Below are 42,650 nucleotides of genomic sequence, written 5' to 3' on the forward strand. Positions count from 1 at the left end.
GCTGTGGACGGTCTTGTGGATGGTGCCGCTCGCGGGCCTTGCAATCGGCGCGCTGAACGGCTGGATCATCACGCGTGGCAGGATGCAGCCGTTCATCGTGACGCTGGCCGCGATGGTCGGCGTGATGGGCGTGGCGCGTCTCGTGGCGGGGCAGGACACGGCCGTCTACTCGATCTACAGCGGCAGCAATGCGACCACGGACATTGAACTCCTGCGCGCGCTGCTGTTCGGCGTGGTGCCGGTGCCCACACTCTTTTTCGTCGTGATCGCGCTAATCGCGGATTTCGTGCTGAACCGGACCGTGTTCGGCAAGTACCTGTACGCGATCGGCGGCAACGAGAAATGCGCGCGCATTTCCGGCCTCAAGGTCGATCGCAACAAGATCGCCGCGTACGCGATCTCCGGGATGCTGTCGGCGCTCGTCGGCGTGCTGTACGCGGCGCAATACCGGCAGGGCAAGGCGGACGCGGGCGTCGGCTGGGAGCTCGACGCGATCGCCGCGGTGGTGATCGGCGGCACGAGCCTGATGGGCGGCGTGGGACGGATTGCGGGAACGGTAGCCGGCGTGCTGATCTTCGGCTTTCTCGGCAACATCCTGCTGCTCAACAACATCGACAGCAACACGCAGCTCGTGATGAAAGGGCTGATCATCGTGGTCGCCGTGTTCCTGCAGCAGACGCGCATGGATCCGCGGACGATGTTCGCGCGCCTCGGCGGTCGCAAGGGCGTGACGACGTCGCCGGCGCAGCGGCAGGCGTCGTCGTCAGGAAGCGCGGCGGAGAAGCGTTGAGGGGCGGCCTCGGGTGGGCGCGTGAGGTGAGGCGTGTGTACCTAACGCGTGAGCTCGACGATTCGCGTGCCGGCGAGCCGGTCGTGCAGGAACTGCCGGCTCGCGCCGAAACGACCGGTGGCGGCCCACAGCACGAACCAGATTGCCGCGACGATGAGCGTTTGTGGCACCGCGAGACCCAGCAGCGGGTGCAGCGCGAGCGGCGGCAGGAACCACAGCCACGCGAGCATGTAGCGCACGATCGCGCGCGGCGCCGACACGGGCGCACCGTCGGCGCCGACGAGGCGCAGGCGCCAGGTTTTCATCGGCAGCGTCTGGCCGCCATGCGTCCAGAACCAGACGAAATACGCACCGACCACGAAACCCACCCAGGCGGCCAGCAGGTTGTGATGCGTGAGGCCGTTGCGTTGCTGCGTCAGCGTGCTGAACAGATAGCCGGCGAGGAACACGATGCCGAACAGGATCACGCCTTCGTAGAGCATTGTCGCCAGGCGGCGGCGCACGGTCGGCGCGGGTGTCGGGCGATCAGGGGTCAGGTCGGCGGTAGTGGACGGGCTGGACACGGATCGTTGGACGTGGAGAAGGGGCTCAGGAGCCGTTGAAGATCGACGGCGCTTCGGCGGGCGAAACCGGTTGCGGCGTCGCGGGAACGAAGCTGCCGGCGGGTGTCGTGCCCGGCGGCAGGGCGACGGACGCGGGCAACGGCACGGCCGCAGCCGACGCCGGCGCGACGGCGCTCGCGCCACGCGCGTTCACCAGGCGGTCGATGTCCTTGACTTCGGATTTGCCGGTCGGCGGCGCGCTGACGACGGTCGGGCGGCGCTTGTGCTCGCTCGCGGCAAGCCGCTGCTTCTGTTCCTCCGGGAGTTGCTGGTAGGCCTTCCAGGCATTCCGGCGTGCCTCGCGTGGCAGTTCCTTCGACGCCTGATAGTTCTCCCGCGCGACACGCCGCTGCTCGGGCGTGATGCGGGTCCACTCGGTCATCTGCTCGTGGAGCCGCTTTTGCGCTTCAGGCGACATCTTTGCGTAACGTGACGCGATCTTGATCCATTTACGCTTGCGTGCATCGCTGAAGGTGTTCCACTGGCTGGCGAACGGCGCGAGCGCGACGCGCTCGGCTTCCGTGAGATGGGACCACGAAAGCGGGTTGTTGCTGGCGATTCCCTGCAGATCGACGCCCAGCGATGGCGCGGACGACGAGGCTGGCGCACCGGCGACGGGCGCCGAAGCGGAAACAGGCTTTGGATTGAAACGTGGCCAGGTTGCGGCGAACGACACCAGCGCCGCGATCACGCATCCGGAGACAATGGCGAGGCCGCGCTTGTAACTCACCCGAACGGCCCCCGATCAGCGCGCGCGCGACAGATACGCGTTGAACCCGTGATCCAGGTACGCGTTGAGCGGCAGATCGTCGCTCAGCATGGCGGCGTCGATATCGGCGAGTTCGGCGGTGCGCTGCAGGTCTTCCCAGTAGGCAATGCCCACGAGGCTCACGACCAGCGCGGCGAGCGGCCAGGCAAGCGCGAAACGGCGCAGCGGCGAGCGGCGCGGCTTGCCGGCAGTACCGGATTCCGGCGACGGCGCGTGAGCCGCCATGCCGGCGGCAGCGCCGGCGAACGCGGGCGCGAACACCGGCACCGTTGCCGGTTCGGGTTTCTTGCGGGCGAGCGCGGTCCGGCGCGCCGCGGCGAGCCGGTCGACGGTGGCGGACGGGAGAGCGGCAGTCGTTTCGTCGAGCGCACGACGCAGCTGCCGCGCAAACTCGAGTTCTTTTGTATCGGGAGCGGAGCTCATAGCGTGATTCCTTTGGCCCTGAGCGCTTGCGCCAGCGTGTGGGTGGCCCGCGAGCAGTGCGTTTTCACACTTCCTTCGGAGCAGCCCATGGCGGCGGCGGTCTCAGCGACATCCATATCTTCCCAGTAACGCATGAGAAACGCCTCCCGTTGACGTGCAGGTAATTTCTGGATTTCTTCGTCTATCAGCTGCAGGACCTGTTCGCGCGCGAGGCGCTGCTCACTGCTCTCCGCCGCGGCCGATCCTTCCTGGGCTTCGAACGTTTCCAGCAGATCGAAATCGTCGTCATCGGCGCCGCCGAGCGAGGAAAACAGGCTGACCCACGTATTGCGCACCTTCTGCCGGCGGAAGTGATCGTGCATCGTATTCTGGAGAATACGCTGAAACAAAAGGGGAAGTTCGGCTGGAGGACGGTCGCCGTATTTTTCGGCGAGCTTGATCATCGCGTCCTGCACGATGTCGAGCGCGGCGTCATCATCCCGCACGGCGTAGACCGTCTGCTTGAATGCGCGCCTCTCGACGCCCGCCAGAAAATCGGCGAGTTCCTTGTCTGATGCCATCCGTTTGGGGGTCGGCGCAGCGGGCGTGCGCGTAATAGATCGAAAAATGTCGTAAAACCCGCGGATGCTAACAAACTTTTGCCCGCACCAGGGAAAAGAGGGCCACCGCCGCTCACGACGGTAAAACGTGCCTGCCCGCTCCCCGGGGCATGCCGCGCCGCGGAAATATCTGCTTGACCAATATCGTGACAGCAGATATCGTCAGCGGTTCGCAACATAAGTGACTTGTCTCATTTGAGGTGTGGCCCAAGAAGCTCACCTGTCAAACTGGACGCGCCGCTTGAACCCGAGCCACAAGCCCGGCAGAGAGCACCCGATCAATTTTTTGCCGAAAATTCGAAAGGTGAACAATGAATATGCCCAGCGCGGAATTCTCCACGTCGGATACGACTCCCCATCACGAAACTGGCTCTATCGGCGCCACCGTGCTCATGAAGGCACTGGCCGACGAAGACGTCGAATTCATCTGGGGCTATCCCGGCGGCTCGGTACTCTACATTTACGACGAGCTGTACAAGCAGGACAAGTTCCAGCATATCCTCGTGCGTCACGAGCAGGCTGCGGTTCACGCCGCTGACGCCTACGCACGCTCGACCGGCAAGGTCGGCGTCTGCCTCGTGACCTCTGGCCCCGGCGTCACCAATGCGGTGACGGGCATCGCCACCGCCTATATGGATTCGATTCCGATGGTCGTGATCAGCGGGCAGGTTCCGACCGCCGCGATCGGCCAGGATGCGTTCCAGGAGTGCGATACGGTCGGCATCACGCGTCCGTGCGTAAAGCACAACTTCCTCGTGAAGGACGTGCGCGACCTCGCCGCCACCGTCAAGAAAGCGTTCTTTATCGCCCGTACCGGCCGGCCTGGTCCCGTGCTGATCGACATTCCGAAAGACGTGTCGAAGATGCCCTGCCAGTACGAGCCGCTCAAGTCGGTCGCGCTGCGCTCGTATAACCCGGTGACTAAAGGCCACTCCGGCCAGATCCGCAAGGCGGTTGCGCTGCTGCTGTCCGCGCAGCGCCCGTATATCTATACCGGCGGCGGCATCATTCTCGCGGATGCGTCGCGTGAGCTGAACCAGTTCGCCGATCTGCTCGGTTACCCGGTCACGAATACGCTGATGGGTCTGGGCGGCTATCGCGCGAGCGACAAGAAATTCCTCGGCATGCTCGGCATGCACGGCACGTACGAAGCCAACATGGCGATGCAGCACTGCGACGTGCTGATCGCGATCGGCGCGCGTTTCGACGACCGTGTGATCGGCGATCCGGCGCACTTCGCGTCGCGTCCGCGCAAGATCATCCATATCGACATCGATCCGTCTTCCATCTCCAAACGCGTCAAGGTCGACATTCCGATCGTCGGCGACGTGAAGGAAGTGCTGAAGGAACTGATCGAGCAGCTGCAGACGGCCGAGCATGGCCCCGACACCGCGGCGCTCGCCGACTGGTGGAAGGACATCGAAGCCTGGCGCTCGAAAGACTGCCTGAAGTTCGACCGCAAGAGCGACATCATCAAGCCGCAATACGTGGTGGAAAAGGCGTGGGAGTTGACCGACGGCAATGCCTTCGTGTGTTCCGACGTCGGCCAGCACCAGATGTGGGCGGCGCAGTTCTACCGCTTCAACAAGCCGCGTCGCTGGATCAATTCCGGCGGGCTCGGCACGATGGGCTTCGGCCTGCCGGCGGCGATGGGCGTGAAGATGGCGCACCCGGATGACGACGTGCTCTGTATCACGGGCGAAGGCTCGATCCAGATGTGCATCCAGGAACTGTCCACCTGCAAGCAGTACAACACGCCGGTGAAGATCATTTCGCTGAACAACCGCTATCTGGGCATGGTGCGCCAGTGGCAGCAGATCGAATACAGCAAGCGCTACTCGCATTCGTACATGGATGCGCTGCCCGACTTCGTGAAGCTCGCCGAAGCCTATGGCCACGTCGGCATGCGCATCGAGCGCACGGCGGATGTCGAACCGGCGCTGAAGGAAGCGCTGCGCCTGAAAGATCGCACGGTGTTTCTCGATTTCCAGACCGATCCGACCGAAAACGTCTGGCCGATGGTTCAGGCCGGCAAGGGCATCACGGAGATGCTCATGGGTTCGGAAGATCTATAACGACCGTTTCTGACGCTGGCTTCGTCGCGCGCGCCTTCACAAAGGGCGGCAGCGGACGAAGCGGCGCGAACCGGCCCGCATACATCGATACATCGACATCTGGAAGAAGCGAAACATGAGACACATTATTTCAGTCCTGCTGGAAAACGAACCGGGCGCGCTGTCACGCGTGGTGGGTCTTTTCTCGGCACGCGGCTACAACATTGAAACCTTGACGGTGGCTCCGACCGAAGACCATTCGCTGTCGCGCATGACCATCGTTTCCATTGGCTCGGACGACGTGATCGAACAGATCACGAAGCATCTAAACCGCCTGATCGAGGTGGTGAAAGTGGTCGACCTTACCGAGGGCGCCCATACCGAGCGAGAGCTGATGCTGATCAAGGTAAGGGCGGTCGGCAAGGAGCGTGAGGAGATGAAGCGGATGTCGGATATTTTCCGCGGCCGCATCATCGACGTCACCGAAAAGACCTACACGATCGAATTGACGGGCGCGAGCGACAAGCTCGATGCCTTCATCGAAGGGCTCGACGCTACCGCGATTCTCGAAACGGTCCGCACGGGCAGCTCGGGGATCGGACGCGGCGAACGCATTCTGAAGGTGTAACGCCGTTTGCATCGATCACGGCCGGATGAGCGCGCTGTCCATGACGCGAATCCGGCCAGCAGCACACAACACGCAGTACCTGAATCTCTCTGAATATCGCCAAGGAACGAACATGAAAGTTTTCTACGACAAGGACGCCGACCTCTCCCTCATCAAAGGCAAGCAGGTCACCATCATCGGTTACGGCTCGCAAGGCCATGCACACGCGCTGAACCTGAGCGAAAGCGGCGTGAACGTGACGGTGGGTCTGCGCAAGGGTGGCGCATCGTGGAGCAAGGCTGAGAACGCCGGCCTGAAGGTCAAGGAAGTGGCCGAAGCCGTGAAGGGCGCGGACGTCGTCATGATGCTGCTGCCGGACGAGCAGATCGCCGAAGTCTACGCAAAGGAAGTCCATGCGAACGCGAAGCAGGGTGCAGCCCTCGCATTCGCGCACGGCTTCAACGTGCATTACGGCCAGGTGATTCCGCGTGCGGATCTGGACGTCATCATGATCGCGCCGAAGGCACCGGGACACACGGTTCGCGGCACGTACTCGCAAGGCGGCGGCGTGCCGCACCTGATCGCGGTCGCGCAGGACAAGTCGGGCGCGGCCCGTGACATCGCGCTGTCGTACGCAGCGGCAAACGGCGGCGGCCGTGCCGGCATCATCGAAACGAACTTCCGCGAAGAAACGGAAACCGACCTGTTCGGCGAACAGGCCGTGCTGTGCGGCGGTACGGTCGACCTGATCAAGGCTGGCTTCGAAACGCTGGTGGAAGCGGGCTACGCGCCGGAAATGGCGTACTTCGAGTGCCTGCACGAACTGAAGCTGATCGTCGACCTGATCTACGAAGGCGGCATCGCGAACATGAACTACTCGATCTCGAACAACGCCGAATACGGCGAGTACGTGACGGGTCCGAAGATCGTGACGGCCGAAACGAAGAAGGCGATGAAGCAGGTTCTCACCGATATTCAAACGGGCGAGTACGCGAAGAGCTTCATCATCGAAAACCGCGCTGGCGCGCCGACGCTGCAATCGCGTCGCCGTCTGACGGCTGAGCACCAGATCGAAACGGTCGGTGCGAAGCTGCGCTCGATGATGCCGTGGATCGCTGCGAACAAGCTCGTCGACCAGTCGAAGAACTAGGCCAGCGTTGCATTCGTCCGGTTTGTGCGTCCGCAGCAATCGCGGGCGCATCGCCGGATGGTCCCAAAAGCCGTCCAGGTGTGATGAACCCTGGGCGGCTTTTGCTATCCTACGGTTTTACAAAAATACTGAAGCCACTCATGAATTACCCTCATCCGATCATCGCGCGCGAAGGCTGGCCGTTCATCGCCATCGCGGCCGTCGTTGCGTTGTTGATCCATGCCATCGCGGGGTTCGGCTTCGCATGGCCGTTCTGGCTGATCCTGATTTTCATCGTCCAGTTTTTCCGCGACCCGGCTCGCCCGATTCCCACGCAGGCCAATGCCGTGCTGTGTCCCGCCGACGGCCGCATCGTCACTGTCGAAACGGCGCACGACCCGTACGCCAACCGCGAAGCGCTGAAGATCAGCGTGTTCATGAATGTGTTCAACGTCCACTCGCAACGCTCGCCAGTGGATGGCGCGATCTCGAAGGTCGAATATTTTCCGGGTGCTTACCTGAACGCCGCAGTCGATAAAGCTTCGCTCGAGAACGAGCGCAATGCGCTGGTGATCGAAATGGCAAGCGGCCAGACGGTCACGTCGGTGCAGATCGCGGGTCTCATCGCACGCCGGATTCTTTGCTATGTGCGTGCGGGCGAACCGCTCACGCGCGGTCAGCGCTATGGCTTCATCCGTTTCGGTTCGCGTGTCGACGTGTATCTGCCGGTGGGCAGCCGTCCGCGCGTATCGATTGGCGAGAAGGTGTCTGCCTCGTCGACGATCCTCGCTGAACTATAACGCGGCACAAGGAGGTTTCGATGGCCGCATTCAAACCGCGTCGACCGCGCAGCGCCGGCCCGCAGCCCCGGCCTTTCCGCCGCAAGAAGCCGATGCCGGAACCGGGTGTCGTCGACAGCCGGCGTGCCGCGCGCCAGCAGTTCCTGCGCAAGCGCGGTATCTATCTGCTGCCGAACGCCTTCACGACCGCCGCGCTGTTCTGCGGCTTCTTCGCCGTCGTGCAGGCGATGAACGTGCGCTTCGAAGTCGCGGCGATCGCGATTTTCGTGGCGATGGTGCTCGACGGCATGGACGGCCGGGTTGCGCGCATGACGCATACGCAGAGTGCGTTCGGCGAGCAGTTCGACAGCCTCTCGGACATGGTGTCGTTCGGCGTCGCGCCGGCGCTCGTGATGTACGAATGGATACTGAAGGACCTCGGCCGGTGGGGCTGGCTTGCGGCATTCGTGTACTGCTCGGGTGCGGCGCTGCGGCTGGCGCGCTTCAACACGAACATCGGCGTGGTCGACAAGCGCTTCTTCCAGGGCATGCCGAGCCCGGCCGCCGCGGCGCTGATCGCGGGCTTCGTGTGGCTCGCCACCGATAACCGCGTGCCGCTGAAGCTCGTCTGGCTGCCGTGGGTCGCGTTCGTGCTGACGATCTATGCAGGCGTGACGATGGTGTCGAACGCGCCGTTCTACAGCGGCAAGGCGCTCGACGTGCGGCATCGCGTGCCGTTCGGCGTGATCCTGCTGGTCGTGATGGCGTTCGTGCTGGTGTCGTCCGATCCGCCGTTGATGCTGTTCGGCCTGTTCGTCCTGTACGGGCTGTCGGGCTACGTGTTCTGGGGCTATCAGGCGCTTCGGGGCCGGGCGAACCCGGCCCGTTCGTCACAGCGCGATCACTGAAACCGGCCTGGTCGGCAGGAAGGCAGGACAAAAGCGGCGGCTCGAGGGCTGCCGCTTTTCGTTTCGGGCGCCGGGTGCGGCGCTAATTGCGCGATTTCCGGATTGCCGCTATAGTCGCTGACATGGTTATTTTCACATTCCCCTTCCTGTCTCTTCAAGCCGGTGCGCCCCTATGCGCACTAGTGCTAGCGCGCCTGCCGCGCTGACCGTTTTCGCCCTCCGTCTGCCTCGTCTGTTGTTTAGCGTCGCCAGCGGTGGCGCAAACACCCGAATTCCGTATCTTCATTCCCACATTTGATTGAGTCCCGGAGACCCGACATGGCAGACAAGCTGATCATATTCGACACGACCTTGCGCGACGGCGAGCAGTCGCCCGGTGCGTCGATGACCAAGGAAGAAAAAATCCGTATCGCGAAGCAGCTCGAACGGATGAAAGTGGACGTCATCGAAGCCGGTTTCGCCGCCAGTTCGAACGGCGATTTCGATTCGATCCACACGATCGCGTCGATGATCAAGGACAGCACGATCTGCTCGCTCGCCCGCGCGAACGACAAGGACATCCAGCGTGCCGCCGATGCGCTGAAGCCCGCCAGCCACTTCCGCATTCACACGTTCATCGCGACGTCGGCGCTGCACATGGAAAAGAAGCTGCGCATGACGCCGGACCAGGTGTTCGAGCAGGCAAAACTCGCGGTGCGTTTCGCGCGCAAGTTCACGGACGACGTCGAGTTCTCGCCGGAAGACGGCAGCCGCACGGATATGGACTTCCTGTGCCGCGTGCTCGAAGCGGTGATCGCCGAAGGCGCGACCACGATCAATATCGCCGACACGGTTGGCTACGGCGTGCCGGAACTGTACGGCAAGCTCGTGAAGGATCTGCGCGAGCGCATCCCGAACTCGCACAAGGCGGTGTTCTCCGTGCACTGCCACAACGACCTCGGCATGGCCGTGGCGAACTCGCTGGCAGGCGTGCAGATCGGCGGCGCGCGTCAGGTCGAGTGCACGATCAACGGTCTCGGTGAGCGTGCGGGCAATACGTCGCTCGAAGAGATCGTGATGGCCGTGAAGACCCGCAAGGATTACTTCGGCCTCGATCTCGGCATCGATACGACGCAGATCGTGCCGGCGTCGAAGCTCGTGTCGCAGATCACCGGTTTTGTCGTGCAGCCGAACAAGGCGGTGGTGGGCGCGAACGCGTTTGCACACGCATCCGGCATTCACCAGGACGGTGTGCTGAAGGCGCGCGACACGTACGAAATCATGCGGGCCGAAGATGTGGGCTGGAGCGCGAACAAGATCGTGCTCGGCAAGCTCTCGGGCCGTAACGCATTCAAGCAGCGTCTGCAGGAACTCGGCATTTCGCTCGAAAGCGAAGGCGAACTGAACACGGCGTTCGCGCGCTTCAAGGAGCTGGCCGACCGCAAGTCGGAAATTTTCGACGAAGACATCATCTCGATCGTGACGGAAGAATCTGCCGAAGCTCACGAAAAGGAACATTACAGGTTCGTTTCGCTGTCGCAGCACTCGGAAACGGGCGAGCAGCCGCACGCGAAGATCGTGTTCTCGATGGAAGGCAAGGAAGTGACCGGCGAAGCGCGCGGCAACGGTCCGGTCGACGCCACGTTGAACGCGATCGAAACCGAAGTGGGGAGCGGCTCGGAACTGCTGCTTTACTCGGTGAACGCGATCACGACGGGCACCCAGGCGCAGGGCGAAGTGACGGTGCGTCTGTCGAAGAGCGGGCGCATCGTGAACGGCGTCGGCACCGATCCGGATATCGTCGCGGCTTCCGCGAAAGCGTATATCTCGGCGCTCAACAAGCTGTACTCGAACGTCGACAAGCTGAATCCGCAGCGTTCGTAACGTCATTGACCGCGGGGCGTCGATCCGCGCTTTCCGTGTGTACGTTCAGACGAAACCCCGTGCCCCATAAGGGCACGGGGTTTTCAGTTTCCGGGGTCGCGTTGCGCGTCGCCCGGGTAGCCGGATGCGACGACCTTGATGCGTCCGTCGTCGAGCGAGAAGATCCAGCCATGCACGAGCGGCGCCGGCTGGCTTTCGCGCACGATGTCGGTGTCGCGCAGCCGCTGAACCTGCTCCAGCACGTTCAGTTCGGCGAGCCGGTTGAGGCGCGCATCGTCGGACGGCTGAGCGTCCAGTTCGTCGTGGTGCGCATGGGCCAGCGCGCGCAGCGGCGCGATGCGCCGGTTGACGTGCGGCAGCTCCGGCGACGGCGGCAGCAGCGCCGCCCGCACGCCGCCGCAACCATAGTGACCGCAGACGATCACGTGCCCGACCTTCAGCACGCGCACGGCGTATTCGAGCACGCTCGAACAGTTGTCGTCGTCGGGCGGAAAGAGATTCGCGATGTTGCGATGGACGAACAGGTCGCCCGGCTGGCAAAGCGTGATGGTCTCGGCGGGAACACGGCTGTCCGAGCATCCGATCCATAGAACCAGCGGGTTTTGTCCCCGCGACAGGGCCTGGAAAAAATGCGGCTCGCGGGCAACCGTTTCATCGGCCCATTCGGTATTGGCGGCCAGCATCTGTCTGGGAAGGGTCATCGAAAGCGCCTCCGTATCGGCCGACGATATACAGAAAAGCCGCCTCAGGGGCGAGGCGGCCTGTGTGTGCATGCTACCGGGATACGATCAGAAGAGGCCGCGGCGATCCGGATCGTGCAGCGGGTCCGGGCTTTTCTGGGTGGTCCGCAGGACGCCCTGGTCGTCGAAGTAGAAGCTGAACATCATGTACCAGACGTTGTCCTCGAGGTACCGGTAGGTCCAGACCTCACGTTTCATCAGCGGGAAATACGACGTTTCGACCGGGCGGCCGAAGTTGACGAGCACATCGTCGCGCGTCCATTTGCCGACCTCGGCGCGGTAGAACTCGTTGGGCTGGAGCACCTGGCGCACGGACAGGATCTTGCCGGCGGCGTCGACGTCCGCGGCGGTGGTGGTTTCGCCCATCGGCTGGGTGGGCCACATCAGGCGCCGGCTGCCGTTCGGCAGGTCATAGGTTTCCCGTGGCGGGCCGAGGCGGGTGATCAGGGTCGACTGGTCTTCGCCCGGCTGGAACTGCTGCCACGGTTGCGCGCAACCCGTGAGCATCACGGCGCCGAAGCAGGCGCACGCGAGCGCCGCACGGCGCAACCGGCCGGCGCGTGCTGGCTGCGTTGTCGTCCCGCCGGGGGCAGGCACGGTGAAGAGGCGGTTAAGCATGGGTTCCTCCGGTGGCATTCTGGTGGCCTCACGTTATGTGTTCTGTCAGGAAGCCACGGTATTTTGACACGCGGCGCGGCAAAAGATTTGTCCGCGCTGCGTGACGGCGCGCGAACTTGGGGTGGGCGGCGCCCTTGCCCGGTGACGTGCACGCCTCTATGATCCGCGCTTCGGATGAATCAATCGCGGTGGGAGTAACGATGGTGGCGAACTGGATACGAACGGCGCTGGGCGCGCTCGCGGCAGTGTCGGTGACGCTCGCGCACGCCGGCGGCGAACCCGTGCGTCTCGCGCTGATCGAGGGCATGTCCGGGCCGTTTGCCAACGCGGGCGCGGCGGTGGAGCGGAACCTGCGGCTCGGCGTCGAGCGCGTGAACGCGGCGGGCGGCGTGAAACTGAAGGATGGCGCGCATCCGCTCGAACTCGTCGTGCTGGACAGCAAGGGCAGCGCCGAAGAAGCGCTTGTGCAACTGCGGGCAGCCGCCGACCAGCATATCGGCTACATCCTTCAGGGCAACAGTTCCGCGGTCGCCGCGGCGCTGCTGGGCGCGATCGAAAAGCAGAACGCCCGTGAACCGGACAACCGCGAACTGCTGCTCAACTATTCCGCCGACGATCCCGCGCTTACCAACGCGAACTGCAGTTTCTGGCACTTCCGTTTCGACGCCCACATCGGCATGCGCATGGATGCGCTCGCCGATGTGATCCAGCGCGACCCGTCCGTGAAGAAAGTCTACTTGCTGAACCAGGATTACAGTTTTGGCCACGACGTCAGCACGCTCGCGCGCGAGGCGCTGAAGGCGAAGCGGCCGGATATCGGCATTGTCGGTGACGAATTCCATCCGATCGGCCGGGTGAAGGATTTCGCGCCTTACATCGCGAAAATCCGCGCGAGCGGCGCGGACGCGGTCGTGACGGGCAACTGGGGCAACGATCTGACGCTGCTCGTCAAGGCGGCGCGCGAGCAGGGGCTCAACACGAAGTTCTACACGTTCTACGGCAACAGTCTGGGCGCGCCGGCGGCACTGGGCGACGCGGGCGTCGGCCGGGTCGTGGCGGTCGCCGACTGGCATCCGAACGCGGGCGGCGCCGCCTCGGACGCGTGGTACAAGGCGTTTCGCACCCGTTTTCCCGCTGCCGCCGACGACTACCCCGTGTTGCGCATGGAAATCATGATCGAGATGCTGGCTTCAGCGATGAACAGTGCGGCAAGCGCCCGGCCGGAGGCGGTCGCGAAGGCGCTGGAGGGCAGGACGTTCGACAACGGCTTTCACGCGTCGTGGATGCGCGCAGCGGACCACCAGTTCATCCAGCCCCTTTATGTGATGGAAATGGAGAAGGCAGGCACGCCAGGTGTGCGTTTCGACAATGAAGGTTCCGGCTATGGCTTTCGCACCGTGCTGGCACTGCCGGCGGCACGCACTGAGCCATCCACTGTGTGTCGCATGAAACGCCCCTGAACGCTCGCGAACGCCCGTGAGCACGCCGGGCGTGCCTTTGGGGCGGATTCCCGTTGCAAGGGGCTGTAAGGGAAGGGTTCGCGGGCCGTTTGGGCTGTGCTACAATACGCCCCTCGTTGTACCCCCACGGCACGGCCTTTCTTCCGTGACCGCCTGTTCAGTAATCAAGGAAATCAATATGTCCGCAGTTGAAACAAGCAAGAAGTCCGACGTCGTCGCGCAATTCGCGCGCGCAGCAAACGACACGGGCTCCCCCGAAGTTCAGGTCGCGCTGCTCACGACCCGTATCAACGAACTGACCGTTCACTTCAAGGCTCACACGAAGGATCACCACAGCCGCCGCGGCCTGCTGCGCATGGTGAGCCGCCGTCGCAAGCTGCTCGACTACCTGAAGGGCAAGGACGCTGACCGTTACCGCGCGCTGATCGAGAAGCTGGGTCTGCGTAAGTAATCGGGTTGGTCTCTCAGCAAGATGCCTGTGTCAGTCAGCTGATACAGGCATTTTGTTTTTGAACGATGCGCTTCATGTGAGGTGCATCGAGGCGTCATCCGCGATGCGCATGGAAGATCATGCGGTGGGTGACCAGAACACGACCGGGCCTCAGGGCAGAGTTTTGTGTCATTCCAGCGGTTCGCGCGAGAAAAGCGTGGTTCTCTGGAATGGCATAACACTTCTCTTCCCATGTGGCACCGGTTCTGGCGTTGCCGCGCCGCTGTCCGTCCGCGCGGCATAACGAAGAAAAGGAGTGACTATGTTCAACAAGATCGTCAAAGAATTCAAATGGGGACAACATAACGTTCGCCTCGAGACGGGTGAAATCGCCCGCCAGGCAAGCGGTGCTGTGCTCGTCGATGTCGAAGATACCGTGGTGCTGGCCACCGTTGTCGGTGCCAAAACGGCAAAGCCGGGTCAGGATTTCTTCCCGCTGACCGTCGATTACCTCGAAAAAACCTATGCCGCCGGCAAGATCCCGGGTGGCTTCTTCCGTCGCGAAGGCCGTCCGTCGGAAGGCGAAACGCTGATTTCGCGCCTGATCGACCGTCCGCTGCGCCCGCTGTTCCCGGAAGGCTTCTACAACGAAGTTCAGGTCGTGATCCACGTCCTGTCGCTGAACCCGGATGTTCCCGCTGACATTCCCGCGCTGATCGGCGCGTCGGCGGCGCTCGCTATTTCCGGTCTGCCGTTCAACGGCCCGGTTGGCGCAGCACGCGTGGCGTGGATCAACAACGAATACGTGCTGAACCCGACGCGTCCGCAAATGAAGGAATCGGCGCTCGACCTGATCGTCGCCGGTACGGAACGCGCGGTGCTGATGGTGGAATCGGAAGCGCAGCAACTGAGCGAAGAAGTGATGCTCGGCGGCGTGGTGTTCGGCCACGAACAGATGCAGATCGCGATCGACGCGATCCATGAGCTTGTCCGCGAAGGCGGCAAGCCGGAATGGGACTGGAAGCCGGCCGCGAAGAACGAGCCGCTGATCGCGCGCGTGACGGAACTGGCGCAAGCCGACCTGCTCGCCGCTTACCAGTTGCGCGACAAGCAGGCGCGTTCGACGAAGCTGAAGGAAGTGTACGCAGCCACGTCGGCAAAGCTGGAAGAAGAAGCGGCTGCGGCCGGCACGGTTGCGGCCGACAAGGCCTCCGTCGGCAACGTGCTGTTCGACATCGAAGCGAAGATCGTCCGTACGCAGATCCTGAACGGCGAGCCGCGTATCGACGGCCGCGACACGCGCACGGTGCGTCCGATCGAAATCCGTACCGGCGTGCTGCCGCGTACGCACGGCTCGGCGCTCTTCACGCGTGGCGAAACGCAGGCGCTGGTTGTCGCGACACTCGGCACGAAGGGCGACGAGCAGAACATCGACGCGCTCGAAGGCGAGTACCGCGAACGCTTCATGCTCCACTACAACATGCCTCCGTTCGCGACCGGCGAAACGGGGCGCGTCGGTTCGCCGAAGCGCCGCGAAATCGGTCACGGCCGTCTGGCCAAGCGTGCGCTGGCCGCGTGCCTGCCGGGTGCCGACGAATTCGGCTACTCGATTCGCGTCGTGTCGGAAATCACGGAATCGAACGGTTCGTCGTCGATGGCTTCGGTGTGCGGCGGCTGCCTCGCATTGATGGACGCCGGCGTGCCGATGAAGGCGCACGTCGCCGGCATCGCGATGGGCCTGATTCTCGAAGGCAACAAGTTCGCGGTGCTGACCGACATCCTCGGCGACGAAGATCACCTCGGCGACATGGACTTCAAGGTGGCGGGTACGGAGCAAGGCGTGACCGCGCTGCAGATGGACATCAAGATCCAGGGCATCACGAAGGAAATCATGCAGGTCGCCCTCGCGCAGGCGAAGGAAGGCCGTATGCATATCCTCGGCAAGATGACATCGGCTGTTTCGGGTGCGAACACGGAACTGTCGGAATTCGCGCCACGCATGATCACCATCAAGATCAATCCGGAAAAAATCCGCGATGTGATCGGCAAGGGCGGTTCGGTGATCCGCGCGCTGACCGAGGAAACCGGCACGACGATCGATATTTCGGACGACGGCGTCGTGACGATCGCAAGCACGAGCAGCGAAGGCATGGCCGAAGCGAAAAAGCGCATCGAAAACATCACGCTGGAAGTCGAAGTCGGTCAGGTGTATGACGGCACGGTGCTGAAGCTGCTGGATTTCGGTGCGATCGTGAACATCCTGCCGGGCAAGGACGGTCTGCTGCATATCTCCGAGATCGCGAACGAGCGCATCAAGGACATCAACGACTACCTGAAGGACGGCCAGCACGTGAAGGTCAAGGTCATTCAGACGGACGAGAAGGGTCGCGTGCGTCTGTCGGCCAAGGCGTTGCTGAACGAAGCACCGGCTGGCGCGCCGCAAGACGAGCCGACGCCGCAGTAATGCGTTAGCAGGATGACGGCCGGTGGCGTGAATGCGCGCCGGCCGTTTTTCATGGAGGATGGATTGCACTGCCAGCCGTGCGGCACCTGCCGGGCTGGCAGTGCAATCCACACCTTTGGAGGTGATGCAGATGAAAGCTGTCGAGATTACCGAATTCGGCGCACCGGATGTCCTGAAGCTGGCCGAACGGCCGATGCCGGAACCGAAAGCGGGCGAAGTGCTGATCAAGGTGGCGGCGTCGGGCATCAACCGTCCGGACGTGTTCCAGCGCAAGGGCGCGTATGCGCCGCCGCACGGCGCGTCCGATCTGCCGGGGCTGGAGGTCGCGGGCGAGATCGTCGGCGGTTCGATCGACGAACGGCATAACCCGTTCGGCCTGAAAGTGGGCGATCGTGTGTGTGCGCTGCTCGCGGGCGGCGGTTACGCGGAATACGCCGTGGCACCGCTGGCGCAATGCCTGCCGGTGCCGAAGGGTTTGACGGACATCGAGGCAGCGTCGCTGCCGGAGACGTTCTTCACGGTGTGGAGCAACGTGTTCGATCGCGCGAAGCTGGGCGCGGGCGAGGGCGGCGCGAACGAAACGTTCATGGTGCAGGGCGGCTCGAGCGGCATCGGCGTGACGGCGATCCAGATCGCGCATGCGCTGGGTTTTCGCGTATTCGCGACGGCCGGCTCGGACGACAAATGCCGTGCGTGCGAAGAACTGGGTGCCGAACGGGCGATCAACTACAGGACTGAGGATTTCGTCGAAGTGGTGAAGTCGCTGACGAACGATCGCGGCGTCGACGTCATTCTCGATATGGTGGCCGGGAGCTACGTTCCGCGTGAGCTGACAGCACTCGCCAATGGCGGCCGCCTCGTGCTGATCGCGTTGCTCGGCGGGGCGAAGGCGGAGGTGAACCTGAGCGACATCCTGCGCCGCCGTCTGACGATTACCGGTTCGACGCTGCGTCCGCAACCGGTCGAATTCAAGGCGGGGATCGCGGCGAACCTGAAAGAGCATGTGTGGCCCCATATCGAAGCGGGCCGTATCAAGCCGGTTGTGCATCGCGTGTTTCCGGCCGCGCAGGCTGCCGACGCGCACGCACTGATGGAAAGCAGTGCCCACGTCGGCAAGATCGTACTGAATTGGGGCGCGGATGTTTAATCCTGCTGGTTTGACCCGATCCGTCAACGCACAGTAAAATTACATGTTTTGCGCTCGACGCACGATTCACGGATGCTAAAAGACGGGCCGACGCGTAGTTCGAGCCTGTCTCACGACAAGACGAGACAATGTCGAAACAACGAGCGAAAGCAGTAGTCGGTAACTGGAAGATGTTCGGTCGTCTGGCCCATAACGCGAGCCTGATGAAGGCCGTGGCACAAGGTGTCGCCGCTTTGCCGGAAGGCCTCCTTGTGGGGCTGTGCGTGCCGTGTCCGTATCTTTCGCAGGCGCAGTCGCTGCTTGAGGGCTCGCGTGTGGCGTGGGGCGTGCAGGATGTCTCCGCGTTCACCGAAGGTGCCTACACGGGCGAAGTTGCCGCAGACATGGCTGCCGATTTTGGCGCGAAGTTTGCGATTGTCGGCCACTCCGAGCGTCGTGCGTATCATCGCGAAAGCGCTGAACTGGTGGCGGCAAAGACGCAGCGTGCGCTCGAAGCGGGATTGATACCGATCGTCTGCGTCGGCGAAACGCTCGAACAGCGTGATGCGGGCGAAACGGAGGCGGTCGTCGGCGCACAGATCGACGAGGTGCTTGCGAAACTTTCGCTGGAAGAAGCGCTTCGTATCGTGGTGGCGTATGAGCCGGTCTGGGCGATTGGCACGGGCAAGAGCGCGACGGCTGTGCAGGCGCAACAGGTGCATGCGTTTTTGCGCGGGCGTCTTGCCGCGAAAGACGCGGCAGTGGCTGATGTACACGTGCTCTATGGCGGTAGTGTGAAGCCCGACAATGCGGAAGAGTTGTTCCGTCAGCCGGATATCGATGGTGGCCTGATCGGCGGCGCATCGTTGAAAGACAAGGATTTCCTGGCGATCTGCAACGCGGCGCAAGCCGTGATGGCCGACGCGGCGTAAGCCGCTCAGGCCGGGCAGGACGTCCGGGCGAGGCAGGCCCATTGCGTGCACCACACATGGTGTTGCGCGGTTAAATAAAGACTCTCAGGTGAGTGTGATGCTGTATTTGAAAACGTTGATCATCGTCGTTCAATTGCTGTCGGCGCTTGGGGTCATTGGCCTTGTGTTGCTGCAGCACGGCAAGGGCGCCGATATGGGTGCCGCATTTGGCAGCGGCGCGTCGGGCAGCCTCTTCGGCGCGACGGGCTCGGCAAACTTTTTGTCGCGCACCACGGCCGTACTTGCTGCCATATTTTTCGTCTCGACACTGACGCTCACGTACCTCGGTTCGGATCGTTCGAGGCCGTCGGCAGGCCTGCTTGGCGCGGCTGCGACGGCGCCGGCTGCGGCATCGGCCGCATCGGCTCCGGTGGCTGTGCCGGCTGCAATCCCGGCTTCCGCTGCGTCCGCTCCGGGCCAGGATGTACCGAAATAAAATTTTCGGATCAAACGCTTTTTGTGCGTTGAACAAACTGTTTAAACCAGTTACAATTCAAGTCTTGAAGCGATTCGCGGGTTTTATAGCTTGTTTTCCCGGATTGCAGTAGTGCCGACGTGGTGAAATTGGTAGACACGCTATCTTGAGGGGGTAGTGGCGAAAGCTGTGCGAGTTCGAGTCTCGCCGTCGGCACCAATGTTATCTAATGCCAGCCGATTGCTTTTGCTTCGGCTGGCATTTTTACTTCTGGCAGGCTGCTTGCCGTTTGCTTGCATTGCAAAGCAGGCCGAAGTAATTGGATGTCAGGAAGATGCGGCAAGCTGCGCTCCCTGACCACATTCAGAACCAACCGATTGAGGATAGTCTTGAACCTCGCAGCCTATTTCCCCGTCCTGTTGTTCCTTATTGTTGGAACCGGCTTAGGCGTGGCACTGGTCAGTATCGGCAAGATCCTCGGCCCCAACCGGCCTGACACCGAGAAGAACGCACCGTACGAGTGCGGCTTCGAGGCATTCGAAGATGCGCGCATGAAGTTCGATGTGCGCTACTACCTGGTTGCCATTCTCTTCATTATTTTCGACCTTGAGACCGCGTTCCTGTTCCCGTGGGGCGTTGCCCTGCGCGATATCGGCTGGCCCGGCTTCATGGCGATGATGATTTTCCTGCTCGAATTCCTGCTTGGCTTCGCCTACATCTGGAAGAAGGGCGGCCTCGATTGGGAATGACAGATTAATCGCCGGTTTGCGTGGGTGGCACGGCTTGCCGCCCCGTCTGGAGTGGAAAGCAAATGAGTATCGAAGGGGTCTTGAAGGAAGGGTTTGTCACCACTACGGCTGACAAGCTGATCAACTGGACGCGCACCGGCTCGCTGTGGCCGATGACGTTCGGTCTCGCGTGTTGCGCGGTCGAGATGATGCATGCGGGCGCTGCCCGTTATGACCTCGACCGTTTCGGTGTGGTGTTTCGTCCGAGTCCGCGTCAGTCGGACGTGATGATCGTCGCCGGCACGCTGTGCAACAAGATGGCGCCCGCCCTGCGCAAGGTCTACGACCAGATGGCCGAGCCGCGCTGGGTGATTTCGATGGGTTCGTGCGCGAACGGCGGCGGCTATTACCACTACTCGTATTCGGTGGTGCGCGGCTGCGATCGCATCGTGCCGGTCGACGTCTACGTGCCGGGTTGCCCGCCCACGGCTGAAGCGCTGGTCTACGGCGTGATCCAGCTTCAGGCGAAGATCCGCCGCACCAATACCATCGCCCGTCAATAAGGCCAACGCCTCTTCCCCCACTATATGGCAAGCAAACTCGAGACTCTCAAAGCGAACCTCGAGGCGGCCTTTGGCGGCCGCCTGCTGAGCGTCACCGAAGCAATCGGTGAGCTGACGATCGTCGTCAAGGCGAGCGATTACCTCGAAGTGGCAACGCGCCTGCGCGACGACAAGTCGCTCGGCTTCGAGCAGTTGATGGACCTGTGTGGCGTCGACTACCAGACGTACGGCGACGGTACCTACGAAGGCCCGCGTTTCGCGGCCGTGCTGCATCTGCTGTCGGTGGCGAACAACTGGCGTCTGCGTGTGCGCGTGTTCGCGCCGGACGACGAAGTGCCGTTCGTCGCATCGGTTGTCGATATCTGGAGTTCCGCCAACTGGTACGAGCGCGAAGCGTTCGACCTGTACGGCATCGTCTTCGAAGGTCACCCGGACCTGCGCCGGATCCTGACCGACTACGGCTTTATTGGCCACCCGTTCCGCAAGGATTTCCCTGTTTCCGGTTACGTCGAAATGCGTTACGACCCGGAAGAGAAGCGCGTCGTCTACCAGCCGGTGACGATCGAGCCGCGGGAAATCACGCCGCGCGTGATCCGTGAGGATCGCTATGGCGGTCTGAAACACTAAGAGAACGCCATGGCAGAGATCAAGAACTACACGCTCAACTTCGGCCCGCAGCATCCGGCCGCGCACGGTGTGCTGCGCCTCGTGCTCGAACTCGACGGCGAAGTGATCCAGCGCGCCGATCCGCACATCGGCCTGCTGCACCGCGCGACCGAAAAGCTCGCTGAAACCAAGACCTTCATCCAGTCCGTGCCGTACATGGACCGTCTCGACTACGTGTCGATGATGGTGAACGAGCATGGCTATGTGATGGCGATCGAAAAGCTGCTCGGCATCGACGTGCCGATCCGCGCGCAGTACATCCGCGTGATGTTCGACGAAGTGACGCGCGTGCTGAACCACCTGATGTGGATCGGTGCGCACGCACTCGACGTCGGCGCAATGGCGGTGTTCCTGTATGCGTTCCGCGAGCGCGAAGACCTGATGGACGTGTACGAGGCAGTGTCCGGCGCACGGATGCACGCGGCGTACTACCGTCCGGGTGGTGTCTACCGCGATCTGCCTGACGCAATGCCGCAATATAAGGCGTCGAAGATCCGCAATGCGAAGGCGCTCTCGAGGATGAACGAGAACCGTCAGGGTTCGCTGCTCGACTTCATCGACGATTTCTTCACGCGTTTCCCGAAGTGCGTCGACGAGTATGAGACTCTTCTGACCGACAACCGGATCTGGAAGCAACGTCTCGTCGGTATCGGCGTGGTGAGCCCGGAGCGTGCGCTGCAACTCGGCATGACCGGTGCGATGCTGCGCGGTTCGGGCATCGAGTGGGATCTGCGCAAAAAGCAGCCGTATGAAGTCTATGACAAGATGGACTTCGATATTCCGGTTGGCGTGAACGGCGACTGCTACGACCGCTATCTGGTGCGCGTCGAGGAAATGCGTCAGTCCACGCGCATCGTGAAACAGTGTATTGAGTGGCTCCGGAAGAATCCGGGTCCGGTGATGGTCGACAATCACAAGGTTGCGCCGCCGTCGCGCGTCGGCATGAAGTCGAACATGGAAGAGCTGATTCACCACTTCAAGCTCTTCACGGAAGGCTTCCACGTGCCGGAAGGCGAGGCGTATGCGGCGGTCGAGCATCCGAAGGGCGAGTTCGGCATCTATCTGATCTCGGATGGCGCGAACAAACCGTATCGCCTGAAGATCCGCGCGCCGGGTTATGCGCACCTGTCCGCGCTCGATGAAATGGCGCGCGGTCACATGATCGCCGACGCTGTGACGATCATCGGTACGCAGGACATCGTGTTCGGCGAAGTGGATCGCTAGGCGATTTTCATAACGGCGCGCGCGGTCCCTCGCGCGTCAAGCAAAGGAACGCCGGGTCTGTCGCAGCAAGCAATGAGCGGCAGGTTTTCGTTCGGTAGGAATTGAAAGAGTCGTGTCTGAAAATGATCTCAGCTGAAGGCCTGAAAGAAATCGATCGTGCGATCGCGAAGTATCCCGCCGATCAGAAACAGTCCGCCGTGATGTCGGCGTTGGCCACTGCTCAGGAAGAGCATGGCTGGCTGTCGCCCGAAATCATGCAGTTCGTGGCGGACTACCTTGGCATGCCCGCGGTTGCCGTGCAGGAGGTTGCGACCTTCTACACGATGTACAACACGTCGCCGGTCGGCAAGCACAAGATCACGCTCTGCACGAACCTGCCGTGCCAGCTCGGCCCGGACGGCGGCTCTGAGAGCGCCGCCGAATACCTGAAGCAAAAACTCGGTATCGATTTCGGCGAGACCACCGCGGACGGCAAATTCACCCTGAAAGAGGGCGAGTGCTTTGGTTCGTGTGGCGATGCGCCGGTGCTGCTCGTGAACAATCATCGTATGTGCAGCTTCATGAGCCGCGAGAAGATCGACCAGCTGCTCGAGGAGCTTTCGAAATGACGTCTTTACACGATCGTCACATCAAACCGCTGATTCTCGCCGGCCTGAACGGCGACAACTGGCATCTCGAAGATTACGTCGCGCGCGGCGGCTACAAGCAGCTGCGCCGCATTCTGGAAGAAAAGATTCCGCCCGAGCAGGTGATCGCCGACGTGAAAGCGTCGGGTCTGCGCGGCCGTGGCGGTGCAGGTTTCCCGACCGGCTTGAAGTGGAGTTTCATGCCGCGTCAGTTCCCGGGGCAGAAATACCTCGTCTGCAATTCGGACGAAGGCGAACCGGGTACGTTCAAGGACCGCGATATCCTGCGCTGGAACCCGCATTCGCTGATCGAAGGCATGGCCATCGGTGCGTACGCGATGGGGATCACGGTCGGCTACAACTACATCCACGGCGAAATCTGGGAAACCTACAAGGTCTTCGAAGAAGCCCTTGAGGAAGCGCGTCGCGCGGGTTTCCTCGGTGCGAACATCATGGGTTCGGGCTTCGCGTTCGAGCTGCATGCGCATCACGGTTACGGTGCCTACATCTGCGGCGAGGAAACCGCGCTGCTCGAATCGCTCGAAGGCAAGAAGGGTCAGCCGCGTTTCAAGCCGCCGTTCCCGGCGAGCTTCGGCGTGTATGGCAAGCCGACGACGATCAACAACACCGAGACGTTCGCGGCCGTGCCGTTCCTGCTGGAAATCGGCCCGCAGGCGTACCTCGAACTGGGCAAGCCGAACAACGGCGGCACGAAGATCTTCTCGATCTCCGGCGACATCGAACGTCCGGGCAACTACGAAGTGCCGCTCGGCACGCCGTTCGCGACGCTGCTGGAACTTGCCGGCGGCATGCGCGGCGGCCAGAAGATCAAGGCCGTGATCCCGGGTGGTTCATCGGCGCCGGTGATTCCGGGCGAGATGATGATGAACACCGATCTCGACTACGACTCGATCGCGAAGGCCGGCTCGATGCTCGGTTCCGGCGCGGTGATCGTGATGGACGAGACACGTTGCATGGTGCGCTCGCTGCTGCGCCTGTCGTACTTCTATTACGAAGAGTCGTGCGGTCAGTGCACGCCGTGCCGCGAAGGCACCGGCTGGCTGTATCGCGTCGTACATCGCATCGAACACGGGCTCGGCCGCCAGGAAGATCTGGACCTGCTGAACTCGGTCGCTGAAAACATCATGGGCCGCACGATCTGCGCGCTCGGCGATGCGGCGGCGATGCCGGTGCGCGGCATGCTGAAGCACTACTGGGATGAATTCGCATACCACGTCGAGCACAAGCACTGCATGGTTGGCGGTCACACCGGTGCGGCCGCGGCCAGAGAAACAGTAGCCGCTTGAGCGAAACAGCCGAAGCGGAGCAACGCTAAAGCACCAGCCGCGGGGATTCGTCGCCGTGTCCGTCAAACGGGCCAGCGACTGAATGGGCGATTGAGCGGACGAACGATTGAGCGGTAACAGGTTAAGGAAGATTGACCATCATGGTTGAACTTGAAATAGACGGCAAGACAGTCGAGGTACCTGAAGGCAGCATGGTGATCCAGGCTGCGCATAAGGTCGATACGTACATTCCTCACTTCTGCTATCACAAGAAGTTGTCGATTGCGGCCAACTGCCGGATGTGTCTCGTCGAAGTCGAGAAGATGCCGAAGGCCGTGCCGGCATGCGCGACGCCGGTGTCGGCGGGCATGATCGTGCGCACGAAGTCGGACAAGGCGGTGAAGGCGCAGCAATCCGTGATGGAATTCCTGCTGATCAACCATCCGCTCGACTGCCCGATCTGCGATCAGGGCGGCGAATGTCAGCTGCAGGATCTGGCGGTCGGTTACGGCAAGTCGTCGTCGCGTTATAGCGAAGAGAAGCGCGTCGTGTTCCACAAGAACGTCGGCCCGCTGATCTCGATGGAAGAAATGACACGCTGCATTCACTGCACGCGCTGCGTCCGTTTTGGCCAGGAAGTCGCCGGCGTGATGGAGCTCGGCATGCTGGGTCGTGGCGAGCATGCGGAAATCACGTCGTTCGTCGGCAAGACGGTCGATTCGGAACTGTCGGGCAACATGATCGACCTGTGCCCGGTCGGCGCGCTGACCAGCAAGCCGTTCCGCTACAGCGCCCGTACGTGGGAACTGTCGCGCCGCAAGTCGGTAAGCCCGCACGATTCCGTCGGCGCGAACCTCGTGGTGCAGGTGAAGAACAATCGCGTGATGCGCGCGCTGCCGTTCGAAAACGAAGCGATCAATGAATGCTGGATCTCGGACAAGGATCGTTTCTCGTACGAAGGCCTGAACAGCGCGGAGCGTCTCACGCAGCCGATGCTGAAGCAGGACGGCAAGTGGATTGAAACCGACTGGCAGACGGCGCTCGAATACGTCGTCAAGGGTCTGAATGGCATCAAGGGCGACCACGGCGCGAACGCGCTGGCCGCGCTCGCCAGCCCGCACAGCACGGTTGAGGAACTGTTCCTGCTGAAGAAGCTCGCACAAGCCGTCGGCACACCGAACGTCGACTTCCGTCTGCGTCAGTCCGATTTTGCGGCGCCGGTCAATGGAACGCCGTGGCTCGGCACCGCTATCGCCGATCTGTCGAATCTCGACGCCGCACTGATCATCGGTTCGACGCTGCGTCGCGATCATCCGTTGCTGGCCGCGCGTTTGCGCCAGGCTGCGAAGAGCGGCGCGAAGCTCACGCTGCTGCAGGCAACGGCTGACGACGCGCTGATCCCGCAAGCGAAGCGTGTTGTCGCTGCGCCATCGGCGTGGCTGCATGAACTTGCCGGCATCGCCGCTTCGGTCGCTGAACTGCGCGGCGAAGCATTGCCGGAAACGCTTAAAGGCGTCGAGGCATCGGACGCGGCGAAGCAGGCCGCCGCATCGCTCGCAGGTGGCTCGACACGCGTCGTACTGCTTGGCAACGACGCTGTGCGGCATCCGCAATTCGCACAGATTCATGCAGCGGCGCAATGGATTGCGGACGCAACCGGCGCGAAGCTCGGCTTCCTCACGGAAGCAGCGAACACGGTGGGCGCGCATCTCGTCGGCGCACTGCCGGACGCAGGTGGTCTGAATGCCCGTGAAGTGTTCGAACAGCCGCGCAAGGGTTATGTGCTGCTGAACCTCGAGCCGGAATTCGACACGGCAAACCCGGCACACGCACTGGCCGCACTGAAGCAGGCGGAAATGGTCGTCGTGATGTCGTCGTTCGTGACGGGTACCGATTACGCCGACGTACTGCTGCCGGTCGCACCGTTCACGGAAACGGCCGGCACGTTCGTCAATGCCGAAGGTACGGTGCAGACGTTCAACGGCGTCGTGCGTCCGCTGGGCGAAACGCGTCCGGCATGGAAGGTGTTGCGCGTGCTGGGTAGCATTCTCGGCGCTCCGGGCTTCGAATTCGACACGGCTGAAGAAGTGCGCACGGCGGCGCTGGGCGACGGCGATCTGACGTCGCGCCTGTCGAACCGCACGGACGTGGCGATTGCCCGCAACGGCGCGCCGAAGGCTGCCGAAGGCACGTTCGAACGCGTTGCCGATGTACCGATTTACCACGCTGATCCGCTGGTGCGCCGCGCTGAATCGCTGCACCTGACGGCAGCGGCGCGCGCAGCGAACTCGGCCGGTCTGCCGGCTGCGCTGTTCGACAAGCTGGGTCTGAAAGAGGGCGACGCGATCCGCGTGCGCCAGGGCGAACTGTCGGTGCAACTGCCGGCGGTGCGTGATGCGAATCTTGCGGAAACGGTCGTCCGCGTATCGGTAGGCACGCCTGCTGGTGCAGCGCTGGGCAGCCTGTTCGGTGAACTGGTGGTGGAGAAGGCGTAAATGAGCTTGTTCGAAACGATCAACTCGGGCGGCACCCAGCTTCTCGGTGTGGCATGGCCCACGGTGTGGGCACTCGTGCGCATCCTGGTGGTGGCGGTCGTGATCCTGCTGTGCGTGGCTTACCTGATCCTGTGGGAACGGAAGCTGATCGGCTGGATGCACGTGCGTCTCGGCCCGAACCGTGTCGGTCCCGCCGGCCTGTTGCAGCCAATCGCCGACGTGCTGAAGCTGCTGCTGAAAGAAGTCATTCAGCCGACCCAGGCAAGCCGCTGGATCTACATGATCGCCCCGATCATGGTGGTCGTGCCGGCCTTCGCGGTCTGGGCGGTGATTCCGTTCCAGGCGGGTGCGGTGCTCGGCGACATCAACGCAGGTCTGCTGTACGCGATGGCGATTTCGTCGGTCGGCGTGTATGGCGTGATTCTCGCCGGCTGGGCGTCGAATTCGAAGTACGCGTTCCTCGGCGCGATGCGTGCCGCGGCGCAGATGGTGTCGTACGAAATCTGCATGGGCTTTGCGCTCGTCGTCGTGCTGATGACGGCTGGTACGCTGAACCTGTCGGCTATTGTCACGTCGCAGGAACGCGGCATTTTCGCGAGCTACGGCCTGAACTTCCTGTCATGGAACTGGTTGCCGCTTCTGCCGATGTTCGTCGTCTACTTCATCTCCGGCATCGCTGAAACGAACCGTCACCCGTTCGACGTGGTGGAAGGGGAGTCGGAAATCGTCGCCGGTCACATGATCGATTACTCGGGTATGGCGTTCGCGCTGTTCTTCCTCGCCGAGTACATCAACATGATCGTGATCTCGGCGCTGGCGGCGACGCTGTTCCTCGGCGGCTGGAGCGCTCCGTTCGGTTTTCTGTCGTTCGTGCCGGGCATCGTGTGGCTCGTCGCGAAAGTTTTCTTCCTGCTGTCGGTGTTCATCTGGGCGCGTGCTACGTTCCCGCGCTATCGCTATGACCAGATCATGCGTCTGGGCTGGAAAATCTTCATTCCGGTCTGCGTGGTGTGGCTGGTGGTGGTCGGCTTCTGGATCATGTCGCCGTTGAATATCTGGAAATAAGGGCGGATGACCCCATGACCGCAATTCAAAATTTCTTCAAGACTTTCTTCCTGACGGAGCTGCTGAAGGGCCTCGCGCTGACCGGACGTTACACGTTCCAGCGCAAGATCACGGTGCAGTTCCCCGAGGAAAAAACGCCGATTTCGCCGCGTTTCCGTGGCCTGCACGCACTGCGCCGATATGAGAACGGCGAAGAGCGCTGCATCGCCTGCAAGCTGTGCGAAGCGGTGTGCCCGGCACTTGCCATCACGATCGAGTCGGAAACCCGTGCGGACAATACGCGCCGCACGACGCGCTACGACATCGACCTGACCAAATGCATCTTCTGCGGTTTCTGCGAAGAGAGCTGCCCCGTCGATTCGATCGTCGAGACGCACATTCTCGAATATCACGGCGAAAAGCGCGGCGACCTGTACTTCACGAAGGACATGCTGCTGGCCGTGGGCGATCGCTACGAAACTGAGATCGCTGCAAACAAGGCGGCCGACGCGCCGTATCGTTAAACACGGTTGAACGCGGTTGAAACACTGCTCGTTCGACGCTGCAAAACGGCCCGCTGTACAGGCCGTGCGCTGAAGTCCGACTGCTTCGGCACCGCGCGCCTGTGTGCTGCATTCACAGATGCGCGTGCCAAAGAACCATGCCTGATGATGGCCTAACGATGAACCGGTAATCATGGAATTCACGACCGTACTGTTCTACATCTTCGCGCTGTTCCTGGTGATATCAGGGCTGAAGGTGATCACCTCGCGCAACCCGGTGAGCTCCGCGCTCTTCCTGGTGCTCGCGTTTTTCAATGCAGCGGCGATCTGGATGCTGCTCGAGGCTGAATTCCTCGCGATCCTGCTCGTGCTGGTCTACGTCGGCGCGGTGATGGTGCTGTTCCTGTTCGTCGTGATGATGCTGGACATCAATGTCGACGTGCTGCGACGCGACTTCAGGCGCTTCGTGCCGATGGCGACGATTGTCGGCGCGATCATCGTGATCGAAACCGCGCTGATCCTCTGGCACGGCTACGGCGCGACCGTCCAGCCGGTGCGCGACACCACGGTGGCCGGCGCCGCAGCCGCAACCGCTGGCTGGTCGAACACGCGCATCATCGGCAAGATCATCTACACCGACTACATCTTCGCGTTCGAAGTGGCCGGCCTTGTCCTGCTCGTCGCGATCATCGCGGCGGTTGCGCTGACCGCGCGTCATGCGAAGGACAGCAAGCGCCAGAACGTCGGCGATCAGGTGAAGGTGCGCGCCCAGGACCGTGTGCGCGTCGTCAAGATGGCGTCGGAAAAGACCGCTGCGACCGAAGCGGCCGAAGCCGCTGCCGCCGCAAAGGCCGCCGAAGCTGCCGCGGCAACGACTGCCGCCGCGCCTGCAAAGAACGGCTGAGCGCCCAGGAGAAAAACATGTTGACCCTTGCTCATTACCTCGTCCTCGGCGCGATCCTGTTTGCGATCAGCATCGTCGGCATTTTCCTGAACCGTCGCAACATCATCATCATCCTGATGGCGATCGAGCTGATGCTGCTGGCGGTGAACACCAATTTTGTCGCCTTCTCGCATTACCTGGGCGACGTGCATGGCCAGATCTTCGTGTTCTTCGTGCTGACGGTTGCGGCAGCGGAAGCAGCGATCGGTCTCGCCATTCTGGTGACCCTGTTCCGTAGCCTCGACACGATCAACGTCGAGGATCTCGATCAGCTCAAAGGTTAAATTCAGGCAAAGCTGTTATGTCAACGACACTCAATGAAAACCTGCTGCTAGCGGTCCCGCTGGCACCGCTGGCCGGCTCGCTGATCGCGGGGCTGTTCGGGAAAGCGGTGGGGCGCGCCGGGGCACACTCGGTCACGATTCTCGGCGTGGCGATCTCGTTCATCCTGTCGGCGATCGTCTTTTTCGACGTGCTGAACGGTGCGAGCTTCAACGCGACCATTTATGAATGGCTGACCGTCGGCAAGCTGAAGTTCGAAATCGGCTTCCTCGTCGATTCGCTCACGGCGATGATGATGTGCGTGGTGACCTTCGTGTCGCTGATGGTGCACATCTACACGATCGGTTACATGGCCGACGACGACGGCTACCAGCGCTTCTTCTCGTATATCTCGCTGTTCACGTTCTCGATGTTGATGCTCGTGATGAGCAACAACTTCCTGCAACTGTTCTTCGGCTGGGAAGCGGTGGGTCTGGTGTCGTACCTGCTGATCGGCTTCTACTTCACGCGTGAAAGTGCCATCTACGCGAACATGAAGGCGTTCCTCGTGAACCGCGTGGGCGACTTCGGTTTCATTCTCGGTATCGGCCTGCTGCTGGCCTTCGGCGGCTCGCTGAACTACGGCGATGTGTTCGCGAAGAGCCACGAGCTGGCCGCGCTGAGCTTCCCGGGTACGAGCTGGGGCCTGCTGACGGTTGCGTGTATCTGCCTCTTCATCGGCGCGATGGGCAAGTCGGCGCAGTTCCCGCTGCACGTGTGGCTGCCGGATTCGATGGAAGGCCCGACGCCGATTTCCGCGCTGATTCACGCGGCGACGATGGTGACGGCCGGTATCTTCATGGTCACGCGCATGTCGCCGCTGTTCGAACTGTCGGATACGGCGCTGTCATTCATCATGGTGATCGGTGCGATCACGACGCTGTTCATGGGCTTCCTCGGGGTCGTCCAGAACGACATCAAGCGCGTGGTGGCTTACTCGACACTGTCGCAGCTCGGTTACATGACGGTCGCGCTCGGCGCGTCCGCCTACTCGGTTGCCGTGTTCCATCTGATGACGCACGCGTTCTTCAAGGCGCTGCTGTTCCTCGGCGCGGGCTCGGTGATCATCGGCATGCACCACGATCAGGACATCCGCAACATGGGTGGCCTGCGCAAGTACATGCCGATCACGTGGATCACGTCGCTGGCCGGTACGCTGGCGCTGATCGGTACGCCGTTCTTCTCCGGCTTCTACTCGAAAGACTCGATCATCGATGCGGTGAAGCTGTCGCATCTGCCGGGTTCGGGTTTCGCGTACTTCGCGGTGGTGGCGAGCGTGTTCGTCACGGCGCTGTACTCGTTCCGCATGTATTTCCTCGTGTTCCACGGCGAAGAGCGTTTCCGCAATCCGAAGCATCCGGAATCGCCGATGGGTGCCGAAGCGGCGGCGCACGCCGCGCACGGCCATGACGATCACGGCCACGGCCACGATGCGCACGCCCATGGTCATGACGACCACGGTCACGCACACGAGCCGCACGAGACGCCGTGGGTGGTCTGGGTACCGCTGGTGCTGCTGGCGATTCCGTCGGTCGTCATCGGTGCAATCGGCATCGGTCCGATGATTTACGGCGACTTCTTCCAGCACGGCGTGGCGTTCGACAAGGTGATTTTCGTCGGCGCAAACCATCCGGCGCTGCATGAGATGGCCGAAGAGTTCCAGGGCTGGGCGTCGATGGGTCTGCACTCGGTTTCGGGTCTGCCGGTGTGGCTCGCGCTCGCAGGCATCGTGGTGGCGTGGTTCCTGTATCTGGTGCGTCCGGATCTGCCGGCTGTCATCAAGCGCGCGTTCGGCCCGGTCTACACGCTGCTCGACAACAAGTACTACATGGACAAGATCAACGAAGTCGTCTTCGCGAAGGGTGCCGTGGCCATCGGCCGCGGTCTCTGGAAGGAGGGTGACGTCGTGGTCATCGACGGTATCGTCAACGGCAGCGCGCGCTTCATTGGCTGGTTTGCCAGCGTGATCCGCTTCCTCCAATCCGGTTACATCTATCACTACGCGTTTGCCATGATTATCGGCATGTTGGGGCTCTTGACCCTGTTTGTAACGCTCGGCGGCAAATAAGGCGAGGGACACTAATGCACGCTTATCCGATTCTCAGTATCGCGATCTGGCTGCCGATCCTGTTCGGCCTCCTGGTCCTTGCCATCGGTTCCGACAAGAACCCCGGCCCGGCGCGCTGGCTTGCGCTGGTCGGCTCGGTACTCAGCTTTATCGTCACGATTCCGCTCATGACGGGCTTCGACTCCAGCACTGCGGAACTGCAGTTCGTGGAGAAGGCCAACTGGATCGAACGCTTCAACATCACGTATCACCTGGGCGTCGACGGCATCTCGATGTGGTTCGTCGTGCTGACCGCGCTGATCACGGTGATCGTCGTGATCAGCGCATGGGAAGTGATCACGAAGAACGTGTCGCAGTATCTGGCTTCGTTCCTGATCCTGTCCGGCATCATGGTCGGCGTGTTCAGCGCCGCGGACGGCATGCTGTTCTACGTGTTCTTCGAAGCGACGCTGATTCCGATGTACATCATCATCGGCGTGTGGGGCGGGGCGAACCGCGTGTACGCGGCGTTCAAGTTCTTCCTGTACACGCTGATGGGCTCGCTGCTGATGCTGGTCGCGCTGCTGTACCTGTACACGCAGACGGGCACGTTCGATCTCGCCACGTGGCAAAACGCGCAGATCGGCATGACGCCGCAGATATTGATATTTATCGCGTTCTTCCTGGCGTTCGCCGTGAAGGTGCCGATGTGGCCGGTTCACACGTGGCTGCCTGACGCCCACGTGGAAGCGCCGACGGGCGGCTCGGTCGTGCTGGCCGCGATCATGCTGAAGCTCGGTGCATACGGTTTCCTGCGCTTCTCGCTGCCGATCACACCGGACGCGAGCCACTTCCTCGCGCCGGCTGTGATCACGCTGTCGCTGATCGCGGTGATCTACATCGGTTTCGTCGCGATGGTGCAGGCGGACATGAAGAAGCTGGTCGCGTACTCGTCGATCGCGCACATGGGCTTCGTGACGCTCGGCTTTTTCATCTTCAACCAGCTCGGTGTGGAAGGCGCAATCGTCCAGATGATCTCGCACGGCTTCGTGTCGGGCGCGATGTTCCTGTGTATCGGCGTGCTGTATGACCGCATGCACTCGCGTCAGATCGCCGACTACGGCGGCGTCGTGAACACGATGCCGAAGTTCGCGGCACTCGTGATGCTGTTCTCGATGGCGAATTGCGGCCTGCCGGGCACGTCGGGTTTCGTCGGTGAATTCATGGTGATCCTGGCTGCTGTCCAGTTCAATTTCTGGATTGGTCTTGGCGCCGCGGTCACGCTGATTCTCGGCGCGGCCTACACGCTGTGGATGTACAAGCGCGTGTACTTCGGCGCCGTGGCGAACGACCACGTGAAGGGCCTGCTCGACGTCAACCGCCGTGAGTTCTTCATGCTGGTCGTGCTTGCGGTCCTGACGCTGTTCATGGGCCTGTATCCGAAGCCTTTCACCGATGTGATGCACGTATCCGTGGACAACCTCCTCTCCCACGTCGCGCAGTCCAAGCTGCCGTTGTCACAGTAATACAGAGCGGAGGAATCTAAAGATCATGCAAAACGCCCCTATGAATGCTCTGTTGCCCGATGCGCTGCTGATGTTCGCAGTCGTCGTCGCGTGGCTCAACGACACGTTCGTCGGCGTGACTGGCCGTCGCACGACGTATTACATCGCGGTCGTCTCTTCGGTGATCGCGGGTGTCTGGTTCGCGATCAACGCGTTCGACCCGACGCCGCATTACTTCTTCTCGCGCATGTACGTGGTGGATCCGTTCGCCAGCGCGATGAAGGCGGTGGTGTCGCTGGGTTACGCGGTGACGATTGTCTATTCGCGCAAGTATCTCGAAGACCGCGACCTGTTCCGCGGCGACTTCTTCCTGCTTGGCATGTTTTCGCTGCTCGGCCAGCTCGTGATGATTTCGGGCAACAACTTCCTGACGCTGTATCTCGGTCTGGAATTGATGTCGCTGTCGCTGTATGCCGTGATCGCGCTGCGTCGTGACGCTGCGCAGTCGAACGAATCGGCGATGAAGTACTACGTGCTGGGTGCGCTTGCATCGGGTTTCCTGCTCTACGGCATCTCGATGCTGTACGGCGCGACCGGTTCGCTCGAACTCGGTGAAGTGCTGAAGGCGGTGGCTTCGGGTCACATCAACGATGTCGTGCTGCTGTTCGGCGTGATCTTCATCGTCGCTGGCATCGCGTTCAAGATGGGTGCAGTGCCGTTCCACATGTGGGTGCCGGACGTCTATCAAGGCGCGCCGACGGCCATGACGTTGCTGACCGGCGGCGGTCCGAAGGTCGCGGCGTTCGCATGGGGTCTGCGCTTTCTCGTGATGGGCCTGCTGCCGCTCGCGGTCGACTGGCAGGAAATGCTCGTGATTCTCGCGGCGCTGTCGATGATCGTCGGCAACATCACGGGTATCGTCCAGCGCAACATCAAGCGGATGCTGGCGTACTCGGCGATCGCGAACATGGGCTTCGTGCTGCTCGGCCTGCTGTCGGGCGTGGTCGACGGCAAGGCGGGTGGAGCGGCCGGTGCGTACGGTTCAGCGATGTTCTACAGCATCATCTACCTCGTGACGACGCTCGGCACGTTCGGCGTTGTGATGCTGCTCGCACGTCGTGATTTCGAGGCCGAAACGCTCGACGACTTCAAGGGTCTTAACCAGCGCAGTCCGATCTTCGCGTTCGTGATGATGGTGATGATGTTCTCGCTCGCCGGCATCCCGCCGACGGTCGGCTTCTACGCGAAGCTCGCCGTGCTCGAGGCGACGATGAACGCCGGCCTGACGTGGCTCACGGTGCTTGCCGTGGTGACGTCGCTGTTCGGCGCGTTCTACTACCTGCGTGTCGTCAAGCTGATGTACTTCGATGCACCGCAGGACACCGCGCCGATTACCGCCGACGCCTGCTCGCGTACGCTGCTCGCGCTGAACGGCGTGGCCCTGCTTGTGCTCGGCATCGTGCCGGGTCCGCTGATGACGGTCTGCCTGCAGGCTATCCAGCACACGCTGCCGCTGTAATGTCGGCAGCGGGCTGGTTTATCGTGTTGCTGGCGCTCGTGGGCGCCAACCTGCCGTTCCTGAACCAGCGGCTCTTCGCGGTCGTCCCGGTGAAGTTGAAGGCGGCGAAGAAGAGCGTCTGGTTGCGGATCGCCGAAATGATCGTGCTGTATTTCGCGATCGGCACGCTTGGCTTCATGCTCGAAGCGCGCGCCGGTAACCGCTTCGAGCAGGGCTGGCAGTTCTATGCGATCACGTTCAGTCTTTTTGTCGTGTTCGCTTTCCCCGGTTTCACCTGGCAGTATCTCGTCAAACGCCGCTGACGGCACAAGCCGTCGGCGCTCCATGCTTTTCTGAGGTCGCACATGGCCGAACTCCCGAACCACGACGCAACGCTCACCGAAAAGTGTCTGGAGAGCACGACCCTGCACGAGGGGCCGTTTCTGACGCTCAAGTGCGATACGGTCGAATTGCCCGACGGCAAGCACGCAACCCGCGAGTACGTGAAGCACCCGGGCGCGGTGATGGTGATTCCGCTCTTCGACGACGGTCGCGTGCTGCTCGAAAGCCAGTATCGCTACCCGATCGGCAAGGTGATGTACGAGTATCCCGCGGGCAAGCTGGATCCGGACGAAGGCGCGCTCGCCTGCGCGAAACGTGAACTGGCTGAAGAGACCGGCTATACGGCAAGCGAGTACGTCTACATCACGCGCATCCACCCGATCATTTCATACTCGACGGAATTCATCGACATCTACCTCGCGCGCGGCCTGACGGCAGGCGAGCGCAAGCTCGACGACGGCGAATTCCTCGAACTCTTCACGGCAACCGTGCCGGAAGTGTCCGAGTGGGTGCGCACGGGGAAGATCACCGACGTGAAGACGATCATCGGCACGTTCTGGCTCGAAAAGATCCTGTCGGGCACATGGCCGACAGCAGCGCCGGAGCGTGACTGAGGCAACAGGGTCGCCACCGTGGGGCGACGGCGCATGACGTAGCATCGATGAATGCAAGTTGTCGAACCTGCAACGGCGGCCCGCAAGGCCGCCGTTATCTTTTCCGGCGGCGATTTTCAGGTGATTCGGGTATTTTGGGCTGCTTCGGCGGCATTCGCCGCAAAGCGCTAGAATCGCCCCACGCTGTCGATGGAGGGCGCTTATCCCGCTCTCAATGAAAAGCCAAAAAAATTTGCGAACGATCGTTCACAAATTTCCATTTTGCGATAAACTGGTTGCAAGCCCTGATTCCACATGAAGGTCCTCGATTTAACGTGTCTGCACGGCCATCGGTTCGAAGGCTGGTTCGCTTCCGCCGATGATTTTGAGTCGCAGTTGTCCCGCAAGCTGGTCGAATGTCCAGTTTGCGGTGTGACCGAAGTGAGCCGTTTGCCGTCCGCACCGCGGCTCAACCTGTCCGGTGCGACGGCGGCGTCTGCGCCGGCGAACGCGGTTGAATGGCAGGCGCACGCCATGCGTGCACTGCGCGAGGTACTGGAAAAGACCGAGAACGTGGGCGACCGCTTCGCCGAGGAAGCACGGCGCATTCACTACAACGAAGCGCCGGCACGCAGTATTCGGGGCCTCACGACACCCGAAGATGCGAAAGCCTTGGTCGAGGAAGGCATCGACGTGATGCCGCTGCCGGTCCCGGCCGCACTGAAAGAACCGCTGCAATAAGCGCGGTGGCTTCCTGGCGGCGGTGGTCTAGCCGCGGCCAGGAGACATAGCGCATGAATCTGGATTACTCCCAAGCTGACGACGCATTCCGCGCCGACATCCGTTCGTGGCTCGAGGCCAATTTGCCTCACGAGCTGCGCTACAAGGTACTCAACCACAAGCGTCTGAACCGCGAGGACCTCGCAAGCTGGCACAAGCTGCTCGGCAAGCGCGGCTGGTCGGTGATCGCGTGGCCAACCGAATTCGGCGGTCCGGGCTGGAATCCGACGCAACGCCACATCTGGGACGAAGAATGCGCGCGCATCGGCGCACCTTCGGTGCTGCCGTTCGGCGTATCGATGGTGGCGCCCGTGTTGATGAAATACGGCAATGAGGCGCAAAAACGCCACTACCTGCCGCGTATTCTCGACGGCACCGACTGGTGGTGTCAGGGTTATTCGGAACCGGGCTCCGGCTCCGATCTGGCGTCGCTGCGCACGCGCGCCGAGCGCGTCGGCGATCACTACATCGTCAACGGCCAGAAAACGTGGACCACCCTCGGCCAGCACGCCGACATGATGTTCTGCCTCGTGCGCACCGACAGCGGCGCGAAGAAGCAGGAAGGCATCTCGTTCATCCTGATCGACATGAAGACACCGGGCATTACCGTGCGTCCGATCATCACGCTCGATGAAGATCACGAAGTCAACGAAGTCTTCTTCGAAGATGTGAAAGTGCCGGTCGAGAATCTCGTCGGCGAAGAGAATCGCGGCTGGACGTATGCGAAATATCTGCTCGGTCACGAGCGCACCGGTATCGCACGCGTCGGCCAGTCGAAGCGCGAACTCGTTTTCCTGAAGCGCCTCGCGCTGAACCAGAAGAAGAACGGCAAGCCGTTGCTGCACGATCCGGTTTTCTCGGCGAAGGTCGCGAATCTGGAAATCGAAATGATGGCGCTTGAAATCACGGTGCAGCGCGTCGTGAGCGCTGAGACGGGCGGACGCGGTCCGGGGCCGGAAGCGTCGATGCTGAAGATCAAGGGCACCGAGGTGCAGCAGGCGTTGACCGAGTTGATGTTCGAAGCGGTCGGTCCGATGGCGGCGCCGTTCGACGTACCGTTCCTCGAAGGCGAGCGCGCACATAGCGTGGCTGGTGATGACGATGCGGCGCCGCTTGCGGCGTATTACTTCAATTTCCGTAAGACGTCGATCTACGGCGGTTCGAACGAGATTCAAAAGAACATCATCGCGCAGATGATTCTGGGCCTTTGAGGAGCAGCGCAATGGACTTCACTTTTAACGACGAACAACAGCAATTCGCCGACGCGCTGCGCCGCTATCTCGACAAGAACTACGGCTTCGAGGCACGCCAGGCGATCGTGCGCACCGAAGCGGGCGTATCGGACACACACTGGTCCGCGTTCACCGAACTCGGTCTCACGGCATTACCGGTGCCTGAAGCGCGAGGCGGCTTCAACGGCAGTCCGGTCGACATGCTCGTGGTGATGCAGGAACTCGGGCGCGCGCTTGTGATCGAGCCATACTGGGCGACGGCGGTGGGTATCGAGGCGCTGCGTCTGGCGGGCACGGGCGAGGGCGACGATACGCACCTGCTCGAACGCGCCGCAGCGGGCGAGATCAGGCTTGCCGTGGCGTTTCATGAACCGGCCGCACGCTACGACATTTTCGCGGTGGAAACGACCGCGACGAAACAGGGTGAAGGCTACGTGTTGACGGGCAGGAAATCCGTCGTGCAGCACGGCGCGCAGGCGGATTACTGGATCGTGCCCGCACGTCTGGACGGCGAGATCGCGCTGTTCGTGATCGAGCGCAAGGCACGGAACGCCCAGGTTACCGACTACCGCACGATCGACGGCCAGCGTGCCGCGACACTGTCGTTCGAAGCGACGCCGGCGCGTCGCCTTGCCGGCGCACACGCGGGCGCCGCGACGCTCGAACGCATCGCCGATTACGGCATCGTGCTGCTCTGCGCGGAAGCCGTCGGCGCGCTCGATGCGCTGAATCACGCCACCGCCGAATATACGAAGCAGCGTCAGCAGTTCGGCGTGCCGATCGCGCGTTTCCAGTCGTTGCAGCATCGGATGGTCGAGATGCTGATTCACGCGGAACAGGCGCGCTCGGTGTCGTATCTGGCCGCCGTCCGCTACGCGAGTGAAGATGCCGACGAGCGTCGCCGTGCCGTGTCGGCCGCGAAGGTTCGCGTCGGGCAGGCCGCGCGCTTTGTCGGCCAGCAGGCGGTTCAGTTGCACGGCGGCATGGGCGTGACCAACGAAGTCGCGGCGGCGCATCTGTTCAAGCGCCTCGCGATCATCGAAACCACGCTGGGCGACGTCGATCACCATCTCGAACGTTTTGCCGCCCTGCCAGGGTTTGCCGTCGCCGAAGTATGATCTGTCGATCCAGATGAAGGAGGTGTGAACATGGGTTTGAGCTTCGAGGACATGGAGGTCGGCAAGACCTTCGAAATCGGTGAACACACGTTTACGCGGGAAGAGATCATCCGGTTCGCCGAACAGTTCGATCCGCAACCGTTTCACATCAGCGATGAAGGTGCGGCGGCCTCGCCGTACGGCACGCTGATCGCAAGCGGCTGGCATACGTGCTCGGTGATGATGGGCCTGCTCGTGCGCAACGCGTTTGCGGGTTCGACGTCGATGGGCTCACCCGGCATCGATGACATTCGCTGGATCAAGCCCGTGCGTGTGGGCGATACGATCCGTATGCTGAACACCGTGCTCGACCGGCGCGTGTCCGCGAGCAAACCCGATCGCGGCATCGTGTCGACGCAGTGGGAAGGCATCAACCAGCACGGCGAAACAGTGATCACGGTGCGCTCGAAAGGGCTCTTCGGCTTGCGCAATCCGGGTGACGCAGTATGACGCCGGGCGACATTGAGGTAGCCGATGCGCATGCACTACGCGCACTTACGAGTTCAGGTGCGCTGATAAGCGCCTGGGCCGGGATCGATCAGGCGAGCGTGGACCGTTTCGCGGCGGCCACCGGCGATCATCAATGGATTCACGTCGATCCTGAACGGGCAAAACGTGAGTCGCCATTTGGTGGACCGATTGCGCATGGATTCATGACGCTGTCGCTGATTCCGGCGCTGCTCGAGAAGACCGTTTCGTTGAAGCAGCGCATGGGCGTCAACTACGGTCTAAACCGGGTGCGCTTCACGTCGCCGGTGCTGGTCGGGTCGAACGTGCGTGCGAAGTTCGTGGTGGCTGACGTGACTGACGTCGACGACAACGGCGTGCAGGTTGTCTGGAACGTGACGCTGGAAAAGCAGGGGAGTGAGCGGCCGGTTTGTGTCGCCGAGTTCATCACCCGGCATTATTTCTAGCATCGACATCGGGTTCAACACAGTAGAAAGGAAAACGCGGTTGCCTTCACAGGCAACCGCGTTTTTTATTGCGCGACGCGCTCAGTTCAATGCTTCGCGTATTGCGTCGCGCCGAACAGGATTTCGCGCGCCTTGTCGTCGGTCAGCTCCTTGCGCGCGGACGCCAGCACTTCCACGCCGCGGATCACCGCCGGACGCGCGGCGATCGCTTCGTGCCAGCGCTTCACGTTCGGGAAGTCGTCGAGCTCGATGCCCTGGTTTTTCCACGAGCGCGTCCACGGGAACGATGCGATATCCGCGATCGTATAGTCGTTGCCCGCGAGATACGCGGTCTTGCCGAGTTGCGTATCCATCACGCCGTACAGACGCCGCGTCTCGTTCGTGTAGCGGTTGATCGCGTACTCGATCGGCTGCGGCGCGTACACGCGGAAGTGATGCGTCTGGCCGAGCATCGGGCCGACGCCGCCCATCTGGAACATCAGCCATTGCAGCGTCGCATAGCGTCTCGCCGGATCGGCCGGCAGGAACTTGCCGGTTTTTTCCGCGAGATAAATCAGGATCGCGCCGGATTCGAACAGCGAGAACGGTTTGCCGTCAGCGGACTTCGGGCCGTCGGGATCGACGATCGCCGGGATCTTGTTGTTCGGGCTGATCGAAAGAAATTCGGGCGTGAACTGGTCGCCGGCGCCAATATTGATGGCGTGCGCCGTGTATTCGAGCCCGGTTTCCTCGAGCATGATGTGGATTTTGTGGCCGTTCGGGGTCGCCCAGCTATAGACGTCGATCATCGTGACTCCTGGTTTTCGTGAGTGAGGCGCCGCGCGATGCGACGTCGATGCATTGAGGCAGACGAAAATTAGAGCACAGATCGAATCTTGATGCAGGGCGTGACCCAGCGTGCACCACGCCACCGCATCGTGTAAAACGCGCCGTTATAGCGCTGTCATTGCGCGCGTTGTGTCGCCGCGGGCGATGGCGACGCTTCCGCATAGCGCGACAGTTCGAGTTTCGCGATCGCGTTGCGGTGCACCTCATCGGGACCGTCCGCGAAGCGCAGCGTGCGTGCCGACGTGTACGCATACGCGAGCGGAAAATCGTCGCTCATGCCGGCCGCGCCGTGCGCCTGCATGGCCCAGTCGATGACCTGACATGCCATGTTCGGCGCGACGACCTTGATCATCGCGATTTCGCCGCGTGCGCCCTTGTTGCCGACGGTGTCCATCATGTACGCCGTCTTCAGCGTGAGCAGGCGCGCCTGTTCGATCAGGCAGCGCGCTTCGGCGATACGCTCCAGCGTCACGCCTTGCGCGGCGACCGGCTTGCCGAACGCGACCCGCTGCAGCGAACGCTTCGACATCAGTTCGAGCGCGCGCTCGGCGAGGCCGATCAGACGCATGCAGTGGTGAATGCGTCCCGGCCCGAGACGGCCCTGCGCGATCTCGAAACCGCGGCCTTCGCCCAGCAGCAGGTTCGACGCCGGCACGCGCACGTTTTCCAGCGTGATTTCCATGTGGCCGTGCGGCGCGTCGTCGTAACCGAACACCGTCAGCGGACGATGCACGGTGACGCCGGTTGCGTCGGCGGGCACGAGGATCATCGACTGTTGCTGATGGCGCGGCGCTTCGGGATCGGTCTTGCCCATCACGATGTACACCTTGCAGCGCGGGTCGCCCGCGCCCGACGACCACCACTTGCGGCCGTTGATCACATAATCGTCACCGTCGCGCACGATGCTCGTCTGGATATTCGTTGCATCCGACGACGCCACGGCCGGTTCCGTCATCAGGAACGCCGAGCGAATATGGCCCTGCAGCAGCGGTTCGAGCCATTCACGTTTGTTTTCATCACTGCCGTAGCGCTCGATCGTTTCCATGTTGCCGGTGTCGGGCGCGTTGCAGTTGAACACTTCAGGCGCCCAGGGCACCCGGCCCATGATCTCGCACAGCGGCGCGTATTCGAGATTCGTGAGGCCCGCGCCGCGCGCGGAGTCCGGCAGGAACAGGTTCCACAGCCCGGCGTCGCGCGCTTCCTGCTTGAGACGCTCGATCAGCTCAGTCGGAATCCATGCGTTGCCGTTCTGGCGATTCCGTGCAATCTCTTCGGCGAATGCGCGCTCGTTCGGATAGATGTGCTCGTCGAAGAAAGCGAGCAATTTCTCGCGCAGTGCCTGCACCTTCGGGGTGTAATCGAAATTCATGTAAAACCTCGCGGGTAACGATGAGCAATTGTCGGGCTGTGACTAGCGCACTTTCTGCGCGTAACGCCACGCGAGTTCCGCCATCGGCTTCGCGCGACGGCCGGCATCGATAGCCTGCGCACTCGCAGCGGTGCCGTCGACGACGCGTTTCATGATCCCCTGCAGGATCGCCGCGATGCGGAACATGTTGTACGCCAGATAGAAATTCCAGTCGCCTTCGATCTGGAAGCCAGTGCGCGCGCAATAACGTTCGACGTAATGCGCTTCGTCCGGAATGCCGAGTGCCGCCCAGTCGAGGCCGGCAATGCCGCGAAACTGCGTGGGATCGACGTGCCACGCCATGCAGTGATACGCGAAGTCGGCAAGCGGATCGCCGAGCGTCGACAGTTCCCAGTCGAGCACGGCAAGCACACGCGGCTCGTGCGGATGGAAAATCAGGTTGTCGAGACGGTAGTCGCCATGCACGACCGAAGCACGCTCGCCGGTATCGGCCGGCATGTGCTGCGGCAGCCATTCGATGAGGCGGTTCATCGCTTCGATCGGTTCCGTTTCGGACGCCACATACTGCTTGCTCCAGCGACCGATCTGTCGCGCGAAGTAGTTGCCCGGTTTGCCATAGTCCGCAAGCCCGACGGTCGCTGGATCGACGCTATGCAGCGCTGCGATCACGCGATTCATCTCGTCGTAGATCGCACCGCGTTCACCGGTCGTCATGCCGGGCAGCGACTGGTCCCACAGCACGCGTCCCTGAACGAACTCCATCACATAGAAAGCGCGCCCAATCACGCTTTCGTCTTCGCAGAGCGCGAGCATTTTCGCGACCGGTACGTCGGTATGGCGAAGCGCGTGCATCACGCGATATTCGCGTTCCACGGCGTGCGCCGACGGCAGGAGTTTCGCAGCGGGGCCAGGCTTCGCGCGCATCACATACGAGCGCGAAGGCGTGACGAGTTTGAACGTCGGATTCGACTGGCCGCCTGCGAACTGTTCGACGGTCAACGACCCGGCGAAGCCTTCGACGTGTTGGGCCAGCCACGCGCCGAGCTGGTCCGCGTCGAAGCGCTGTTTGTCCGCGACGGGCCGGGTGCCTTCGAATGCCGAGTAGTCCGGCGTGTGTTCCGCTTCTCCAGCGGGGCTGGCCTGCGTCATTGTCTCTATATGAACGCGTCCCGTTTGCAACAGTTTTCGTGTGTTCGGACAGACAGGATGGGTTGCGGCTCTATATCCGGCCTTGTTGCA

At 62.0% G+C, this 42,650-nt stretch carries 43 protein-coding genes and 1 tRNA gene (1 of these 44 only partly in view); 35 read left to right on the forward strand and 9 right to left on the reverse strand.

The window, feature by feature from the left end; genetic code table 11:
• On the forward strand, positions 1-790 hold the 3' portion of the coding sequence (locus LPA34_RS21445) for an ABC transporter permease (RefSeq protein ID WP_228981988.1). 563 nt of this gene lie to the left of the window's left edge; 790 of the gene's 1,353 nt are visible here — the last part of the coding sequence; its start codon lies beyond the left edge, outside the window; it ends in the stop codon at positions 788-790.
• A gap of 41 nt (positions 791-831) precedes the next feature.
• Here the strand turns inward: LPA34_RS21445 and LPA34_RS21450 are convergent, their stop codons facing one another.
• Genes LPA34_RS21450 through LPA34_RS21465 form a run of 4 tightly spaced genes read right to left on the reverse strand, consistent with a single transcriptional unit; the run spans position 832 to position 3,144 of the window.
• Complete coding sequence (locus LPA34_RS21450; protein WP_228981990.1) at positions 832-1,353, reverse strand: RDD family protein; 522 nt, start codon at positions 1,351-1,353, stop codon at positions 832-834.
• Between the two features lie 25 nt (positions 1,354-1,378).
• Complete coding sequence (locus LPA34_RS21455; RefSeq protein WP_228981992.1) at positions 1,379-2,122, reverse strand: DUF3106 domain-containing protein; 744 nt, start codon at positions 2,120-2,122, stop codon at positions 1,379-1,381.
• A 15-nt stretch (positions 2,123-2,137) separates the two neighbouring features.
• The gene (locus LPA34_RS21460) at positions 2,138-2,584 is read right to left on the reverse strand and encodes a DUF3619 family protein (RefSeq protein ID WP_228981994.1); all 447 of its coding nucleotides are present in this window, start codon (positions 2,582-2,584) and stop codon (positions 2,138-2,140) included.
• Entirely contained in the window at positions 2,581-3,144 is a 564-nt protein-coding gene (locus LPA34_RS21465; RefSeq protein WP_228982000.1) for an RNA polymerase sigma factor, read from the reverse strand. The genes LPA34_RS21460 and LPA34_RS21465 overlap by 4 nt, the downstream gene beginning before the upstream one ends.
• A gap of 350 nt (positions 3,145-3,494) precedes the next feature.
• On the opposite strand from LPA34_RS21465, the gene LPA34_RS21470 reads away from it, so the two are divergent.
• From LPA34_RS21470 to LPA34_RS21495, 6 genes are all read left to right on the forward strand, one after another.
• Positions 3,495-5,258, forward strand: a complete 1,764-nt coding sequence (locus LPA34_RS21470) for an acetolactate synthase 3 catalytic subunit (RefSeq protein ID WP_228982003.1) — start codon at positions 3,495-3,497, stop codon at positions 5,256-5,258.
• A gap of 115 nt (positions 5,259-5,373) precedes the next feature.
• Positions 5,374-5,865: an acetolactate synthase small subunit gene (gene ilvN / locus LPA34_RS21475; protein WP_228982006.1), complete on the forward strand. Its 492-nt coding sequence runs from the start codon at positions 5,374-5,376 to the stop codon at positions 5,863-5,865.
• Positions 5,866-5,905: 40 nt separating this feature from the next.
• Complete coding sequence (gene ilvC / locus LPA34_RS21480; protein ID WP_267478178.1) at positions 5,906-6,994, forward strand: ketol-acid reductoisomerase; 1,089 nt, start codon at positions 5,906-5,908, stop codon at positions 6,992-6,994.
• Positions 6,995-7,134: 140 nt separating this feature from the next.
• Positions 7,135-7,773: a phosphatidylserine decarboxylase gene (locus LPA34_RS21485; RefSeq protein ID WP_228982010.1), complete on the forward strand. Its 639-nt coding sequence runs from the start codon at positions 7,135-7,137 to the stop codon at positions 7,771-7,773.
• Positions 7,774-7,793: 20 nt separating this feature from the next.
• Positions 7,794-8,660: a CDP-diacylglycerol--serine O-phosphatidyltransferase gene (pssA, locus tag LPA34_RS21490; RefSeq protein ID WP_228982013.1), complete on the forward strand. Its 867-nt coding sequence runs from the start codon at positions 7,794-7,796 to the stop codon at positions 8,658-8,660.
• A gap of 318 nt (positions 8,661-8,978) precedes the next feature.
• Positions 8,979-10,523, forward strand: coding sequence for a 2-isopropylmalate synthase (locus LPA34_RS21495; protein ID WP_228982019.1), 1,545 nt, complete (start codon positions 8,979-8,981; stop codon positions 10,521-10,523).
• 83 nt (positions 10,524-10,606) lie between these two features.
• Here the strand turns inward: LPA34_RS21495 and LPA34_RS21500 are convergent, their stop codons facing one another.
• On the reverse strand, positions 10,607-11,224 hold the full coding sequence (locus LPA34_RS21500; RefSeq protein WP_228982022.1) for a carbonic anhydrase: 618 nt from the start codon (positions 11,222-11,224) through the stop codon (positions 10,607-10,609).
• Between the two features lie 87 nt (positions 11,225-11,311).
• Entirely contained in the window at positions 11,312-11,881 is a 570-nt protein-coding gene (locus tag LPA34_RS21505; protein ID WP_228982024.1) for a hypothetical protein, read from the reverse strand.
• A gap of 200 nt (positions 11,882-12,081) precedes the next feature.
• Here LPA34_RS21505 and LPA34_RS21510 point away from each other — a divergent pair, with 200 nt between their 5' ends.
• From LPA34_RS21510 to LPA34_RS21645, 28 genes are all read left to right on the forward strand, one after another.
• Positions 12,082-13,341, forward strand: coding sequence for a branched-chain amino acid ABC transporter substrate-binding protein (locus LPA34_RS21510; protein ID WP_228982034.1), 1,260 nt, complete (start codon positions 12,082-12,084; stop codon positions 13,339-13,341).
• A gap of 178 nt (positions 13,342-13,519) precedes the next feature.
• Entirely contained in the window at positions 13,520-13,792 is a 273-nt protein-coding gene (rpsO, locus tag LPA34_RS21515) for a 30S ribosomal protein S15 (protein WP_025496081.1), read from the forward strand.
• A 301-nt stretch (positions 13,793-14,093) separates the two neighbouring features.
• Positions 14,094-16,235 (forward strand): polyribonucleotide nucleotidyltransferase, encoded by a 2,142-nt coding sequence (gene pnp / locus LPA34_RS21520; RefSeq protein ID WP_228982036.1) that lies wholly within the window; start codon positions 14,094-14,096, stop codon positions 16,233-16,235.
• Between the two features lie 130 nt (positions 16,236-16,365).
• Positions 16,366-17,382 carry an NAD(P)H-quinone oxidoreductase gene (locus LPA34_RS21525; RefSeq protein ID WP_228982038.1) on the forward strand — a complete coding sequence of 339 codons (1,017 nt, stop codon included), beginning with the start codon at positions 16,366-16,368 and terminating at the stop codon, positions 17,380-17,382.
• A gap of 128 nt (positions 17,383-17,510) precedes the next feature.
• On the forward strand, positions 17,511-18,293 hold the full coding sequence (gene tpiA / locus LPA34_RS21530; protein WP_228982040.1) for a triose-phosphate isomerase: 783 nt from the start codon (positions 17,511-17,513) through the stop codon (positions 18,291-18,293).
• 97 nt (positions 18,294-18,390) lie between these two features.
• Positions 18,391-18,768 carry a preprotein translocase subunit SecG gene (gene secG / locus LPA34_RS21535; protein WP_228982042.1) on the forward strand — a complete coding sequence of 126 codons (378 nt, stop codon included), beginning with the start codon at positions 18,391-18,393 and terminating at the stop codon, positions 18,766-18,768.
• Positions 18,769-18,881: 113 nt separating this feature from the next.
• Positions 18,882-18,966 (forward strand) — tRNA-Leu (locus LPA34_RS21540).
• Between the two features lie 170 nt (positions 18,967-19,136).
• Positions 19,137-19,496 carry an NADH-quinone oxidoreductase subunit A gene (locus LPA34_RS21545; RefSeq protein ID WP_090531360.1) on the forward strand — a complete coding sequence of 120 codons (360 nt, stop codon included), beginning with the start codon at positions 19,137-19,139 and terminating at the stop codon, positions 19,494-19,496.
• A 62-nt stretch (positions 19,497-19,558) separates the two neighbouring features.
• Positions 19,559-20,038, forward strand: a complete 480-nt coding sequence (locus tag LPA34_RS21550; protein ID WP_006052903.1) for a NuoB/complex I 20 kDa subunit family protein — start codon at positions 19,559-19,561, stop codon at positions 20,036-20,038.
• Between the two features lie 24 nt (positions 20,039-20,062).
• The gene (locus LPA34_RS21555; RefSeq protein ID WP_228982043.1) at positions 20,063-20,665 is read left to right on the forward strand and encodes an NADH-quinone oxidoreductase subunit C; all 603 of its coding nucleotides are present in this window, start codon (positions 20,063-20,065) and stop codon (positions 20,663-20,665) included.
• Positions 20,666-20,674: 9 nt separating this feature from the next.
• Positions 20,675-21,928 (forward strand): NADH-quinone oxidoreductase subunit D, encoded by a 1,254-nt coding sequence (locus tag LPA34_RS21560; protein WP_228982045.1) that lies wholly within the window; start codon positions 20,675-20,677, stop codon positions 21,926-21,928.
• Between the two features lie 122 nt (positions 21,929-22,050).
• Positions 22,051-22,536, forward strand: coding sequence for an NADH-quinone oxidoreductase subunit NuoE (nuoE, locus tag LPA34_RS21565; protein ID WP_228982047.1), 486 nt, complete (start codon positions 22,051-22,053; stop codon positions 22,534-22,536).
• Positions 22,533-23,861, forward strand: coding sequence for an NADH-quinone oxidoreductase subunit NuoF (nuoF, locus tag LPA34_RS21570; protein WP_228982049.1), 1,329 nt, complete (start codon positions 22,533-22,535; stop codon positions 23,859-23,861). Before nuoE ends, nuoF begins: the two co-directional genes overlap by 4 nt.
• A 140-nt stretch (positions 23,862-24,001) precedes the next feature.
• Positions 24,002-26,335 (forward strand): NADH-quinone oxidoreductase subunit NuoG, encoded by a 2,334-nt coding sequence (nuoG, locus tag LPA34_RS21575; protein WP_228982051.1) that lies wholly within the window; start codon positions 24,002-24,004, stop codon positions 26,333-26,335.
• Positions 26,336-27,400: an NADH-quinone oxidoreductase subunit NuoH gene (gene nuoH, locus LPA34_RS21580; RefSeq protein ID WP_228982053.1), complete on the forward strand. Its 1,065-nt coding sequence runs from the start codon at positions 26,336-26,338 to the stop codon at positions 27,398-27,400.
• 14 nt (positions 27,401-27,414) lie between these two features.
• Entirely contained in the window at positions 27,415-27,903 is a 489-nt protein-coding gene (nuoI, locus tag LPA34_RS21585) for an NADH-quinone oxidoreductase subunit NuoI (RefSeq protein WP_007588142.1), read from the forward strand.
• A gap of 172 nt (positions 27,904-28,075) precedes the next feature.
• Positions 28,076-28,786 carry an NADH-quinone oxidoreductase subunit J gene (locus tag LPA34_RS21590; RefSeq protein ID WP_228982055.1) on the forward strand — a complete coding sequence of 237 codons (711 nt, stop codon included), beginning with the start codon at positions 28,076-28,078 and terminating at the stop codon, positions 28,784-28,786.
• Positions 28,787-28,803: 17 nt separating this feature from the next.
• The gene (nuoK, locus tag LPA34_RS21595) at positions 28,804-29,109 is read left to right on the forward strand and encodes an NADH-quinone oxidoreductase subunit NuoK (RefSeq protein ID WP_153102134.1); all 306 of its coding nucleotides are present in this window, start codon (positions 28,804-28,806) and stop codon (positions 29,107-29,109) included.
• 17 nt (positions 29,110-29,126) lie between these two features.
• On the forward strand, positions 29,127-31,214 hold the full coding sequence (gene nuoL / locus LPA34_RS21600; RefSeq protein ID WP_228982058.1) for an NADH-quinone oxidoreductase subunit L: 2,088 nt from the start codon (positions 29,127-29,129) through the stop codon (positions 31,212-31,214).
• 14 nt (positions 31,215-31,228) lie between these two features.
• Positions 31,229-32,719, forward strand: coding sequence for an NADH-quinone oxidoreductase subunit M (locus LPA34_RS21605; protein WP_228982060.1), 1,491 nt, complete (start codon positions 31,229-31,231; stop codon positions 32,717-32,719).
• Between the two features lie 25 nt (positions 32,720-32,744).
• Positions 32,745-34,217, forward strand: a complete 1,473-nt coding sequence (gene nuoN / locus LPA34_RS21610; protein ID WP_228982062.1) for an NADH-quinone oxidoreductase subunit NuoN — start codon at positions 32,745-32,747, stop codon at positions 34,215-34,217.
• Complete coding sequence (locus tag LPA34_RS21615) at positions 34,217-34,519, forward strand: DUF2818 family protein (RefSeq protein WP_228982063.1); 303 nt, start codon at positions 34,217-34,219, stop codon at positions 34,517-34,519. The genes nuoN and LPA34_RS21615 overlap by 1 nt, the downstream gene beginning before the upstream one ends.
• A gap of 42 nt (positions 34,520-34,561) precedes the next feature.
• Positions 34,562-35,152, forward strand: coding sequence for an NUDIX domain-containing protein (locus tag LPA34_RS21620; protein WP_228982066.1), 591 nt, complete (start codon positions 34,562-34,564; stop codon positions 35,150-35,152).
• 294 nt (positions 35,153-35,446) lie between these two features.
• Positions 35,447-35,872, forward strand: coding sequence for a DUF1178 family protein (locus LPA34_RS21625; protein ID WP_228982067.1), 426 nt, complete (start codon positions 35,447-35,449; stop codon positions 35,870-35,872).
• 53 nt (positions 35,873-35,925) lie between these two features.
• Positions 35,926-37,122, forward strand: a complete 1,197-nt coding sequence (locus LPA34_RS21630; RefSeq protein WP_228982068.1) for an acyl-CoA dehydrogenase family protein — start codon at positions 35,926-35,928, stop codon at positions 37,120-37,122.
• An 11-nt stretch (positions 37,123-37,133) separates the two neighbouring features.
• Positions 37,134-38,261, forward strand: a complete 1,128-nt coding sequence (locus tag LPA34_RS21635) for an acyl-CoA dehydrogenase family protein (protein ID WP_228982069.1) — start codon at positions 37,134-37,136, stop codon at positions 38,259-38,261.
• A gap of 30 nt (positions 38,262-38,291) precedes the next feature.
• A complete protein-coding gene (locus tag LPA34_RS21640; protein ID WP_228982072.1) occupies positions 38,292-38,750 on the forward strand; it encodes a MaoC family dehydratase in 459 nt (152 codons plus the stop codon).
• Positions 38,747-39,214: a MaoC family dehydratase gene (locus tag LPA34_RS21645; protein WP_228982074.1), complete on the forward strand. Its 468-nt coding sequence runs from the start codon at positions 38,747-38,749 to the stop codon at positions 39,212-39,214. The genes LPA34_RS21640 and LPA34_RS21645 overlap by 4 nt, the downstream gene beginning before the upstream one ends.
• Before the next feature lie 86 nt (positions 39,215-39,300).
• Here the strand turns inward: LPA34_RS21645 and LPA34_RS21650 are convergent, their stop codons facing one another.
• The 3 genes from LPA34_RS21650 to LPA34_RS21660 all read right to left on the reverse strand — a co-directional run bounded on the left by LPA34_RS21650 (position 39,301) and on the right by LPA34_RS21660 (position 42,560).
• On the reverse strand, positions 39,301-40,002 hold the full coding sequence (locus LPA34_RS21650; RefSeq protein WP_228982075.1) for a glutathione binding-like protein: 702 nt from the start codon (positions 40,000-40,002) through the stop codon (positions 39,301-39,303).
• A gap of 155 nt (positions 40,003-40,157) precedes the next feature.
• The gene (locus LPA34_RS21655) at positions 40,158-41,411 is read right to left on the reverse strand and encodes an acyl-CoA dehydrogenase family protein (protein WP_228982077.1); all 1,254 of its coding nucleotides are present in this window, start codon (positions 41,409-41,411) and stop codon (positions 40,158-40,160) included.
• A 42-nt stretch (positions 41,412-41,453) separates the two neighbouring features.
• On the reverse strand, positions 41,454-42,560 hold the full coding sequence (locus tag LPA34_RS21660) for a phosphotransferase (protein WP_228982079.1): 1,107 nt from the start codon (positions 42,558-42,560) through the stop codon (positions 41,454-41,456).
• Positions 42,561-42,650 lie beyond the last annotated feature (90 nt).

The sequence above is a fragment of the Paraburkholderia gardini genome, assembly GCF_907164575.1.
GTDB classification, from domain to species: Bacteria; Pseudomonadota; Gammaproteobacteria; order Burkholderiales; family Burkholderiaceae; genus Paraburkholderia; species Paraburkholderia gardini.

Excerpts from the sequence above, each read along its gene's own strand:
- LPA34_RS21460 (WP_228981994.1), bottom strand. The coding sequence starts at position 2,584 with ATGAGCTCCGCTCCCGATACAAAAGAACTCGAGTTTGCGCGGCAGCTG.
- LPA34_RS21465 (WP_228982000.1), bottom strand. The coding sequence starts at position 3,144 with ATGGCATCAGACAAGGAACTCGCCGATTTTCTGGCGGGCGTCGAGAGG.
- LPA34_RS21470 (WP_228982003.1), top strand. The coding sequence starts at position 3,495 with ATGAATATGCCCAGCGCGGAATTCTCCACGTCGGATACGACTCCCCAT.
- ilvN (WP_228982006.1), top strand. The coding sequence starts at position 5,374 with ATGAGACACATTATTTCAGTCCTGCTGGAAAACGAACCGGGCGCGCTG.
- ilvC (WP_267478178.1), top strand. The coding sequence starts at position 5,906 with ATGACGCGAATCCGGCCAGCAGCACACAACACGCAGTACCTGAATCTC.
- LPA34_RS21485 (WP_228982010.1), top strand. The coding sequence starts at position 7,135 with ATGAATTACCCTCATCCGATCATCGCGCGCGAAGGCTGGCCGTTCATC.
- pssA (WP_228982013.1), top strand. The coding sequence starts at position 7,794 with ATGGCCGCATTCAAACCGCGTCGACCGCGCAGCGCCGGCCCGCAGCCC.
- LPA34_RS21495 (WP_228982019.1), top strand. The coding sequence starts at position 8,979 with ATGGCAGACAAGCTGATCATATTCGACACGACCTTGCGCGACGGCGAG.
- LPA34_RS21500 (WP_228982022.1), bottom strand. The coding sequence starts at position 11,224 with ATGACCCTTCCCAGACAGATGCTGGCCGCCAATACCGAATGGGCCGAT.
- LPA34_RS21505 (WP_228982024.1), bottom strand. The coding sequence starts at position 11,881 with ATGCTTAACCGCCTCTTCACCGTGCCTGCCCCCGGCGGGACGACAACG.
- LPA34_RS21510 (WP_228982034.1), top strand. The coding sequence starts at position 12,082 with ATGGTGGCGAACTGGATACGAACGGCGCTGGGCGCGCTCGCGGCAGTG.
- rpsO (WP_025496081.1), top strand. The coding sequence starts at position 13,520 with ATGTCCGCAGTTGAAACAAGCAAGAAGTCCGACGTCGTCGCGCAATTC.
- pnp (WP_228982036.1), top strand. The coding sequence starts at position 14,094 with ATGTTCAACAAGATCGTCAAAGAATTCAAATGGGGACAACATAACGTT.
- LPA34_RS21525 (WP_228982038.1), top strand. The coding sequence starts at position 16,366 with ATGAAAGCTGTCGAGATTACCGAATTCGGCGCACCGGATGTCCTGAAG.
- tpiA (WP_228982040.1), top strand. The coding sequence starts at position 17,511 with ATGTCGAAACAACGAGCGAAAGCAGTAGTCGGTAACTGGAAGATGTTC.
- secG (WP_228982042.1), top strand. The coding sequence starts at position 18,391 with ATGCTGTATTTGAAAACGTTGATCATCGTCGTTCAATTGCTGTCGGCG.
- LPA34_RS21550 (WP_006052903.1), top strand. The coding sequence starts at position 19,559 with ATGAGTATCGAAGGGGTCTTGAAGGAAGGGTTTGTCACCACTACGGCT.
- LPA34_RS21555 (WP_228982043.1), top strand. The coding sequence starts at position 20,063 with ATGGCAAGCAAACTCGAGACTCTCAAAGCGAACCTCGAGGCGGCCTTT.
- LPA34_RS21560 (WP_228982045.1), top strand. The coding sequence starts at position 20,675 with ATGGCAGAGATCAAGAACTACACGCTCAACTTCGGCCCGCAGCATCCG.
- nuoE (WP_228982047.1), top strand. The coding sequence starts at position 22,051 with ATGATCTCAGCTGAAGGCCTGAAAGAAATCGATCGTGCGATCGCGAAG.
- nuoF (WP_228982049.1), top strand. The coding sequence starts at position 22,533 with ATGACGTCTTTACACGATCGTCACATCAAACCGCTGATTCTCGCCGGC.
- nuoG (WP_228982051.1), top strand. The coding sequence starts at position 24,002 with ATGGTTGAACTTGAAATAGACGGCAAGACAGTCGAGGTACCTGAAGGC.
- nuoH (WP_228982053.1), top strand. The coding sequence starts at position 26,336 with ATGAGCTTGTTCGAAACGATCAACTCGGGCGGCACCCAGCTTCTCGGT.
- nuoI (WP_007588142.1), top strand. The coding sequence starts at position 27,415 with ATGACCGCAATTCAAAATTTCTTCAAGACTTTCTTCCTGACGGAGCTG.
- LPA34_RS21590 (WP_228982055.1), top strand. The coding sequence starts at position 28,076 with ATGGAATTCACGACCGTACTGTTCTACATCTTCGCGCTGTTCCTGGTG.
- nuoK (WP_153102134.1), top strand. The coding sequence starts at position 28,804 with ATGTTGACCCTTGCTCATTACCTCGTCCTCGGCGCGATCCTGTTTGCG.
- nuoL (WP_228982058.1), top strand. The coding sequence starts at position 29,127 with ATGTCAACGACACTCAATGAAAACCTGCTGCTAGCGGTCCCGCTGGCA.
- LPA34_RS21605 (WP_228982060.1), top strand. The coding sequence starts at position 31,229 with ATGCACGCTTATCCGATTCTCAGTATCGCGATCTGGCTGCCGATCCTG.
- nuoN (WP_228982062.1), top strand. The coding sequence starts at position 32,745 with ATGCAAAACGCCCCTATGAATGCTCTGTTGCCCGATGCGCTGCTGATG.
- LPA34_RS21615 (WP_228982063.1), top strand. The coding sequence starts at position 34,217 with ATGTCGGCAGCGGGCTGGTTTATCGTGTTGCTGGCGCTCGTGGGCGCC.
- LPA34_RS21620 (WP_228982066.1), top strand. The coding sequence starts at position 34,562 with ATGGCCGAACTCCCGAACCACGACGCAACGCTCACCGAAAAGTGTCTG.
- LPA34_RS21625 (WP_228982067.1), top strand. The coding sequence starts at position 35,447 with ATGAAGGTCCTCGATTTAACGTGTCTGCACGGCCATCGGTTCGAAGGC.
- LPA34_RS21630 (WP_228982068.1), top strand. The coding sequence starts at position 35,926 with ATGAATCTGGATTACTCCCAAGCTGACGACGCATTCCGCGCCGACATC.
- LPA34_RS21635 (WP_228982069.1), top strand. The coding sequence starts at position 37,134 with ATGGACTTCACTTTTAACGACGAACAACAGCAATTCGCCGACGCGCTG.
- LPA34_RS21640 (WP_228982072.1), top strand. The coding sequence starts at position 38,292 with ATGGGTTTGAGCTTCGAGGACATGGAGGTCGGCAAGACCTTCGAAATC.
- LPA34_RS21645 (WP_228982074.1), top strand. The coding sequence starts at position 38,747 with ATGACGCCGGGCGACATTGAGGTAGCCGATGCGCATGCACTACGCGCA.
- LPA34_RS21650 (WP_228982075.1), bottom strand. The coding sequence starts at position 40,002 with ATGATCGACGTCTATAGCTGGGCGACCCCGAACGGCCACAAAATCCAC.
- LPA34_RS21655 (WP_228982077.1), bottom strand. The coding sequence starts at position 41,411 with ATGAATTTCGATTACACCCCGAAGGTGCAGGCACTGCGCGAGAAATTG.
- LPA34_RS21660 (WP_228982079.1), bottom strand. The coding sequence starts at position 42,560 with ATGACGCAGGCCAGCCCCGCTGGAGAAGCGGAACACACGCCGGACTAC.